The sequence below is a fragment of the Actinomadura alba genome (assembly GCF_014323705.1).
In the GTDB taxonomy this organism is placed as follows: Bacteria; Actinomycetota; Actinomycetes; order Streptosporangiales; family Streptosporangiaceae; genus Actinomadura_C; species Actinomadura_C alba.
Window position 1 is genome coordinate 57672 of sequence record NZ_JABVEC010000016.1, and the last position, 56358, is coordinate 114029.

General features: G+C 68.6%; 53 protein-coding genes and 1 pseudogene (2 of these 54 running past the window's edge). 21 read left to right on the forward strand and 33 right to left on the reverse strand.

The window, feature by feature from the left end:
• Both HKK74_RS21190 and dacB read right to left on the reverse strand, forming a co-directional pair.
• A protein-coding gene (locus HKK74_RS21190) for an Rv3626c family coenzyme F420 biosynthesis-associated protein (RefSeq protein WP_187245129.1) crosses the window boundary here: on the reverse strand, window positions 1-474 show its 5' portion. It extends 681 nt beyond the left edge of the window; 474 of the gene's 1155 nt are visible here — the first part of the coding sequence; the start codon lies at window positions 472-474; its stop codon lies beyond the left edge, outside the window.
• Window positions 475-704: 230 nt separating this feature from the next.
• The gene (gene dacB, locus HKK74_RS21195) at window positions 705-2027 is read right to left on the reverse strand and encodes a D-alanyl-D-alanine carboxypeptidase/D-alanyl-D-alanine endopeptidase (protein ID WP_187245002.1); all 1323 of its coding nucleotides are present in this window, start codon (window positions 2025-2027) and stop codon (window positions 705-707) included.
• A 147-nt stretch (window positions 2028-2174) separates the two neighbouring features.
• Here dacB and HKK74_RS21200 point away from each other — a divergent pair, with 147 nt between their 5' ends.
• On the forward strand, window positions 2175-2663 hold the full coding sequence (locus tag HKK74_RS21200; protein ID WP_187245130.1) for an inorganic diphosphatase: 489 nt from the start codon (window positions 2175-2177) through the stop codon (window positions 2661-2663).
• 91 nt (window positions 2664-2754) lie between these two features.
• Here the strand turns inward: HKK74_RS21200 and HKK74_RS21205 are convergent, their stop codons facing one another.
• The 3 genes from HKK74_RS21205 to HKK74_RS21215 all read right to left on the reverse strand — a co-directional run bounded on the left by HKK74_RS21205 (window position 2755) and on the right by HKK74_RS21215 (window position 6445).
• Window positions 2755-3936, reverse strand: coding sequence for a C40 family peptidase (locus HKK74_RS21205; RefSeq protein ID WP_187245003.1), 1182 nt, complete (start codon window positions 3934-3936; stop codon window positions 2755-2757).
• Between the two features lie 140 nt (window positions 3937-4076).
• Complete coding sequence (locus tag HKK74_RS21210) at window positions 4077-5654, reverse strand: RNA polymerase sigma factor (RefSeq protein WP_187245004.1); 1578 nt, start codon at window positions 5652-5654, stop codon at window positions 4077-4079.
• Between the two features lie 107 nt (window positions 5655-5761).
• Entirely contained in the window at window positions 5762-6445 is a 684-nt protein-coding gene (locus HKK74_RS21215; protein WP_187245005.1) for a nuclease-related domain-containing protein, read from the reverse strand.
• A gap of 293 nt (window positions 6446-6738) precedes the next feature.
• On the opposite strand from HKK74_RS21215, the gene HKK74_RS40105 reads away from it, so the two are divergent.
• From HKK74_RS40105 to HKK74_RS21235, 4 genes are all read left to right on the forward strand, one after another.
• Entirely contained in the window at window positions 6739-7563 is an 825-nt protein-coding gene (locus HKK74_RS40105) for a MerR family transcriptional regulator (RefSeq protein ID WP_187245006.1), read from the forward strand.
• Window positions 7560-10142, forward strand: a complete 2583-nt coding sequence (locus HKK74_RS21225; protein ID WP_187245007.1) for a VIT domain-containing protein — start codon at window positions 7560-7562, stop codon at window positions 10140-10142. The genes HKK74_RS40105 and HKK74_RS21225 overlap by 4 nt, the downstream gene beginning before the upstream one ends.
• 166 nt (window positions 10143-10308) lie before the next feature.
• Window positions 10309-10677 carry a hypothetical protein gene (locus tag HKK74_RS40110; protein ID WP_246491830.1) on the forward strand — a complete coding sequence of 123 codons (369 nt, stop codon included), beginning with the start codon at window positions 10309-10311 and terminating at the stop codon, window positions 10675-10677.
• Between the two features lie 412 nt (window positions 10678-11089).
• Window positions 11090-11683: a fasciclin domain-containing protein gene (locus HKK74_RS21235; protein ID WP_187245008.1), complete on the forward strand. Its 594-nt coding sequence runs from the start codon at window positions 11090-11092 to the stop codon at window positions 11681-11683.
• Window positions 11684-11820: 137 nt separating this feature from the next.
• Here HKK74_RS21235 and HKK74_RS21240 read toward each other — a convergent pair whose 3' ends face one another.
• From HKK74_RS21240 to HKK74_RS21250, 3 genes are all read right to left on the reverse strand, one after another.
• Window positions 11821-13029, reverse strand: a complete 1209-nt coding sequence (locus HKK74_RS21240) for a PQQ-dependent sugar dehydrogenase (protein ID WP_187245009.1) — start codon at window positions 13027-13029, stop codon at window positions 11821-11823.
• A gap of 371 nt (window positions 13030-13400) precedes the next feature.
• Window positions 13401-13613 carry a DUF397 domain-containing protein gene (locus tag HKK74_RS21245; protein WP_187245010.1) on the reverse strand — a complete coding sequence of 71 codons (213 nt, stop codon included), beginning with the start codon at window positions 13611-13613 and terminating at the stop codon, window positions 13401-13403.
• 54 nt (window positions 13614-13667) lie between these two features.
• Window positions 13668-14540, reverse strand: a complete 873-nt coding sequence (locus HKK74_RS21250; RefSeq protein WP_187245011.1) for a helix-turn-helix domain-containing protein — start codon at window positions 14538-14540, stop codon at window positions 13668-13670.
• A 427-nt stretch (window positions 14541-14967) separates the two neighbouring features.
• Between HKK74_RS21250 and HKK74_RS21255 the strand changes: the two genes are divergently transcribed.
• Entirely contained in the window at window positions 14968-15720 is a 753-nt protein-coding gene (locus tag HKK74_RS21255; protein ID WP_187245012.1) for a hypothetical protein, read from the forward strand.
• A 396-nt stretch (window positions 15721-16116) separates the two neighbouring features.
• Here HKK74_RS21255 and HKK74_RS21260 read toward each other — a convergent pair whose 3' ends face one another.
• On the reverse strand, window positions 16117-16482 hold the full coding sequence (locus HKK74_RS21260; protein WP_187245013.1) for a MerR family transcriptional regulator: 366 nt from the start codon (window positions 16480-16482) through the stop codon (window positions 16117-16119).
• Between the two features lie 66 nt (window positions 16483-16548).
• On the opposite strand from HKK74_RS21260, the gene HKK74_RS21265 reads away from it, so the two are divergent.
• Window positions 16549-17469, forward strand: coding sequence for a polysaccharide deacetylase family protein (locus HKK74_RS21265; RefSeq protein WP_187245014.1), 921 nt, complete (start codon window positions 16549-16551; stop codon window positions 17467-17469).
• On the opposite strand, the gene HKK74_RS21270 is transcribed toward HKK74_RS21265, so the two are convergent.
• Window positions 17397-18077: a hypothetical protein gene (locus tag HKK74_RS21270; protein WP_187245015.1), complete on the reverse strand. Its 681-nt coding sequence runs from the start codon at window positions 18075-18077 to the stop codon at window positions 17397-17399. The genes HKK74_RS21265 and HKK74_RS21270 overlap by 73 nt on opposite strands.
• Window positions 18078-18257: 180 nt before the next feature.
• On the opposite strand from HKK74_RS21270, the gene HKK74_RS21275 reads away from it, so the two are divergent.
• Window positions 18258-19538, forward strand: a complete 1281-nt coding sequence (locus HKK74_RS21275; protein ID WP_187245016.1) for an HNH endonuclease signature motif containing protein — start codon at window positions 18258-18260, stop codon at window positions 19536-19538.
• A 181-nt stretch (window positions 19539-19719) separates the two neighbouring features.
• Here HKK74_RS21275 and HKK74_RS21280 read toward each other — a convergent pair whose 3' ends face one another.
• Window positions 19720-19863 (reverse strand): hypothetical protein, encoded by a 144-nt coding sequence (locus HKK74_RS21280; RefSeq protein ID WP_187245017.1) that lies wholly within the window; start codon window positions 19861-19863, stop codon window positions 19720-19722.
• Between the two features lie 41 nt (window positions 19864-19904).
• On the opposite strand from HKK74_RS21280, the gene HKK74_RS21285 reads away from it, so the two are divergent.
• Window positions 19905-20279, forward strand: a complete 375-nt coding sequence (locus HKK74_RS21285; protein ID WP_222722558.1) for a hypothetical protein — start codon at window positions 19905-19907, stop codon at window positions 20277-20279.
• 71 nt (window positions 20280-20350) lie between these two features.
• On the opposite strand, the gene HKK74_RS21290 is transcribed toward HKK74_RS21285, so the two are convergent.
• The 5 genes from HKK74_RS21290 to HKK74_RS21310 all read right to left on the reverse strand — a co-directional run bounded on the left by HKK74_RS21290 (window position 20351) and on the right by HKK74_RS21310 (window position 24952).
• Window positions 20351-21370 carry an ABC-2 membrane transporter-related protein gene (locus HKK74_RS21290; protein ID WP_187245018.1) on the reverse strand — a complete coding sequence of 340 codons (1020 nt, stop codon included), beginning with the start codon at window positions 21368-21370 and terminating at the stop codon, window positions 20351-20353.
• Window positions 21367-22284 (reverse strand): ABC transporter ATP-binding protein, encoded by a 918-nt coding sequence (locus tag HKK74_RS21295; RefSeq protein WP_187245019.1) that lies wholly within the window; start codon window positions 22282-22284, stop codon window positions 21367-21369. Before HKK74_RS21295 ends, HKK74_RS21290 begins: the two co-directional genes overlap by 4 nt.
• Before the next feature lie 252 nt (window positions 22285-22536).
• Window positions 22537-23193, reverse strand: a complete 657-nt coding sequence (locus HKK74_RS21300; RefSeq protein ID WP_187245020.1) for a response regulator transcription factor — start codon at window positions 23191-23193, stop codon at window positions 22537-22539.
• The gene (locus HKK74_RS41515; RefSeq protein WP_187245021.1) at window positions 23190-24338 is read right to left on the reverse strand and encodes a sensor histidine kinase; all 1149 of its coding nucleotides are present in this window, start codon (window positions 24336-24338) and stop codon (window positions 23190-23192) included. Before HKK74_RS41515 ends, HKK74_RS21300 begins: the two co-directional genes overlap by 4 nt.
• Before the next feature lie 74 nt (window positions 24339-24412).
• Window positions 24413-24952: a metal transporter gene (locus HKK74_RS21310; RefSeq protein WP_187245022.1), complete on the reverse strand. Its 540-nt coding sequence runs from the start codon at window positions 24950-24952 to the stop codon at window positions 24413-24415.
• A gap of 88 nt (window positions 24953-25040) precedes the next feature.
• Here HKK74_RS21310 and HKK74_RS21315 point away from each other — a divergent pair, with 88 nt between their 5' ends.
• The gene (locus HKK74_RS21315) at window positions 25041-25184 is read left to right on the forward strand and encodes a hypothetical protein (RefSeq protein ID WP_187245023.1); all 144 of its coding nucleotides are present in this window, start codon (window positions 25041-25043) and stop codon (window positions 25182-25184) included.
• 30 nt (window positions 25185-25214) lie between these two features.
• On the opposite strand, the gene HKK74_RS21320 is transcribed toward HKK74_RS21315, so the two are convergent.
• The 10 genes from HKK74_RS21320 to HKK74_RS21365 all read right to left on the reverse strand — a co-directional run bounded on the left by HKK74_RS21320 (window position 25215) and on the right by HKK74_RS21365 (window position 38474).
• Window positions 25215-25856: a D-sedoheptulose-7-phosphate isomerase gene (locus tag HKK74_RS21320; protein ID WP_187245024.1), complete on the reverse strand. Its 642-nt coding sequence runs from the start codon at window positions 25854-25856 to the stop codon at window positions 25215-25217.
• Window positions 25853-26656 carry a cupin domain-containing protein gene (locus HKK74_RS21325; RefSeq protein ID WP_187245025.1) on the reverse strand — a complete coding sequence of 268 codons (804 nt, stop codon included), beginning with the start codon at window positions 26654-26656 and terminating at the stop codon, window positions 25853-25855. Before HKK74_RS21325 ends, HKK74_RS21320 begins: the two co-directional genes overlap by 4 nt.
• Entirely contained in the window at window positions 26653-28086 is a 1434-nt protein-coding gene (locus tag HKK74_RS21330) for a trehalose-6-phosphate synthase (RefSeq protein WP_187245026.1), read from the reverse strand. Before HKK74_RS21330 ends, HKK74_RS21325 begins: the two co-directional genes overlap by 4 nt.
• Window positions 28087-28127: 41 nt before the next feature.
• Complete coding sequence (locus HKK74_RS21335; protein ID WP_187245027.1) at window positions 28128-29057, reverse strand: transketolase family protein; 930 nt, start codon at window positions 29055-29057, stop codon at window positions 28128-28130.
• A 70-nt stretch (window positions 29058-29127) separates the two neighbouring features.
• Window positions 29128-29982 (reverse strand): transketolase, encoded by an 855-nt coding sequence (locus HKK74_RS21340; RefSeq protein ID WP_187245028.1) that lies wholly within the window; start codon window positions 29980-29982, stop codon window positions 29128-29130.
• Entirely contained in the window at window positions 29972-33817 is a 3846-nt protein-coding gene (locus HKK74_RS21345) for a type I polyketide synthase (protein ID WP_187245132.1), read from the reverse strand. The genes HKK74_RS21340 and HKK74_RS21345 overlap by 11 nt, the downstream gene beginning before the upstream one ends.
• A complete protein-coding gene (locus HKK74_RS21350; RefSeq protein WP_187245029.1) occupies window positions 33817-34878 on the reverse strand; it encodes a ketoacyl-ACP synthase III family protein in 1062 nt (353 codons plus the stop codon). Before HKK74_RS21350 ends, HKK74_RS21345 begins: the two co-directional genes overlap by 1 nt.
• A gap of 41 nt (window positions 34879-34919) precedes the next feature.
• The gene (locus tag HKK74_RS21355; RefSeq protein WP_187245030.1) at window positions 34920-35954 is read right to left on the reverse strand and encodes a ketoacyl-ACP synthase III family protein; all 1035 of its coding nucleotides are present in this window, start codon (window positions 35952-35954) and stop codon (window positions 34920-34922) included.
• A gap of 63 nt (window positions 35955-36017) precedes the next feature.
• Window positions 36018-36890 (reverse strand): phytanoyl-CoA dioxygenase family protein, encoded by an 873-nt coding sequence (locus HKK74_RS21360; RefSeq protein ID WP_187245031.1) that lies wholly within the window; start codon window positions 36888-36890, stop codon window positions 36018-36020.
• Between the two features lie 54 nt (window positions 36891-36944).
• Entirely contained in the window at window positions 36945-38474 is a 1530-nt protein-coding gene (locus HKK74_RS21365) for an FAD-dependent monooxygenase (RefSeq protein ID WP_187245032.1), read from the reverse strand.
• A 262-nt stretch (window positions 38475-38736) separates the two neighbouring features.
• Between HKK74_RS21365 and HKK74_RS21370 the strand changes: the two genes are divergently transcribed.
• Window positions 38737-39966, forward strand: a complete 1230-nt coding sequence (locus HKK74_RS21370; protein ID WP_187245033.1) for a cytochrome P450 — start codon at window positions 38737-38739, stop codon at window positions 39964-39966.
• Between the two features lie 24 nt (window positions 39967-39990).
• Entirely contained in the window at window positions 39991-40929 is a 939-nt protein-coding gene (locus HKK74_RS21375) for an aldo/keto reductase (protein WP_222722559.1), read from the forward strand.
• Between the two features lie 59 nt (window positions 40930-40988).
• Here HKK74_RS21375 and HKK74_RS21380 read toward each other — a convergent pair whose 3' ends face one another.
• Complete coding sequence (locus tag HKK74_RS21380) at window positions 40989-42194, reverse strand: cytochrome P450 (protein ID WP_222722560.1); 1206 nt, start codon at window positions 42192-42194, stop codon at window positions 40989-40991.
• A gap of 209 nt (window positions 42195-42403) precedes the next feature.
• Here HKK74_RS21380 and HKK74_RS21385 point away from each other — a divergent pair, with 209 nt between their 5' ends.
• Window positions 42404-43090, forward strand: coding sequence for a hypothetical protein (locus HKK74_RS21385; RefSeq protein ID WP_222722561.1), 687 nt, complete (start codon window positions 42404-42406; stop codon window positions 43088-43090).
• A 99-nt stretch (window positions 43091-43189) separates the two neighbouring features.
• Here the strand turns inward: HKK74_RS21385 and HKK74_RS21390 are convergent, their stop codons facing one another.
• Both HKK74_RS21390 and HKK74_RS21395 read right to left on the reverse strand, forming a co-directional pair.
• Window positions 43190-43945, reverse strand: coding sequence for a hypothetical protein (locus HKK74_RS21390; protein WP_187245036.1), 756 nt, complete (start codon window positions 43943-43945; stop codon window positions 43190-43192).
• Window positions 43946-43964: 19 nt separating this feature from the next.
• On the reverse strand, window positions 43965-44246 hold the full coding sequence (locus HKK74_RS21395; RefSeq protein ID WP_187245037.1) for a hypothetical protein: 282 nt from the start codon (window positions 44244-44246) through the stop codon (window positions 43965-43967).
• Window positions 44247-44453: 207 nt separating this feature from the next.
• Here HKK74_RS21395 and HKK74_RS21400 point away from each other — a divergent pair, with 207 nt between their 5' ends.
• The 5 genes from HKK74_RS21400 (at window position 44454) to HKK74_RS21420 (ending at window position 50056) form a co-directional block, all read left to right on the forward strand.
• Entirely contained in the window at window positions 44454-44915 is a 462-nt protein-coding gene (locus HKK74_RS21400; RefSeq protein ID WP_187245038.1) for a hypothetical protein, read from the forward strand.
• A gap of 123 nt (window positions 44916-45038) precedes the next feature.
• On the forward strand, window positions 45039-45527 hold the full coding sequence (locus HKK74_RS21405; protein ID WP_187245039.1) for a hypothetical protein: 489 nt from the start codon (window positions 45039-45041) through the stop codon (window positions 45525-45527).
• 829 nt (window positions 45528-46356) lie between these two features.
• Window positions 46357-47652, forward strand: a complete 1296-nt coding sequence (locus tag HKK74_RS21410) for an aspartate aminotransferase family protein (protein ID WP_187245040.1) — start codon at window positions 46357-46359, stop codon at window positions 47650-47652.
• A 433-nt stretch (window positions 47653-48085) separates the two neighbouring features.
• Window positions 48086-48862, forward strand: coding sequence for a hypothetical protein (locus HKK74_RS21415; RefSeq protein WP_187245041.1), 777 nt, complete (start codon window positions 48086-48088; stop codon window positions 48860-48862).
• A gap of 3 nt (window positions 48863-48865) precedes the next feature.
• Window positions 48866-50056, forward strand: a complete 1191-nt coding sequence (locus tag HKK74_RS21420) for an MFS transporter (RefSeq protein WP_246491831.1) — start codon at window positions 48866-48868, stop codon at window positions 50054-50056.
• Window positions 50057-50079: 23 nt separating this feature from the next.
• Here HKK74_RS21420 and HKK74_RS21425 read toward each other — a convergent pair whose 3' ends face one another.
• Complete coding sequence (locus tag HKK74_RS21425; protein WP_312881656.1) at window positions 50080-51420, reverse strand: glutamyl-tRNA reductase; 1341 nt, start codon at window positions 51418-51420, stop codon at window positions 50080-50082.
• Between the two features lie 184 nt (window positions 51421-51604).
• Here HKK74_RS21425 and HKK74_RS21430 point away from each other — a divergent pair, with 184 nt between their 5' ends.
• Window positions 51605-52525: a porphobilinogen synthase gene (locus HKK74_RS21430; RefSeq protein WP_187245043.1), complete on the forward strand. Its 921-nt coding sequence runs from the start codon at window positions 51605-51607 to the stop codon at window positions 52523-52525.
• A 139-nt stretch (window positions 52526-52664) separates the two neighbouring features.
• Window positions 52665-52799: pseudogene (locus HKK74_RS40120) on the forward strand (IS701 family transposase); the annotation flags it as partial.
• Between the two features lie 39 nt (window positions 52800-52838).
• Here the strand turns inward: HKK74_RS40120 and hemC are convergent.
• Both hemC and HKK74_RS21440 read right to left on the reverse strand, forming a co-directional pair.
• Window positions 52839-53747, reverse strand: a complete 909-nt coding sequence (gene hemC / locus HKK74_RS21435; RefSeq protein ID WP_187245044.1) for a hydroxymethylbilane synthase — start codon at window positions 53745-53747, stop codon at window positions 52839-52841.
• A 148-nt stretch (window positions 53748-53895) separates the two neighbouring features.
• Window positions 53896-54042 carry a hypothetical protein gene (locus tag HKK74_RS21440; RefSeq protein ID WP_187245045.1) on the reverse strand — a complete coding sequence of 49 codons (147 nt, stop codon included), beginning with the start codon at window positions 54040-54042 and terminating at the stop codon, window positions 53896-53898.
• A 233-nt stretch (window positions 54043-54275) separates the two neighbouring features.
• On the opposite strand from HKK74_RS21440, the gene HKK74_RS21445 reads away from it, so the two are divergent.
• Window positions 54276-55082, forward strand: coding sequence for a hypothetical protein (locus tag HKK74_RS21445; RefSeq protein WP_187245046.1), 807 nt, complete (start codon window positions 54276-54278; stop codon window positions 55080-55082).
• A gap of 539 nt (window positions 55083-55621) precedes the next feature.
• Here HKK74_RS21445 and HKK74_RS21450 read toward each other — a convergent pair.
• Window positions 55622-56358, reverse strand: the 3' portion of a protein-coding gene (locus HKK74_RS21450; protein ID WP_187245047.1) for a hypothetical protein. 40 nt of this gene lie beyond the right edge of the window; the window shows 737 of its 777 coding nt (coding positions 41-777); its start codon lies beyond the right edge, outside the window — the gene reads right to left on this strand; the stop codon is at window positions 55622-55624.

Here is a 56358-nt window from a genome sequence, read left to right on the forward strand (position 1 = left end):
GACGTGCACGATGTTGGGCGCGACGAGCGTGAGCCGGCCGGTCGGAGCACGACCCGAGGGGTCGGGCGGCAGGAAGAGCTCGTACTGGCCGAGCACCCGGCTCGCCATGTACGCGAGGATCGCCCCCACCTGCATGCCGGTGACCCGGGAGCCGACGGCCTGGAAGACGGCGCCAGCCGGGCCGCCGCTCAGCCCGCCCGAACCGCGGTTCTCCGCGAGCCGCTCCATGAGCGGCTCGAGCACGACGCGGAACCCGTCGACATTGGCACGGATCCAGCCGGGCCGGTCCACGATCGTGGCGGGAGCGGGGTTCTGCTCTCCATCTATTCCAGTGAATTTCCGGACATGTCCCTGGGCGATCCGGGAGAGACCGCGCAGCTCCTCGACGACCTCACGCGCCTCGGCCTGGCTCACCTGCGGGCCCGGGCGTACGAGGCGAGTCCCCGTCTGAACAGCGACATTCCAGTCGATCATTGTGCTCAATGCCTGCTCCGCTCATACCGGCCCGCGTTAGCGCGCCTCCGGCTCACGACCTGCCGCGGCAACTCGCGTTATTACTCCACCGTACGTTCCCTCCCGGCGCCGTAGCACCCTTACGCCGCCTCCCGTTACCGGAACCGGGCCGCAGGGGTCGTCGCACGGGCCGGGCCGCAGGGGTCGTCTCCCTGGCCGGGCCGCAGCGGTCGTCTCCTGGCCGGGCCGGCTCATCGGCATCCGCACGACGCGACGGTGGACGCGAGCTGGTCGAGCACCTCGCTGTTCGTGTTCCCCGCCATGAACGCGAACGCCAGCACCCGCCCGTCCTCGTCGTTGGTGATCCCGGCGAGCGTGTTGACGTTCGCGAGCGTCCCGGTCTTGGCCCGTACCATTCCGGCGCCCTGGAGGGCCACCGTCGTGTAGCGGCCGGCGAGAGTGCCGGAGAAGCCGGCGACCGGCAGTCCGGTGATCATCGCGCGCAGCTCGGGCCGCTTGCCCGACGCGGCGATGGAGATGACCCGGGCCAGCGCCATCGGCGTGATCCGGTTGCTGGTCGACAGGCCACTGCCGTCGGCGAGGCGAACGCCCTCAGCGGCGCCGAGCCGGGCGAGCACCTCCTGAACCGCCTGGGCGGCTCCCGCGAACGTCGGCGGGCGGTTCCGCTCGATCGCCACGTGCCGCACCATGGCCTCCGCCAGATCGTTGTCGCTGTCGGTCATCAGCCTCTCCACCAGCGCGGACACCGGAGGCGACTGCACAGCAGCGAGCTGCGCGGCGTTCGGCGCGGCCTGCGTACGGCCCCCGGCCGTGGCGCTGATCCCGTTCCGGCGGAGCAGTCCCACGAAGGCCTGGACGGCGGCGCCCGGCGGGTCGGCGACCCGGCTCCGCTCCCCCGGCGCAGTACGGCCCTCGTCGACCATCAGAGCGGTGACCGGGGCGACCTCCCCGTCCGGGATGTAGTTGGGCTTCCAGCCCACCGCCGTGCGGGAGCCCTGGTAGAGGGACGCGTCGTAGCCCACGCGCACCCGAGTCGTTCCCGCTGCCTTGAGCGCCGTGGCGGTGCGCTTGGCCAGGTCGGGCAGCGAGGCGGACATCGGGTAGCCGGGAGACGGCCGGGTGGTCAGGGTGGGGTCACCGCCGCCGACGAGCACGATGCCGCCGGCGCCCTTCACCACCTTGGTGGTGAGACGGCGATCGGGGCCGAGCGCGGCGAGAGCGGCCGTCGACGTGATCACCTTCGTGGTCGAGGCGGGCACCGCCGCGACCCTGGCCCGCTGTTCGAACAGCGTGCGCCGGCTCTCGACATCGACCACCACGGCGTTGATGCCGCCCGCACGGCCGGCCACCAGGCCGAGCAGCTCGGTGGCGAGGCCGCTGCCCGGCATCGGTGCCGCCGGGTCCGGGGGCGTCACCGACGTTCCCGCGACACGTACGATCGCGCGGGCCGCGACGCTCGGCGGTTCCGGCTCGAGGGCGCTGCGGGGGGTGAGGTGCACCACGGCGACGCCAGCGCCGACGGTGAAGAGGTTGAGCAGTGTCAGTGTGACCATGGCCACGATGCGATCCCGCCTCAGCACGTGACCACCCCTCCGCCCACCTGGCACCCGACGACGTGCGACATCCTTGTATACGGCAAGACCTCATTAGACACGCATCTACCGCGCGGGGGAGCGGAGGATCACATGGAAAGGAACAGAGTGGAATTCGACGTCACCATCGAGATCCCCAAGGGTCAGCGGAACAAGTATGAGATGGATCATGAAACGGGTCGCATCCGGCTCGACCGGATGTTGTTCACTTCCACTCAGTACCCGGCCGACTATGGGTTCATCGAAGGCACACTCGGCGAGGACGGAGATCCCCTCGACGCCCTCGTGCTGCTCCAGGAGCCGACCTTTCCCGGTTGCCTGATCCGCTGCCGCGCGGTCGGCATGTTCCGCATGCAGGACGAGGCCGGCGGGGACGACAAGGTCCTCTGCGTCCCGTCCACCGACCCGCGTAGCGAGCACCTCCGCGACATCCACCACGTTCCCGAGTTCGACCGGCTGGAGATCCAGCACTTCTTCGAGGTCTACAAGGACCTCGAGCCGGGCAAGTCGGTCGAGGGCGCGAGCTGGGTCGGCCGTACAGAGGCGGAGATCGAGATCGAGCAGTCCCGCAAGAGGCTGGCCAAGCAGGGACATTAAGACCGGGCGGCGACGCGATAGCGCGCACGGCGCACGGCGTCCCCTCGCGGGCTCCCGCCGGATGAACGGGGATCTCGCGGTGCCTCATCGATCATCCGGCGGGACGGGTGGCCCCGATCAGGCCGGGACGCCAGATGCTGGAGATCCGGACGCGCGCCCCGGTGTAGGGCGCCTCGACCATCTGCCCGCGGCCGATGTAGATGCCGACATGATGGATCGTGTCGGCATCGCCGGTATCGTTCGCGAAGAACACCAGGTCGCCGGGCCGCAATCGCCCGGTGGACACGTGCGGCCCAGAGGTCCACTGTGTGCCGGTCCAGTGATCGAGCCTGACGCCGACCTTGTTCCAGGCGTGCAGCGCGAGTCCCGAGCAGTCGAAGCCGCGAATGTTCGCGCCATGAGCGATGCCGTAGCTCGGACCGGTGGAGGTGCCGCCACCCCACGAATAGGGCGTGCCGAGCCACTTCAGCGCGGCTCGCACGACGATCGCCCCTCGGCCCGCCCCGTGGAAGGCGCCCGTTCTCGCCCGTTCGCGCGCCTCCTGCAGCCGGGCGGCGTGGGCCCTGGCCCGGCCGAGTCGCGCGACGAGCACGGCCTTACGGGCCTTGATCCGCTTTACCTCCTGGTGCTGTGCGGCGAGGAGCCTCTCGGCGGCGGCCTTGGCGGCCTCGGCACGCTCGGCGGCGACCTGCTGGTCCCGTACCGCAGTGCGCGTCTGGCGGCGGAACATCTCGCAGATGATCTGGGCGGCCCTGACGCGTTCGACCATGCCCGCCTGCCGGTGCCCCAGGACCTCCAGCAGCGCGGCGCGGTCCATGAAGTTCTGCGGCCCGGCGCGACCGGCGACCGTGGCGGCCCACTGGTTGACGCCGGTGCCGGCGCGGTAGGCGGCGGCGGCGAAGACGGCCGCCTCGTCGCGGATCTGCTGGTAGTTCCGTTCGGCCTCGGCCAGCCGGCGCTGCGAGTTCTGGTAGGCCTGGCGGGCGCGCTCGAGCTTCACCAGTTCGCCGTTGTAGCGCTCCATGGCGAGCGCCGTGGCGGCGGACATCCGCTCCAGGTCACCGTCGGCCTGGGCGAGCCTGGCCTTGACCTGTCCGACGGCCGCGGCACGCTCACGCACGGCCTTCTTGCTCTGGCTCACTTCACGATCGCTGGGGCCGGGTTCGGCGGCCGCGTCGCCAGTGCCGGGACCGGTCGTCAGGGCGATCACCGCGCTCACGGACAGGGCGGTGCGGCGGATGGTCCGGCGTGCGCGGTGCGCTGACAGCGCCACGGTCTGACCCCCTGATCCACAGATTGTGCACAGTCGCTCGCCAACAGTAATGAACCGGGGCCACGCGTCCGCAAGCGCGCCACGCCGGGCGCGCGGGCATCTGTCGGCCGGCGGACCGGCGCGGCCCGGTTCCCGCTCCGTCACCGGGCCCTCTCGACCGGCCTCGGCCCGCCCGTGGGGTGCGACGGAGGTACGGAGATCGGCCGCGGCACCGGCCGGGCCGACGGTGGGGACGGGGGCTTCGTCGGCGGCACCGAGGTCGGCGGCGGTGTCTGGGCCGGCGGCGGCTGTGTCGGTCGTGTCTGGGTCGGTGGTGTCTGGGTCGGTGGTGCCTGAGTGGGCGGCGGTGTCTGAGTGGGCGGTGTCTGAGTGGGCGGTGACGTGCCCGGGGGCGTCTGGGTGGGCGGAGGCGTGGCCGGGGGCGTGCGAGTGGGCGGGGGCGGGGTGGGCCGTGGCGGGCCGCCGGTCGGCGGAGGCGACATGGGCGGTTGGGTGGGCCAGCCCGGGGGCGGCTGCAGCGGCGGCATCGGCTCACCGGGCCGGATCCGGCCGTCCGGTGGCGGCGAGGCCATCGTCATCGGCTGCGGTACGGCGGACCCGGTGTCGATGGCGAGGGGGCCCGGCTGCGGTACGACCACCGTGCCCTCGTCTCCGACGACCCCGGCCCCGGCGATCGGGGGGGCCGGGAATCCGGACAGGCGGGGCGGTGCCGAGGTGCCGCCCGGGGCGGTGACCGCTGCCGGCCGGTCGTCCGATCGGCACAGGAACTGCGCCACGGAGGCGCCGCCCATGGACGCGCCCACGAGGAGTGCGGCCACGGCCCCCAGGATGAGCGGGTGCCGGCTCAGCGGCCCACGGCCGTCGTCGGCCGTCTCTTCGACGGCCGCCCGCCGGGCCGGTGGCGTGCGCGGCTGCTGCACCGGGAACCCGCGCTCGTCGAAGTCGGCGATCTGTGCCGCGACGGCGCACCGGTACCCGGTCAGGTCGGTGTCGTGGAAGCAGTCGAGCACCTGCCGGCGCAGTGACTCGGGCGGGGTGACCGTCGGCAGCAGCTCGTACACCTTGGCGGGTGAGACGTTGCGGGGCCGGTGCGGCCCGCACACGCGGCAGGTCAGCGCGTGCCTGAGCAACCGGGCCCGCAGGTCGGCGGAGAGCTCGTCGCGCCGTTCGCGGAGCAGGTCGGCGCGCACCCGGCAGTCGTAGGGCCCGTCGTGCGCGAGAAGCTCGGCGGTGAGCGCCGCCTCGAGCTCGACCCGGGCCCGGTCGAGCAGCGCCGTCACGTCCTCCTCGAGCAGCCCCAGCACGGCGCCGAGGTCGGGTAACTCGAGGCGATGCCGGATGTGCAGCTCCATCGCCTCGCGGCTGAGCGGGGCGAGGCTCATCACGGCGCGCCAGGCCGTGACGCGCAGGTCGACGTCGTCCTGCCGGTGGGTCGCGATCGACACGTCCGGGCGGCGGCCGCCGTACGGCATCGACCGGGCGCACTCGTGCCTGGCGATCGCGTAGAGCCAGGGGCCGAACCGGTCGGCGTCACGCAGCCTGCCGATGTGCGCCTCGGCGACGATGAGGGTGTCGCGCAGCGCCTGCCCGGCGGCGTCTCGATTTCTCCATTGGAACCAGCAGTAGGCGTAGATCCGGTCGCCGTAGGCGTCGTAGACCGCGGTGAGCGCGCTGGGGTCCCGTGCCTGCAGGGCTTCGACCAAGAGGCGATCACTCATGACCCGAAGGTAATCAAGTTGCGAGATCACATCCGGCAATGAAAGAAACACAATGTATTGTCGGCTCTATTGGCCGAAGCGGCCATTATTAACTTTTGGCAGATTTGTCACGCAATGGTGCGGCGAGGGCTCAGCCCCTGCTCACGGTGGTCGAGCATGGGGGGAAACGCGCGTTCGGCGGCAGCAGTGATCATCGTGACCTGCGCCGAGGTCAGGACGACCGGATGCGCGTCGAGGAGGCGCGGCAACCGCCGGGCCCGCTGGAACACGACTCCGCCGAACCTCAGCCCTCCGCGCGGGACCCGCGCGCCGTGCACCGCGACGACCGGGGACACGGAGAGCTCGTGGCCGAGTTCGTCGGCGAGTAACTCGCCGACGGTGTGCGCCGCCCGTACCACCGCGACCTGCAGGTTGACGACGGGCCGGCTGCCCGCCCAGAGCCGACGGTGGTCCGACCAGAGGCGGATGCCGAGGGTCCAGCGACGGCTGGATATGGCGTAGACGCCCGTGAGGCCGACGACCAGGTGGTCCAGATTGGTGGCGGGGAGGCCGGGCAGCGCTCGATCGTGCAGCACGCGGAACTTTCCGGGGTCGAGGGCGGCCAGCACCCGGCCCGTACGCCGCTCGGCCATCGCGCCGTGCCGCCAGCTCGTCACCGGCCCCGGCCGGTTGCGCAGATAGACGACGTGCACGGCTGACGTCGCGAGGGCCGCCGCCATGCCGGCCCACCAGTTGCCGAGCCCACCGACGATCACCGCGTTCGAGACGGCCAGCGCCAGGCGCATCATCATGCGCTCCTGACGATGGCGGGCGGACAGCGTGCGGTAGCGGGCCCATGCCGAGGCACCGGCGGCGGACCCGCCACTGTGAGTTCTCCAGCCCCCTGGCGAGGGCCCGCGCCCGGACTGCGCCCCGCGACCCGGCACCGTGTGGCCCCTTCTATCGGATAGACGTCAGCGTGGAGTCCGGTCCGGTGATTCTTCAAGGGCTTTGGCCAGGTCATGGTGATCTCCATGCCCGGGCTGTCCACTGTGGGCGGGAAACCACCTTGACACTGTCACGATGACAGTGTCATTGTTCAACTATGGAGAGCACCTGGACCATCACCGAACTCGCGGCGGCCGCCACCACCGCGCTCAGCGGTGAGCCCGCACAGGTGAACGGCCGGGTCAGGGACATGCCCAACGAACGCTTGATCAGGTGGTACACGACCATCGGGCTGGTGGATCCCCCCGCCGGCCGGCGCGGCCGGATCGCGCTGTACGGGCGCCGCCACCTGCTGCAGCTCATCGCGGTCAAGCGACGGCAGGCCGAGGGCCGCACCATCGCCCAGATCCAGGTCGAGCTGGCCGGTGCCACCGACGCCACCCTGCGGTCCATCGCCCGGATCCCCTCCCCCGACGCGGTTCCGGACCCCACCTTCGAGCCGGAGCCCGCCCACGACGCCATCCCGGCGTCGGCGCCCAAGCCCGGTGCCACCCCCGGCGCCGCTCCCGGCGCCGCCTCCGACACCACCTCCGATGCGGCCTCCGACACGGCTCAGGGCCGACGGCACCGCTTCTGGACCCCTCCCCCGGCCTCGGCCCTCGACCTCGATCGTGCGGTCGTCGGCGTACCCCGGGCGGGAACCGCTGCGGGATCACGCCCCGGCATGGGCGATGAGGAGTCGCCGGCACTCGTCCACGGCGTGCGACTCGCGCCCGGGGTGACCCTGCTGCTCGACGGCGACGCCCTCCGGCCCGAGGACGTCGCCGTGATCGAGATCGCCGCGCGGCCCCTGCTCGACGCGCTGCGCGACCGCGGCCTGCCACTCGGCTCCGCCCCTACGACGCCCTCCGCGAGTACGGGCGACGGCGGCTCCGAGGCCGACGATTCATCCGCACAGTCCCCCACAGGGAGGTCCACATGACCGTGCACATTGCGCCACTCTTCCCGGATCGGCCGAGCGCCGGCGACCCACCCGCGACGACGACCGACGAAGGCATGGGGGCACTCACCACCGACAAGGGCAATCTGCCGCTCGACGCCGTCGACATCCGCGCCGCCATCACCGGGCTGGGTGCCGGCATCGAGATGGTCCAGGGATTCCACAATCCGTTCGACGTACCGCTCGAAGCGACGTACATCTTCCCGCTTCCGGACCGCGCGGCGGTCACCGCGATGCGCATGGAGGCGGCCGACCGCGTCATCGAGGGCACGCTCAAGGAGCGTGGTCAGGCGCGCGAGGACTATGACGCCGCGATCGCCGCCGGTCAGCGAGCCGCGATCGCCGAAGAGGACCGCCCGGACGTCTTCACCATGCGGGTCGGCAACATCCTGCCGGGCGAGCGGGTCACCGTGACGCTGAAACTGAGCCAGCCGCTTCCGTACGAGGACGACGCGGCGACGTTCCGCTTCCCGCTGGTCGTGGCTCCCCGCTACATTCCCGGGGCGCCGCTGGACGAGCCCCCGGCGGGCGACGGCGTCGTACGGGACACCGAGGCGGTCCCCGACGCCTCCCGGATCAGCCCGCCCGTGCTCCTGCCCGGCTTCCCGAACCCGATCCGGCTGGAGCTGTCGGTCGAGATCGACCCGGCCGGTCTGCCGCTCACCGAGATCCGGTCCAGCTACGGCGGCCCCGCCACCGACATGCCCACCACCGGCACGCCCACCACCGGCACGCCCGCCACCGGCATGCTCGCCGCCGAGGACGGCGAGGGCGGCCGTACGGTCGTCCGGCTGCGGCCGGGACAGCGGCTGGACCGCGACTTCATCCTGCGCCTCGGCTTCGCCCGCCAGGAGGCCGGGTCGCTGACCCTGGTGCCCGACGAGACCGGTGACGAGGGAACGTTCACCTTCACGGTCATGCCGTCCGGAGAGCACCGGCCACGCCCGCGCGACGTCGTCCTGGCGCTCGACCGCTCCGGCAGCATGCAGGGCTGGAAGATCGTGGCGGCCCGGCGGGCGGCCGCGCGCATCATCGACACCCTTACCGGCGAGGACCGGTTCGCCGTGCTGAGCTTCGACCACGTGGTCCAACGGCCCGCGGGCCTGCCGGACACGCTCGTGACGGCGTCCGACCGCAACCGGTTCCGCGCCGTCGAGCACCTCGCCGGGTTGAGCGCGCGCGGCGGCACCGAGATGCTCGGTCCCCTGGCCGAGGCCGCCGGTCTGCTCGGCGATTCGGGCCGCGACCGGGTCCTGGTCCTGATCACCGACGGGCAGGTCGGCAATGAAGACCAGATCCTCGCCCATCTCGCGCCCGCGCTCGGAGGCACCCGGGTGCACGCCGTCGGCATCGATCGCGCCGTCAACGCCGGCTTCCTCGGCCGGCTGGCCTCGATCGGGCAGGGCCGGTTCGAACTCGTGGAGAGCGAGGAGCGGCTCGACGAGGCGATGGAGCGGATTCACCATCGCATCGGCGCCCCGCTAGTCACCGGGCTGACACTGGAGGCCGACGGGCTGGAGGTCGTGCCGGGCACAGTGGCCCCCGGCCGGCTCGGCGCCCTGTTCCCCGGCGTACCCCTGGTCATCTCGGGCCGGTGGCGCGGTGGCCTCACCGGCGCGACAGCCGATGCCAGGACCGATGCGACAGCCGGTACGGGCACCGTCGCGATGGCCGTACGTGGCGTCACGGCGGACGGCGCCCAGTGGCGGCGCAGCGCACCGGGCACCGTCGTCACGGACCGGGCGGCGGTGTCGATCTGGGCTCGCGCGCACCTACGGGAACTCGAGGACCGCTATGTGACGAGCGGGTCGGAGCGTCTCGAGAAGCGGATCGTCGACACCTCGCTGCGCTTCGGCGTGCTGTGCAGGTTCACCGCCTTCGTCGCCGTCGACAGCCGGGTCGTCGCCGCCGGCCAGGACCCGCATCCTGTCGTACAGCCGGTGGAGATGCCCGACGGCTGGGGTCGATCCCAGCAGGCTCCCGCCATGCCCATGGCCGCCGGTGCGCTGCCGGCGACGTTCGGATCCGCCCCCGACGCGGCTTTCGCGGTCGACTACATGGCGAGTGAGGTCGGCATTCAGGGCATGCCCGCGCCGGGAGGGTCCCCGCCCGCGCCCTTGGGCCGGCCGATGGGCCGGCCTGGCGGAGGGAGCGGCTACCGCGGCGGGAGGTCGCCGCGAGGGCGTACCGGTGGCACCCTGTCGGACAGGTCGGGTATTTCGGCGAGTGCACCCGACCCGCTGTCCTTCGCCAGGCAGCAGGCGCGACAGGAGGTCGAGCTGCTGACCGGGTCGGCGACGGCACCCGACGACCTGCGGCGGCAGATGCTGTCCGACCTGCGCACGAGGCTCGACGCGCTGATCATCCTGCTCGAGGACTCGGGCGTGGCCGAGGAGGCGTTCGCGCCGCTGGTCGAGCTGCGGTCCGAGCTGCGCTCAGCCGAAGAGACCTTCCACACCCTGGGGACGGCCGAGCTGTGGGAGCGCACCGTGCGCGTGCTGACGGAGTTCGCCGACGGCGGCCCTCCCGCCAGGCGCGCTTTTTGGAAACGGCAGGGCTGAGCCAGGCCCGACCAAGAAGCCGTGTTTACTCTGAGCACCCACGAGGTAACACTCCGTATGCGAGGTGGAGGTCTACACCGGACCCCCCGCCGGTGAAACGAAAACCTCGCAGGTCACAGTGAATGCGTGCCGTGGATTCGGCATGCGTGGATCCGGGAGTGTGTATATGCGACGCGGATACGCGGCCACAACGGCGGTCCTGGCTCTTGGAGCGGTCGTCGGCATCGGCATCGCGGCGCAGGAGGAGGGCGCCGCGGCCGCCGCAAAGCCGACAAGTGCGCAGAGGGCGGCCTTCGACGGCTACCAGCTCGTCAAGCTGCCCAACGCCAACGTCCCCGCCTTCACCCGGCGTACGGTCTGGTGCCCCAACGGGAAACGGGCCATAGGCGGCGGCGGGGAGGCCCAGGGCAACGGCGCGATCCTGGTGGGCAGCTTCCCCACCAACGACGGTCGAGGCTGGATCGCCCTGGGCCGCCAGGATGGCCACAACACGGTCGGCATCAGCGTCTATGCCGTTTGTGCCAACGCCACCTGATCGACGGGTTTCCATAAGTGATGGGGCCAGGCCGTACGGCTTGGCCCCATCACCATGTGACGAGTCCGGCTTGTGCGTTCTGGTCCTGCGAGCACGATGTCCGGCATCCCACCCCTCTGGTGTCAGCGGCGCACCGCCGATAGATCTCCAGGCTTCGGATGCACCTCGGAGGTCAACCGGTTCACCATGGACACGGCTCACTGGACAAAGCCCGGCCACACCATGCGGGTTCTTCCCCAAAACCCCGTCTGTATCGGCGGCTCCTGCGCATCCGGACAGGTCAAAGCGGGCAGATTTCAATCGCCGGGATATAACGGGCGAAATCCTGCGACTTCCCCGTACCGGCTGGGCCACGGACGTGGCACGTGATCGCGGACCACCGTCACGTGACTCACATCACACGGGAGGAATCATGAGAAGACCTGTTGTCCTACCAGTCGTCGCAAGTCTGGCCCTGGGCATCGTCGCCTTCTCCGGATCCGTCGAGACGGTGGCAGCGACGATCGAGGCGCCTGGGGCGTCAGCCGCCTCGGATCCGATCGGTCCAGGCTGCTCATCCATACCGGCCACCGGAGCAGGGAGCTTCTCCAGCATGGCCACCCAACCAGCCGCCACGGCCGCCGCCAACATCCCGGATCTGTCCACAATGGTCTCCGCCATCAAGAAGGCCGGCCTGATGGACAAAATGAACTCGGCGAAGGACATCACAATCTTCGCGCCGACCAACGCCGCGTTCGCCAAGATCCCGAGAGCAGAGCTCGACAAGATCATGGCAAACCAGAAGGCCCTTTCCGACATCATGAGCTACCACATCGTCAACCAGCGAATGGCGCCGCGAGCCCGGGCGGCCTCCAGTTCCATCAAGACGATGGAGGGCGGCATGCTTCGTATCAGCGGCTCCGGAGACTCGCTGAAAGTGAACGACGCCTCCGTGGTCTGCGGCGACATACCGACCGCCAACGCCACCATTTACATGATCGACTCGGTGCTCACACCGCAGCGATAACGCTGTTGTGGTCGCGCAGCCGACACGGGGAGCCGGCCGAAGGAAAACCAAGGCCGGCTCCCGATGACATATTGATGTCCACTCCGGCGTGATCTGGTGTCAATTGTTCGCGCCGACAACTGGACATCTCCTGCTCATCAGGCCACGTCGATCCGGTAGACGGGTCCGTTGAGGCTGAGGACGTACAACTCGCCTGCCTGGTCGACGCCGAACGCGGAGAGCTGACCCACGCCGGTGAGCAATGTGCGCGGGTCGGCGGTGTTCTCCGGCCCCGAGGGACCGACCGGGACCTCCTTGACCCATCCGGCGCAGTAGTCGCCGTACACGTAGTGCCCCGTCAGACCCGCCAGTTTCCGGCCCCGGTAGACGTGCCCGCCGATCACCGAGCAGGCGCCGTCCTTGTGCAGCGGATACTCCAGGACGGGGTCGACGGCGTCGGCCGGGCGGTCGCCCTTGAACCGGTGCCGCCCCTCGCGCGCGTTCCAGCCGTAGTTCTCCCCGCCCTTCGAACGGCCCGGCTGCCGGTCGACCTCTTCCCAGCCGTCCTGGCCCACGTCGCCGATCCACAGGTCGCCGGTGACGGAGTCGAACGAGAACCGCCAGGGGTTGCGCAGGCCGTACGCCCAGATCTCCGGCTTGGCACCTCGCCGGTTCACGAACGGGTTGTCGCGCGGCACCCCATAGGCCTTACCGCCCGCGGGGCGGGGCGCGATGCGCAGGATCTTGCCGAGCCAGGTGCCGAGGTTCTGACCGTTGCCCTGCGGGTCGCCGCCACTGCCGCCGTCCCCGAAGGCGATGTAGAGATGGCCGTCGGGCCCGAACGCCAGCTGACCGCCGTTGTGGTTGGCGTACGGCTGCTTCTGGAAGAGCACCTCGCGCCGGGAGCCCCGGTCGACTTCGCCGTCCCGGCCGACGGCCCACTCGGTGACGTGCGTGTGCCCGCTCTTGTCCGTGTAGTCGAGGTAGAGGTGGCGGCCGTCGGGCGAGAATGCGATGCCGAGCAGGCCCCGCTCGCCCCCGCTGGTGAGGTCCGCGCGCAGGTCGAGCACGGGTTCGGGGTCGAGCCTTCCGTCGCGGATCGCCCGGACCCGGCCGGGCTGTTCGATGACGTAGAGCGCCTGGTCGCCCCGGCGTACCGTCATCCCCACCGGCGCGTCCAGGTCGGCGAGTTTCGTCAGCTTCACCCTGCCGGTTCTCGCGGGCGCCTGCGCGCCGCCGGACGACGCGGTCGTCGCCCGGCCACTGGTCCGGTCCTCGGTCGATCCGCCCGCGTCCGATCCACCACAGCCGGTCATCGCGGCGGCCGTCACCGCGGCCGCGGCGCACACCCTCCGGAACCTTCGCATGGGCACATCCTCTCCAGCGGGTCGGGCCCGGTCGCAGCACCAACGAGGGTCGTGGTCGTATCGCACGCGTGCGGCACAGGCGAGAACGAGTCCGCTCGGGTGGCGAAATCGATCAGGATCGATGTCCCGCAAGAGTAATCATGAACCGCGCCGTCCGGGCACCGTACCGGCGTCCGGTCGGCCCGCCGGGTCGGCTGCCCTGATGTCACGACCCGTAAAGGCCCTTCCATATTCGGGAAGGGCCTTTTACCCGCAAGCCGGCAGCTGGGGCGAAGGCCATCGATTCGCACGAATTCGGTGGGCCGACGTAAATCGAGTTCGACTGTCCGCGGGATGTGACCTCGCCGAGGACCGCCCTCAGGAAAGGTTCGTCAGGACAGGTCGTAGTCGCCGGCCTTCAACCCTCCGATGAATTCACTCCATTCCCGGGCCGAGAATTGGAGGACCGCGCCCCGGGTGCCTTGCTTGCTGTCGCGCGCTCCGATGCTGGTGGCGCCGAGCCGGGCGACCTCCACGCACGAGCCGTTAGCGCTGCTCGCGGCGCTTTTTCGCCATGATGCGGCGGAAAAATCGGAAGATGACATCGTGCTCACTCCAATGCTCTTTCCTACCAGGGGATGGATGACCGACGGCAGGTGCTATGCACCCCACCGGGTGTCAGCGATTCGCAAAAATCGCTCCATGGATTCCTCGAATCCAAGGGCCTGAGAAGCCAGGTTCTCCCATACCAAGCGATAGGTATACGTCACAGCTTCGTCGAGATGCTGTACGGAATTGATACCTTCGATATGGGCAACGTCGGGAAAGGTGACGTCATAGGCCGGCGTAAATTTCAGCAAAACGATCGACTCGCTGACGACGAGCTGGTGCGGGACCTCCAGCGGCAACAGCCGGATCTCGACATTCGGCAGTTCGGCGAGCTCGATCAGATGAGCGATCTGCCTGCGCATGATCTCGTGATCACCAACGCATCGCAGCAGGACCGACTCGTCGAGGACGACAGAGAGGTCGAGCGGCTCGGCCTGGGTGAGCAGTTCCTGCCGCCGTAGCCGCACTTCGACACCACGGTCGATCTGAGTGGGCGGGATCGTGGCGTAGACCTTCGCACCCATGAGGACTTCACGCGCGTACTCTTCGGTCTGGCACAGTCCGGGCACCAGAGCGCCTTCGAAGCAGAAGACCATGTCCGCCTCGTCCTCGAGCGCGATGTAGGCCTCATAGCTCTCGGAGAGGTCGGAACGGTAGTCGGCCCACCAGCCCTTCCGGTCGGCCACCTGCGCGAGTGCGAGGATCTCACCGAGATGCGACTCGTCGAGCCGGTAGAGCTCCAGAAGTAGACGGACGTCCGAGACGCGTGCGCCGATCTTGGCGGTCTCCATGCGGCTGACCTTCGATGACGACCATCTCAGCCGGTCGGCGACCTCATCCGCGGTCAGCCCCTGCCCCTCGCGGAGTCGGCGCAGCTCAGCACCAAGACGCCGCTGACGAACGGTCGGAACCCGCGACGGCATCGTTGCACGTTCCCTTCATTGCCCAGCGGCTCGTCCGTGAGCCCTGTACTGTCCTGCCCGGAACGGTCATTTCTGCGTTCCCTGTGAGTCGGGCATCATGCTATGCATTTTGCACTGGAAGGTTCAAGCGTTCCGGCCCATCAGGATGATCCCACTCAGGGGGAAAGACCGCCCTTTCTGAACGGTCTGGCACGGTATGAGGGGTTCTGTCTCGCAGGGGATAGTTCTGTAGTGAGCCAGTCTGCATCTGGACGTGCATATTGCACTGCAGCCTGATTCTACGGACACTGGGGCCAGGAGAGACCTTTGGGGAGTTGTGCACGAGAGGGCCGAACAGCGACTACAACGCCTGTGAGGGCCTTCCGACTTCTGTCACGGGGCAGGAGCGGTGTACCAGCTCGCCAGGACGAAGAATTGGAGGGTTCTGTTGAGGAACCTCCCAGTACACAGAAGCATCCTGGCAGTTGACATCGAGCGTTCGACCGGTGCGCTCCGCACCAACCCGATCAAGGCCGAGTTGAGGGGGCATGTGTATCGGGTCCTGCACCAGGCCCTCACCTTTACCGGCATCAGCCCTGAGCATGTCGACCCTTTCGAGGACGGTGGCGACAGTGTTCTCGCCTTGATCCACCCCGTCGACGACGTACCGAAGACCTACCTGCTCAGCCGCTTCATTCCCGAGTTGTCCCGACTGCTGACCAACTACAACGCCGGCCTGTCGCCGGCCGACCGTCCCAGCCGGGAACTCCGGCTGCGGGCCGTGGTCCACGCGGGCGAAGTGCACCTCGACGGCAATGGTTATTTCGGTGAGGAACTCGACGTCGCATGCCGTCTGCTGAACGCGCCGCGCTTCAAGAGATTCCTGAAAGGGGCGCCGGGCCCCTTGGCGTTGATCGTCTCAGACGACATCCACCGGGCGATCGTCAAGCACGAATACGACGGCATCCGGCTCGACGCCTTCCTTCCCCAGGTACGCGTCCACGTCTCCGGCCGGCGCCGGCAGGGTTGGGTCCATCTGCCCGATGGTGCCAGTACCCCGATGCTGGTCGGCGGGGCCGGTCCGTACGGCGGGAAGCCTTTCAAACGGGCCGCGCGTGCCGCCGGAAGTCCGCACGGCCAAGTGCGGCCCATGTCGAGGGCATGGCCCGCACCTACATCGGCCCGAGCAGCCGACCTTTGACCGGGAAAGCGCGCTTCGACTGACAAGAGGCGAACTATGCGCTGGTCAGCGGCGCTCTCGATCACGTCATTATGCCCCGGGTTCTGGGTAATTGTTGCTGGCGATAGTGCTGTGCCGGACCGGGCGTACCACTTTGGACGAGGGGCGGCTGACGTCCGGCAAGGATCGGCTCTGCGGATTCAACCCGCTGCACGGGCCCGCCCATGACAGCCGTGAGCTGCCTCTGTACGGGGAGCGCAAACTGCCAGAACGTTCCGCTGTGCGACAGTGAGCCACGGCACGAGATGCGCTGGGTGAGGAGGGCTTCGCCGCTTTCGCCCACGGCCACACGTTGTCACCGGAGCAGCAGATCACTCCCCGCGGGCCGGCTCCCCTCGTGGGCCGCTGGCCCGCCGTCTACCGGCGGCGTTCCGATGCCGCGTCGATCACCTCGTCGAGCACGTCGCGGGAGTTGGCCAGTTCGATGATCATCCGGTCGATGCGGTCTCGTTCGTGGGCAAGTTCGGTGACCAGCTGGGGGGTGGCGATCTCGGAGGGGCCACCATCCGCGTCCCGCATGCACGGAAGCAGCTGCGCGATCTTCTTGCTGTGCAGTCCCGCGGCGAACAGTTCCTGGATGCGAATGACCCGGTCGACCGCCTGCTCGGGAAAGTCGCGATGGCCGCCGGGCGTACGGTCGGCCATCAGCAACCCCTGCTGCTCGTAGTAGCGCAGCGACCGTTCGCTCACCTCGGTACGCCGTGCAAGCTCACCAATTCGCATCTCGGCCCCTCGCATGTCGGCTCGGGAGTTGAACCTGACATTGATGTTAGCTTCTACCGTGTCGACATGACGAACACGGTAGAGAACGAGCTCTTCGACTACAGCCCGATCACCGATCGTGCACCGATCCGCTGGCCCGGCGGCGCCAGGGTCGCCGTCTACATTGGGCTCAACGTCGAGCATTTCCTGGTCGATCGCCCATCCACCAGTATCTGGCCCGGCACGGCGGATCTGGTCCCCGATGCGCTCAACTACGGCTGGCGCGACTACGGGCCCCGGGTCGGCATCTGGCGGACGATCGAGAGCCTGGACCGACACGGTATCCGGGCAAGCGTGTTGCTGAACTCCACGGTCGCCGACCACTACCCCCAGATCGTCAAGGCAGGCCTGAACCGGAACTGGGCCTGGCTTGCGCACGGGCGGACGAACTCGATCCTTCAGGCCGGCATGACTCTCGATGAGGAGCGCCGCTTTCTCACCGACGTCGTCGACACCATCACCGCGGCCACCGGACAGCGGCCGCGCGGCTGGATGGGACCAGGACTGACCGAGACGTTCAATACCCCGGCGCTACTCGCCGAGCTCGGCCTGAGCTACGTGCTGGACTGGACCAACGACGACCAGCCCTACCGGTTGAACGTGCCCGGGATGCTCAGCGTCCCGTACTCAGTCGAACTCAACGATCTATTGCTGTTCGGCAAGGGCACCACCGGGCCGGAATTCGTTCAAATCGTCAAAGACCAGTACGAGCAACTACACGCCGATTCCGAGCACAGCGGCCGGGTGATGGCGCTGGCCCTGCACCCGTTCGTGACCGGCCAGCCGTTCCGGCACAAGTACCTGGACCAGGCGTTGGAATACCTCGCGGCGCAACCCGACATCTGGCTGACCACCAGCGACGAGATTGCCGAGCACTACCAGCGCACGTCCGAGGAGCGCACAAATGGTGGCGTGACCCAGTTTATGGCGGACATATTGTCCAAATAGCCGAGACAGGCCGGGTTATTGGCTGCTACCCGCACCGCTGCAAAACCCGGCCTGTGCTCCCACGGGACATGAAGGCCCATGGCCGGTCCGATCTCCGCCACCATCAGCTCATTCATGAAGATGCGGCAGCCTGGGGCGGGCCACCGCCATCCGCCGAACGCGACCTCTGACATCGGCGCTACGATCTCGGCCAGCCGGTCCTCTTCCACCGCAGAGCACGCTCGCCACGACCGGGCATTATAGGTGGCCTCGTTCAAAGCACTGTGCACCAGGACTTCCGAAAGTCCCTCCGCACTCTGCTCCCATTCCTTATCAAGCTCGGCATCATAGACGACACCGGGATCCCGGGTGTCGAATGCCCAGCGCCAATCGCCGGTTGGGTCTTCCATGAAGACGGCCTTGCGATCCCTCGCTATGACGTGCTCTGGCGCACGCATCCTCTTCACGGTCATGAGGGGCCGGGTCCATCGAGATGAGAGGCTGTACCACTCCTTGAGCGGTTCGGGTAGCCAGTGAGACTCGGCAGGTAGCGGACTCGGCGGCACATCGGGAGAGCCATGCCAGTTGGTGAGAAAACGAAACAATTCAATACACATGGGGTCAATCATCCCGACATTATGGCAGGTATGGCGCACGGTCTTCGCACATGCCACATGGAGCCAACGAGCTGACGGGACCATGCGTCGAGACGGCAGGCGCACCCCAGTTGCCATATGGAAAGGCGATCGTCACTCGCGAGTTCGAATCTTTGTTCGACTCTTGTCGGTGACTTTAAGTAGAGTTTGGGTGTGCGGTCAGTAACGATCGATCTCGATGCGACCTCCCCCGAGCAGTTGGTGGAGGCGGCGTCGGCGATCGCCTTGGAGCTGGCCGCCCGCCCCGCTCAGGAGTCCCCGGCCGTGTGCATGGAGCTGGCGCGGGACCTGGGCCGGGCGCTCGATGTGGGTGAAGCGGCCCTGTCGTCGCTGATCGGGGTGATCGACCGTAGTGGTGAGGTGCGCCGGTGGGGGTTCTCCTCCACCTCCGCCTGGCTCAGGAAGCAGCTGGGGATGCGGTCGGGTCGCGCGAACGAACGCGTGTTGCTGTCGCGTCAGTTGCGGCGGTTGCCGACGGTGAGCAAGCAACTGGCCTCGGGTGAGCTGTCGTTGGGGTATGCGAGCACGATCGCTCACGCCGTCAACCGGCTCAACGACGACGACACCGCAGCCGCCGAGACCTCCCTGCTGGATTTGAAGGAACAGGGACTGTCGGCCGGTCAGGTCGCGCGTGCCGGGGAACGGATCGCTGAGGTGGTCGCCGACCGCGACGACACCGAGGAACCACCGCCCGAGGCCAAGCGGCCGTTCAAAGAGTCGTGGGTGGAGAAGTCCAAGAGCCTGGACGGGGCCGCCTGGGTGAAAGGCTGGCTCAGCCCCGAGGACGCCGCCATCTTCGACGAAGTCCTCGAACCCCTGGCCACCCCCACCGGCGCCGGAGACGACCGCGACCACGCCCAACGGGTCGCGGACGCACTGATCAGCGTCCTGTCCCAAGGACACCGGCGCAGCCCCATCACGATCATCGCCCCACTGGACACCCTGGAAGGCACAGGGACACCGGGCCGGTTGCCGGACGGCACCCCCATCCCCCCACAGCGCGTACGACAACTGGCATTGAACGCCGGGGTGTCCGCGCTGATCCTGGGACCCGACGGGCACCCCTTGTATCTGGGTCGAACCACCAGGTTCGCCACCCCACGGCAACGCCAGGTACTCCGCGCCCTGTACGCCACCTGCGTCGTGGACGGATGCGACATCCCCACCGGACTCTGCGAAATCCACCACACCGACGGATGGAAACTCGGGTCGCCGACGGACATCGACAAGCTGGCCCCGGCGTGCGGATTCCACAACCGGTGGATCGAGGACAATCCGGACAGGGTGCGCACCATCCGGAACGCCAACGGCCGCTACACCATCCACTGCCTCCCACCCTGGGACGCAAAACACCACGAAAGCGACACCAGGCGAGGCAGGTCAAGCCGGCCGAGCCGACCGCAAGAGAGCGACCGACAACCCGAAGGACCATGACCACCACCACCACCGAACCCGGCGAGTGCGCGCACCGACGGGACGCGGCCCCAGCGCCAGCCGCTCCGAGATCATCGGCTTGGTGTTGAGATTCGATGTTGACCGCGCGTAGCGGATAGGAAGAGCAGGGCGGTGATGGCTCCGACAGCCCCAACCGCGGCCAGCAGCAGACGGTGGTCGATCACGGCGATCGGCGCCGCGCTGCGCCGCCGGCCAAAGCGATGGCGTTCGGCGCGAACGGGGCGGTACGGGAATAGGCCAGTTGCTTGAGCCGCCGCCGTTCAGCGGCGGCCAGCACGATCTGGCGGGCACGGGGGACGGGCACGCGTACGCTTTCCAAGATCCATTCGAGGGGACCTGCCGACCATGCCCGATCCCGCTGCCCTGCTCGATCGACACGCCGGACCGGGCAAGATAGCGACCATGCCCGCCATCCCGGCCTCCACCAAGACCTCGCTGGCTCAGCGGCTCCGCCAGCACGCCCGGCAGCACTGGCCCCAGCTCGCCGACCTTCATGTCCGCTACCACGGCCAGTTCGCCTACATCGAAGGCGAACTGACCGACGGAGATCGGCTGCCCCTCATCCGGCTGCGCTACGGGGGCTCGGCCTCACGCTGGGGATTCGGCCTCTACCTGGCCAGCAGCGGAAAGTACGAGAGCCAGATCCTGCCCACCGGCATGCCCGTCGGCACCCCACAAGAAGCCCTCGACTGCGCCTGCGACCTCTACCTCGGGCACTGACCAAGGCCAACCCCCGAGGAACTTACGGGGCGGACCACTAAGCCTGGACGGGCTCGGTGAGAACGGTTGGTTCAGGCGTGCCTGATGCGCCGGATGGCGATGGCGATGAGGATTCCGCTGACCACAAGATAGAGCCCGGTCTCGGTCAGTTGGAACGGCCAGTAACGGCTGCTCGGCTGGTACTCGATGTCGACGTGCAGGTTGAGTTTGGACAGGCACACCGCGGTGTCGCCGAACGTGCCGCCGGCGCCGGTCTTCGGCGGGGTGTTGAGGCAGTCGTTGAACGTGCTCTCACCGAGCGTCCGCCCGTCCGCGGTGCGCAGTGGGCTGGTCTCGCTGATCCACGCGTCGGGTGCGCCGGGCACCTGCAGGCCGCCGATGGAGGGTGCGCCGGTGATGCTGCCCAGGTTCCTGGCCTGGTTGATGTCCTGCGAGGTCATCGGCATGGTCGTCTTCTCGGGCGGTATGAGATGCGGCCGCACCAGGTTCGGCACCGAGAACTGGAGCACGAGGAAGACGACGCCCGTGATGGCCATCGCCGGGAGCGTCCGGCGCACGAGCAGGCCGACGACGGTGCCGAGGGCGAAGGCGAGGAAGGCGTAGCCGATCGGGGCGATGTTGCGGGCACCGAACACCACCGCGCCGAACCGGTCCGCGGCGACCTGGTCGTACGGGGAGGCCGCCCAGGTGAGCAGCAGGCTGACCAGGCCCGTCAGGATCATCGCGGCCAGGCCGACGAACGCCATCCTGCTGATCAGCCATCGGCGGCGGGGCACGCTCTGGTTCCACACCAGCCGGTGGGTGCTGAGCTCCAGCTCCCGGGCGATCAGCGGCGCCCCCCAGAACGTGCCGATGATGATGGGGATCAGTCCGAGCCCGCCGGCCAGGAACAGCAGCGTGTTCTGGTAGGTGCTCTGGAACTGGCTCCTGGCCTGCGCGCAGTTGCCGGGGTCGGAGCACCGAGTCCGGTAGGCGTCGTAGGCGTCCCGGATCTCCACGCCCAGATACAGCAGGTAGACGGCGATCAGGGCGAGCCCGGCGGCGCCGGCGAGCGCCTGGAGGCGGAATTGCCGCCAGTTCAACCAGATCATCGCGGTCCCTCCCCGGCTGCGGCCCCGACGGTGGCGGCGGGCGCGGCGTTCGCCCGGGACATGTAGCCGAGTACCAGTTCCTCGAGCGTGACGGGTTCGACCGGGCACGGGATCGACGACGGCGGTACATCGGTGCGCACCAGGGCACGGCTGTACTGGCCGTTGTGCTCCATCCGGATGACCTCGACACCGGCGGGCAGCCGGTCGAGCTCGCCCTGGGACGCGACCAGCCGGTGGTGGCCGGCCAGCAGGTCCCGGACCTTGCCGGCGACCTGGACCCGTGCCTCGCACAGCACGATGAGGTGGTCGCAGATCCGTTCGATGTCGCTGAGCAGGTGCGACGACAGCACGGCGCTGGCTCCGAGCTCGGCGACGAACTCCACCAGGTTCTCCAGGAACCCCCGGCGGGCCAGCGGGTCGAGCGCGGCCGCCGGCTCGTCGAAGATCAGCAGCTCGGGACGCTTGGCGGCGGCGATCGTCAGCGCCAGCTGCGCGCGCTGGCCGCCGGACAGCCGTCCCGCCTTCTGGCCCGGATTCAGCCCGACCTGCGTGATGCGCCGCTCGGCCAGTTCCTGGTCCCAGGACGGGTTCAGGCGCGCGCCCAAGCGCAGATGGTCGGCCACGCTGAACGACGGGTACACCGGGGTGTCCTGCGCCACGAATCCGACCCTGGCCAGGTGCGCGGCGTTCTCCGCCGGGCGGGACCCCAGGACGCGCAGCGAGCCCGACGTCGGTTTCAGCAGCCCGCAGGCCAGGTTCAGCAGCGTCGATTTGCCGGCCCCGTTCGGGCCGACCAGGCCGACGACGCGGCCGGCTGGAATGGTCAGGTCGACCTCGCTCAACGCCGCCCGGCGGCCATACCTTTTCGTCAATCCCTCGGCCTGTAGAACCGGGGCGGAATTCTTTTTCGACATGATCCCATTCTGGAAATCGGCGCCACCTCCGGGCATCAGTCCAAAGTACGGTTCGCGCCGTCGGCGATCGTACTTTCGGCCGGTTCGACCGGTTCGACCGTCGGGCTCCGCTGCTGGGTTAACTGCGTCCTCTACAGCTCGGCGTAGAGCCCCCGGAGGCGAGCAGCTCGTGGTGGGTGCCCCGCTCCCGGATCCGCCCCCCGTCGATGACGAGGATCTGCTCCGGCCGCGCGTCACCCGCCGGGTGCCGCGCTACCTGGTGTCGACGAGCCGGTTCTCCCACGCCCACGCGGCGATCCCCACCCGGTTGCGCACCCCCAGCTTGGTCTGGATGCCCGACAGGTGGCTCTTGACCGTGCTCAGCGAGATGAACAGCTCTGAGGCGATCTCCTGGTTGCTGCGGCCGCGCGCGAGGGCCCGGACGACCTCGAGCTCGCGGTCCGACAGCGGCGAGGACTGCGCGGCGCGGGACGGCGCCGAGGCGGCCGCCAGGTGCCGCAGTAGCCGGACGGTGACCGACGGCGAGACCAGCGCCTCGCCGTTGTGGGCGGCGCGGACCGCCTCGACGAGCAGGGCAGGCCCGGCGTCCTTGAGGACGAACCCCACCGCACCGCCGTGCACCGCCCCGTACACGTACTCGTCGAGGTCGAACGTGGTGACCACGATGACCCGCATCGGGTCGGGCACCCCCGGGCCGGCCAGCGCGCGGGTCACCTCGATGCCGTCGAGCCGGGGCATCCTGATGTCCACCAGGCACACGTCGGGGCGCAGCCGCCGGGCCATGGCGACCGCCTCGGCCCCATCGGGCGCCTCCCCGATGACGCTGATGTCGGGCTGGTCCTCCAGGATCAGCCGCAGCCCTCGGCGGATCATCGCCTGGTCGTCGGCTAGCAGGACCGAGATGGTCATCGGGGCTCCCTGGTGGGGACGGGCAGAGTCGCCCGCACGGACCAGCCGGCACCGGGCCGCGGTTCGGCGCGCAGCGAGCCGCCGAGCGTCTCGACGCGTTCGCGCATGCCGATCAAACCGTATCCGCCGCGGTGGTGGGGCCGGGCGGAGGCCGCCGGGGCGTCGTCGGTGACCTCGACTGTGACGCCCTGCGGGCCCTGCTCGACGGTGACCGAGACGGAGCGGGCCTTGGGCGCGTGCCGCAGTACGTTGGTCAGTGCCTCCTGGACGACGCGGTACACGGTGCTGGTCACCTCCGGCGGCCACTCCGCATCCCCGTCCGGCATCCTCAGCCGCACCTCCGGGCCCTGCCGGCGGAAACGCTCTACCAGCGCGCCGAGCCGCTCCGGCCCCGGGGACGCCGGAGCCGCGTCGTCCTCGTCGCGCAGCAGCCCGACGACCCGCCGCATCGCGGCCAGGGCGTCGGTGCCGGCGGCCTCGATCTCGCCGAGGGACTCGGTCACCTGCTCCGGGTTCCGCCGCGCGAGCACGTGGGCGCCCTGCGCCTGGATGACCATGCCCGTGATGTGGTGGGCCACGACGTCGTGCAGTTCCCGGGCGAGCTCCAGCCGCTCGGCCCGGCGCACCTGCTCGGCGGAGGCGCGCGACCGGGCGTCCAGCATCCGCAACGACAGCCCGGCCCCGACGGCGGCCAGCCAGAGCAGGCCGGCCATCAACGTCACCGACGTGCTACCGGAGGGCGGCGGCCCGGCGGCGAGCTGACCGGCGGCGACCACCGCCAGCCCGGCACCCGCGACGGCACCGGCCGGCACCGGCGGCAGGGCCCGGAGCGCGGAGCCGACCAGCACCGCCAGGCCCAGGGCCAAGGCCGGGCTGGGCTCGGCGGGAAGGTCGCGGTCGACCAGGAGTGTGACCAGGATCGCCAGTGCCGCGAGGCCGAGCCCCGCGACCGCCGGCCAGGGCGGCCGGCGCCACCCCACCAGCGCCAGCAGGCAAACCGCCACGGCGAAGACGCTGCCAGGCACCCAGTACCAAGCGCCCCAGGTCTGCGCGATGGCGGCGGCCTGGGCGGCGATCGCCGCGAGGAACACGGTGCCGAGCCCGGCCACGGAGGCGACCTTGACCCATCGCTCCGGAACGGTCACGCCGGCCAGATTACCGACTCGCCGTCCGCCGGCCGGGAAGACGGCGCCCGGCACGCCCCGGTTCCGTCCCACCCCTACTGCCGAGCCCGGCTGGGCAGCGACGGCTCCGCGGCCGAAGCGCCGGACCGCCGGCCGGGGGCGAACGCGCGCAGCGGCGGCCCGGCGACGAGGCCGCCGACCACCAGCATGGTGGCCATGGCCGTCACGCCGGTCGGCCCGGAAGCCCAGGTCAGCGCGGTCACCGCAACGCCACCCGCGGCGATGGCGACGGCCGGCCACGCCGGCAGCATTCTGATCGAGGAGCCGACGAGCACGGCGAGGGCCAGAGCCGCCATGGGCGACGGCTCCTGCGGCAGCTCCGCGACCAGGGACACCACGACGGCGACGGCCGTCACGGCCACGCCCGCAGCCGCGGTCCACAGCCTCTGCCGCTCGCGCAGCAGCGCGAGCGCGCACATCACCACCGCGACGGCGGTGGTGAAGATCCAGTAGGCCTCGCCCCAGCTGTCGATGAGCATGTACGCCGAGAAGGCGATGCCCAGGGCGAACACCACGCCCAGCCCGATGTCGACCAGCATCCCGCCCGGCCCCGTGGGCCGTTCCACAGTATTCATGGTGTTGAGACTAGGAAGCGGCGGCGCCGGTGTAACCGGCCGAAAGTACGGTAGCGGGCCGTGCGGGCCGTGCTTTGGACCGATTCCGATGCCGGGCGTCCAAGTCGCCGCCTTCCACGATGCCGCGGCGCACCACATCACGGGCATCGTGCTCCAGGCCCAGGCCGCCTTCGCCGCCTGGGCCTGGGAGAACCGGCTCATGGACCCCTCCAACGGTCAACGCGCCCAGTGACCGTGGTTGAAAGGCGTACGGCGGGTGGGGTCAGCCCGGATCACGTGCGGCGACGCGCTGTTTGAGGAGGCCGACGAGCATGTGGTTGACCGACAGCATGAGGTCCTCGAAGTGGAAGTTGTTGTCGTTCTTGCCGACCTGGCCGGGGAACCTGGAGGTTCCGGGGACCACCAGGCAGACCTCGGCCAGTTCTCTGCACCTGCCGCCGTCCCCCTTGGTCATGGCGAACGTCCTGGCCCCCGCCTCGACCGCGACCTCGAGGGCCTTCGTCACATTCACCGAGTTGCCGCTTCCGGAGTAGGCCATCACCAGGTCCTTGGCGGTGACGACGGGGGCCAGGGACGCCGCGAACATGTCCTCGGCGCCGATGTCGTTGACGAGCCCGGTCAGCTCGGCGGCCGATGAGCACAGATTGACGAAGGACAGCCGTTTGACGTCCGGCGGAAGCGGCCGGGTCTTGTCCTCCGTCACGAACGGGTGATGCTTGAAATCGCAGTAGAAGTGATCGAGGGTGCCGGCGTTCCCGCCGTTGGCCATGGCGTAGACGGTGCCGCCCCTGTCGTACGTCTCGAACAGCAACGCGGCGGCCCGTTCCAGGACGGCCACGGGGAACTCCTCGAGGATGCGGCGCTTCTCGTCGAGGTAGAGCTCGATGGTCTCGGCGAGGGTCACGACCGGCCGCCCGCGTGCTCGGAGTCGATCTGGCCGTGCCCGCGCCCGGTGTCGTCCTGCCACCGGATGACGTCGTCCAGTTCGGGGGTGGAGATCTCGATGGAGGTGTAGTCGGTTCGCGCGATCACCCGGTGGAGCTCCCCCGACGGGTTGGTCCAGCCCGAGCGAGGGCGGTGGACGGTGGTCGTCAGGCTGCCCAGGTCGATCATCGCGTTCAGGTCTTCCGGCGCGGTCGCTCCGCTCAGCACCGTGGCCTCCCCCTCGATGACGTAGTTCGTCTCCAGCTTGTACTGGTGGGATTGCAGGGACGACTGATGCCCCTCGGTCATCCGGATGCGTTTCAGTGCGTACGGGACGTCGGGAAGGCCGCGGGTGTACCAGACCTCACTGCCCCAGGGCTTGTTCACCGTGTAGTCCGAAATATCAGGACAGCTGCAGGTCACCGCCCGGAGCTCGGAGTCGGTCACCTCCGTCGTCTCTCCCAGGACGGAGCCGGCCTCGATGAGGATCGCCGGTTCGGCGTCGACGCCGGCGATCCGGTAGACGCATCCGGGAAGGGCGTGCCAGCCTTCCAGGTAGCCGAACGTCCTCGACTCGGTCTCGCCGTCGCCGCGCGGGGTCTCCAGCCGCACCCGGCCCGCGATGACCACGAAGCTCCGGTGGTCGCGGGTATGGGACCGGAACGGGGTGGCGTGCCCGGCGTCGATCGTGTGCTCCGCGAACAGATAGGCACCGGCGGCGGCCTGATCGGCGAGCCGGCTGGTGTGTCCGTAATCGGTGGTGACCTCGGTCGTCTTCATTGCTCCGCTCCTGTCATTCGATCCAGCCAGCTGGTCGCGTCCTGCTCGCGCAGCAGCCGTCGGGCCGCCGCCCGCCCCGCCGGGTCCGCACCGGAGGTCATCGCTTCGAACATGACCGAGGCGGTGGCCTCGACGTCGAACGGGTGCACCGGCGTCACGTGGTCGGCCAGTTGCTCGTAGGCGCCCGCGTTGACCGAGAGCAGCAGCCGGGCGCGCTCCCCGAGGTACAGGGCCTCCTTGGCGACCAGGTTCATCCCGTCGAACGTCGGATTCACCAGCGCCAGGTCGGCTCCCGCCAGGGCGGCCACCACGCAGTTACGCGTGGTCGCCAGGTCCGGAAAGATCATCGAGACGGCCGGCCGGCCGGGGACGCCGAACCGTTCGTTGATGTCGGCCACCATGTCCGCGCACTCGCGCTGGAGTTCGCGGGTGCGCTCGGTCGGGCGGCCGGGCGGCGTGGCCACCGCGCAGAACCACCACTCTCCGGCCAGCCCGGGTTCGCGCTCCAGCACGCTCCGGTACGCGGCGAAGCCGCGCGGCAGGTTCTTCCACAGATCGATGCGGTCGGCGCGGGCGATCACCCGACGGCCGTGGGCGTCCCGCTCCAGCCGCGCCCGCCACTCCGCGGTGGCCGGCTCGCCGCGCAGCCGCTCCACCATCGCGACGTCCAGCGGGAACGGGGCGACGGTGACCCGAGTCCGGTGCCCGTCGTACGTCACGCTCCGGTCGTCGACCACGCAGCCGGGCAGGAAGCGCGCGCAGCAGCCCAGGAACGCGCGCGCCCACCGGGTGCAGTGGAAGCCGATCACGTCGGCGCACAGCAGGCTGGTGAGGATCCGATCGCGGATGTACGCGGGGAGGACGCCGAAGTAGTCGGGTTCGCACCACGGCAGCCCCTGGAAGAACGCGACCCGGCCACGGCGTTCCGACCGCCGCCCGAGCATCTCCGGTACCAGGAACAGGTGGTGGTCGTTGACCAGGATGAACTCGTCCGCCGACCCCGTCATCAGCGTCGCCACCCGGTCGGCGTACGCCCGGTTGACCGCCTCGTAGGCCGGCCACGCCTCCGCGAGCCGTCCGTCCGGCTGCCGTGCGGTGTCGAGCAGGTAGTGGAACAGCCAGAGCAGCAGCCGTACGCCGATCGTCTCGTAATGCCGGTCGACCATCGCCTGCGGCAGGCGCAGCCGGTGTAGCGTCACGCCGCCGGGTAGCGGGGTCACCTCGACGGAGCCGTCGCCGGACGGGGCGATCGGTGGGTCGGCGGTCGGTGGTTCGGCAGTGTTGTCGATGGGCATCGTGCACACCCAGTCGCCCCCGTGCCGCCCGAGCAACGTGGCCAGCAGCGGCACCAGGCCGCCGGGCGAGCGGGGCAGCAGACCGGCACCGTCCTGCCACCGTGGTGCGCTGTTGCTGCAAACGATGAGTCTCAATCCGGTCGCCATCCTGTGGTCGGCGGGTGTCTCGGGCGGTCTCACCTCACGGCGTCCTGGAGGTGGGCGGCGATGCGGGCGGCGATCCCCGCCGCGTCCAGCCGATATCGGCGGTAGAGGTCCTCGGGTGGGCCGGCCTGCCCGTAGTCCGGTACGGCCAGCACGTCGAAGCGGGGCCGGCCGGGGAGGCTCAGCACGATACGGCCCACCTCGTCGGCGAGGCCGCCGACGAGGTAGTGGTCCTCGACGACGACCGCCTGCCGGTGCGTCCCGACCAGCCGCGCGACCGTCGCCCGGTCCACCGGCAGCGACGACACGTTGACCACGGTGGGCGTGACCCCGTCCGCGGCGAGCCGGTCGGCCGCCTCGACCGCGACCGGCACCGTACCGCCCATCGCGAAGACGACCACGTCGGCGCCCTCGCGGACCACGTGCGGGATCCCGAACCGGAACCGGTATCCGTCCGCGTGCACCTCCGGCTGCGACTGCCGGCACAACCGCAGGTAACTCGGGCGCCGGTCGGTCGCCAGGTGGGTCATCATCTGCCAGGTCTCGGTGCCGTCGGCGGGCTGGAACACCCGGACGTTCGGCAGGGTGCGCATCAGCGCCAGGTCCCGCAGCCCCATCTGGGTCGGCCCGTCCCGTCCGATCGCCAGTCCGGCGTGGGTGCCGACCAGGACCACGCCCGCGTCGTTGAGCCCGACCGTCTGGAAGATCTCCAGGAACTTGCCGGTCAGGAAGTGGCCGAAGCTCGCGACGAACGGCCGGAACCCCTCCTGCGCCAGCCCGGCGGCCACGCCGATGGCGTTGGCCTCCGCGATGCCGCACTCGAAGAACCGGTCCGGGAACTTCTCCTTGAACTGCAGCGTCCGCGTCGCCTTGGCGAGGTCGCAGTTCACCACCACCACGTGGTCGTACTCGCGGGCGATCTCGACCAGCGCGGTGCCGAACCAGTCCCGGGTCGAGGTCACCAGTGCACCATCTTTCTGTGCTTGTCGTCGGGATCCGGCGGGAGCCGGGGTGACGGTCGCCACGGGGGTGTCATGCGCCGCCCTCCAGGAGTGTCTCCAGGAAGTCGACAGCGGCCGCGTACTCCGCCGCCGACGGGAGGTCGCTGTGGCTGCCGTCCAGCAGGACCCGTCCGGGACCGAGCCGGCCCTTGCGCGTGTGGGCGATGATCGCCGATGGCCGGTCGGGCTCGCGTCGCCGCAGGGCGTCGCGCAACTCTCCGTGGTCGTGGCCGTCCACCTCATCGACGTGCCAGCCGAACGCGCGCAGTTTGTCCGCCAGCGGGCGCAGCGGCAGGATGTCGTCGACCGCGCCGTCACTCTGGCTGCCGTTGTGGTCGATGATGGCCACCAGGCCGGACACCCGGTGCGCACCGGCGTACAGGAACGCCTCCCACACCTGCCCCTCCTGGCATTCGCCGTCGCCGAGCAGGCAGTACGCGGTGGAGTCCCGGCCGTGGAGCCGCCGGGCCAGGGCCCGGCCCACGGCAACCGACAGGCCCTGACCGAGCGCACCGGTGCTGACGTCCACCAGCCCGAGCCGCGTACGGTCCGGGTGCCCCTGCAACCGGCTGTCCAGCGCTCGCAGCGTGCCGATCTCCTCGGCGGGCAGGTCGCCGTCGACGATCAGGGCGGCGTACCAGGCCGGAGCCGCGTGGCCTTTGGACAGGACGAACACGTCGCCGGCGGACCGGTCCGCGCTCCAGTCCATCTGGTCGAACTTCAGCACGCTGATGATGTCCGTACACGACAGCGACGAGCCGGCGTGCCCGGATCCCCCGCGGTGGATCATCTCCAGCAGGACGAGCCGGCATCGGGTCGCGAGCCGCGCGATCCGGGCCACGTCGGCGCGCTCGGCCGGGCCGGCGACCACTCCCTCACCCCGCATCGACGCTCCCGTTCCCGTTGCCGTTGCCGTTCCCGTTCCCGTTCCCGTTCGCGTTCGCGTTCGCGTTCCCGTTCGAGGCGGACACCAGCCCGGCGATGTAGTCGGAGACCGCGGCGATGGTCGGCTGCCGCCACAGCAGGGTCGTGGGCAGCGAGCACCGGAACCGTTTCTCCAGCCGCCGCCGGACGACCACCGTCAGCACCGAGTCCAGCCCCTGCTCGACCAGCGGGCGGTGCGGCGACAGATCGGTGGGGTCCAGCCGCATCTCCCCGGCGATCTGCACGCCGACCTCCTCGATCAGGAATGCGCGCAACTCCTCCGGTCCCAGGTCGGCGAACGAGTCGGCGGGCCGTACGCCTTCGGCGCCGTTCTCCCCGGTGGTCGGCACATCGATCACCGGGTACCGCAGTCCCGACAGCCAGCCGACGACGGCGCCGGCGCTGTCGGTCACCCGTACCTGCACCGTGTCGGTGCGCTCGTGGTCGAGCCACACCTCGATGTCCACGACGCCCGGTGGCTCTCCCACCGTGACCAGCCGATCGACGTGCGTGACCATGCGCAGCAGCGGGTCGCCGGGGAACGCGCTCGGCGCCACCGACATCACCGCGTCCAGAACCGGCGCCCACGTGCCGGCCGGTCCGCACCGGACCCGGGCGCGCAGCGCGCCGTGGCCGCGCAGCAGTTCCTCGACCGTCCAGTCGAACCCGGTGCCGGGTACGCCGACGGCGGCCAGCCGCTGCGTGACCGTGCCCGGCTCCGCCGGAGTGAGCGGCTGCGCCGGCGGGGTCGGCGCCTCTCCCGGTGTGCCGGGCACCGTGGCCGTGGCGATCATCTGCCAGGCGGCGTCCGGCTCGCCCGCGACGCGGGCGGCCAGCCGCAGCCCGGTCTCCTGCCGTACGACCTGAACCTCGCGGCGATCGGCGGTCAGCAACGGCGCCGACATCGTCACCTCGCCGAGCACCTGAGCGCCGGAGGCGGCGAAGAAGGTCGCCGCCAGCACCGCGGCCGGCACGATCTCCACGCCCTCGATGGCGTGGCTGCCGGGATAGGGCCGGGTCTGGTCGTCCAGGCCGGTCCGCCAGAGCCGGACATCGGTCCCCGCGAGGTCGATGCCGTCACCGAGCAGCGTGTGCGTGTCCGGGTCGTGGCCGCGACCGCCGGTGTCCGGGGCCGAGGGTGCGCGCCAGTGCCTGCGGCGCTGCCAGGGGTACGTGGGGAGCGCGACCGGCCCACCGGCCGGCTGCAGCCGGTGCCAGTCCACGTCGAGGCCGGCGCAGTGCGCCGCGGCCACGCCGGCCAGCAGAGTGGCCCGCCCGGGCCGGTTCCGGCGCAGCGACGCACCGACGAAGACGTCCTCGTGCCCGCCCGCGTTCAGCGTCTCCAGCACCGAGTGGGTGACCACCGGGTGCGGGGCGATCTCGACGAACGCGCGGTATCCGTCGGCCGCCGCCGACGCGACCGCGTCGGCCAGGCGTACCGGCCGGCGCAGGTTCGTCGCCCAGTACGCGCCGTCGAAGCCGGGCATCGCCCGTGGATCGTCCAGCGCCGTCGAGTAGACCCGGATGCCGGGGGCACCGGCCGTCAGGTCGGCCGCGGCGGCGGTCAACTCGGCCAGCAGCGGATCCATCTGCGGCCCGTGGAACGCCACGTCCGAGGCGACGCGACGGGCCGGGATCCCCTGCTCGAGCCAGCCGGCCAGCACCTCGGCCACGGCGCCGGTGTCGCCGGAGACGACCGTCGAGCCGGGCGACGACGCGATCGCGGCGACCACGTCGGTACGCTCCGCCAGCAGCCGCGTCGCCTCGTCGAACGGCAGCTGCACCATGGCCATCGCACCGCGACCGGCGACCCTCCGCAGCAGCCGGGACCGCCGGCAGATCAACCGGGCGCCGTCCAGGCGGCTCAGTGCCCCGGCCGTCACGGCGGCGGCGATCTCGCCGACCGAATGGCCGATCACCGCGTGCGGGCGCAGCCCGTACTCGCGCCACAGTTCGACCAGGCCGAGCTGCATCGCGAAGATCATGGTCTGGATCCGGTCCACCTCGGTCAGCTCACCCTCGGTGAGCGCCTCCCGCGGCGAGAAGCCGATCTCGGCGGCGAACACCGGCTCCAGCTCGTCGATGACGGCGGCGAACGCCGGCTCGGTCGCCAGCAGCTCCCGGCCCATGCCGGCCCACTGCGAGCCGTGTCCGGAGAACACGAACACCGGGCCGGGACCGGGATCGACGAGCACCCGCCCGGTGGTCACCGCGTCGTTCGGTGTGCCGGCCGCCAGGGCGCGCAGACCGTCGGCCAGCGCGGCCGGGTCCGCCGCCACCACCGCCCGGTGCGGCAGGTGGGCGCGGCGCAGCGCGAGCGTGTGCCCGACGTCCGCCGCCGGCAGGCGTCCGACGGCGTCGCCGAGGTTGCCGGCGGCCTGCCGCAACGCCGCCCGCGACGCGGCGGACACCGGATACAGCCGGCCCGCGGTCCCCTCGGCGGGCTGCGGTGCCGGCGGCGCCTGTTCGAGGACGACGTGGGCGACGGTGCCGCCGTAGCCGAAGGCGGAGACCGCGGCCCGGCGCGGGTGCGCTCCGTCATCGCCCCGGTCATCGCCCCGGTCATCGCTCCGGTCATCGCCCCGGCCTGGCCACGGCGTCGGCGCGTCGACCACGCGCAGTCCGGCGCCCTCCCAGTCGACGGCCGGAGTGGGCGTGTCGAGCCGGCTCGGCGGCAGCTCACCGCGATCGAGCGCCAGTACGGCCTTGACCAGGCCGGCAACGCCGGCGGCGCCTTCGAGGTGGCCGATGTTGGACTTGGCCGAGCCGATCAGGCACGGCCGCTCCGCCGGCCTGCCCGCCCCGTACACCGCGCCCAGCGCGGCGGCTTCGAGGGGGTCGCCGACCGCGGTGCCGGTGCCGTGCGCCTCGACGTAGTCGACCGTGCCCGGCTCGACGCCCGCCTGCCGCAGCGCGCGGCGCATGACGTGCTCCTGCGCCTGGCCGCACGGCGCCATGATGCCCACGGTGCGGCCGTCCTGGTTGACCGCACTGCCGCGGATGGTCGCGAGGACCCGGTCCCCGTCCCGTACGGCGTCGGCGAGCCGCTTGAGCACCACGACCGCGGCGCCCTCTCCCCGCCCGTACCCGTCGGCGGCGGCGTCGAACGACTTGCTCCGCCCGTCCGGCGCCAGCGTGCCCGCGGCGTCCAGGGTCAGCGTCTCGCCGGGGGACAGGATGAGGTTGACCCCGCCGGCCAGCGCCACGTCGGTCTCCCCGGCCCGCAGGGCCTGCCCGGCCAGGTGGACGGCGACCAGCGACGCCGAGCACGCCGTGTCCACCGCCAGGCTCGGGCCGCGCAGGTCGAGCGCGTACGACACGCGGTTGGCCACCGCGCAAGTGGCGGCGCCGATCCCGGTCCACGCCTCGATGTCGGGCAGGTCCTCCAGCAGCCGGTGCCCATAGTCGCCGGTGCAGACGCCCACGTACACGCCCGCGTCCGTGCCGGCCAGCGCGTCCGGCGACACCCCGGCGTGCTCCAGCGCCTCCCACGCGGTCTCCATCACGAGCCGCTGCTGCGGGTCCATCAGCTCCGCTTCGCGCGGCGAGAGCCCGAAGAACTCCGCGTCGAAGTCGGCCACCCCGGCCAGGAAGCCGCCGCGGGCGACGGTGCGGCGGACCGCCGCCGCGTACGACGGGCCGCGGTCGGCGTAGTCCCGCCAGCGGTCGGCCGGCTCCGGTCCGCTGGCGTCCCGTCCCTCGCGCAGCAGGTTCCAGTACTCGTCCGCCGAATCGGCGCCACCGGGCAGGCGGCAGCCGATCCCGATCACCGCGATCGCCTCGGCCGGTCGGTCCATCACGCATCGCCTCCATACGTCCGCGACCACACGGGCGACTCGAGAATCTCCACGACGGCGGCCGAGATGGTCACGCCGGGCCCATAGGCGAACATCAGCAGGTGGTCGCCGGGTCCCAGGCCGCCACTGCGGACCAGATGCTCCAGCGCGACGATCTGGTCACTGGCACCGCAGTGGCCGATGGTCCGGCCGAACTCCCAGGTCGACCGGGACGACGGGATGCCCAGCCGGTGCTCGCAGATCTGGTCGGCGATCTCCTGGGAGGTGTTCATGCACGCCACCCGGGTCACGTCGCCCGCCTTGATCCCGGCCTCCGACAGGGCCCGGTCGATCACCTCGGCCATCCGCTCGTCCAGCGTCACCAGCACCCCGGTCCCGTCGCCCTCGACGACCGCGCGCCGCCGGAACGCGTCGTTGTGCGCGGCGAAGTCCACCGTGCGCCCCTCGGTGACGCCGGGCGGGAACAGCGGCTCGGCGCAGCGGTGCATCTCCTCGGCCTGCGACACCGAGACCGAGCACACCGACGCCAGCCGGGCGAACCCCGGCTCGGTATCGAGCACGACGGCGCTGCTCGCGTCACCGGCGACGGCCCCGGGCAGCATCCGCCACCGGTCGACCAGCGGAGTGCCGTAGTTGTCGGCGGCGACCAGCAGCGCCGCCTGGCGGCCGGGCCCGGCCCGCAGGTAGCCCGCGGCCAGCTCCAGGGCGGTGAACATGCCGTTGCAGCCCTGTTTGAGCTGAGCGGACAGAACGCCGTCGCCGACCAGATGCCGTTGCACGTACGCCTGCGGCGGCCAGCCCTCCGGGCCCTGATGCCAGGTCGAGGTGTACAGCAGCAGATCCAGATCGGTGGGAGACCGCCCGCTGCGGGCCACCGCGCTCCGTGCCGCGCGCAACGCCATCTCCGGTGCCGGGACGTCACCGGCCACCGCGACCGAGGCGAGCCGATGAAGCTCGACCTCCTCGGCCGGGTACCAGCCCGCCGCCACGGCGTGGTCCACGCCCACCGTGCCGGGCAGGTACGCCCCGACCCCGCTGATGTACATGTCCGCCGTCTCCATGCCGCCTCCCGGCTAGAACTCGATCACCGACGCGCGCCCGCTCACTGGTACTCCCGCGGAATGTCGAGGATCCGCAGTACGGTGCAGGCCATTGCGGTGCCGGCGCCGAGCCCGACGAGCAGCACGTTGTCGCCGGGGGCCAGCGCCCCGTCGGCCAGCAGGTGTTCGAGGGCGACGAACTGGTCGCTGACCCCGAGGTGCCCGATGCGGGCGCCGTACTCCCAGGTGGTGTCGGCCAGGGTCAACCCGAGCCAGTTGAGCCCGCGGTGCTCCAGGTCGTCCCAGCGCCCGTGCTGGAAGGCCACGCGCGCCACCTCGTCGAGCGTGATCTCCGCCTCCTTGAGCGTGCGGTCGACCAGCTCCATCAGCGTCGTCTGGATCGCCAGCATGACGGCGGCGCCGTCACCGGCGAGCAGCCGCTTGCGGAACTCACGGTTGCGCGCGGCGAAGTCCAGCGGCCGGCCCACGGTCGCGTCCGGCGGGAACATCGGCACGCCGCCGTCGTTGACCGCCTCGGCCTCCGGCAGCACGATCACGTTGACCGACCGCACCTCGGCGAACCCGGTGTCCGTGGTGATCAGCAGCGCGCACCCGGCGTCGCCCATCACGGTGCCCTCGATCATCCGCCACCGGTCGACCAGCGGGGTGCCGTGGTTGTCGGCGCCGACCAGCAGCGCGGTGCCGCCCGGCCGCAGGTACCCGGCGGCGAGCTGCAGCGCGCTGAACATCCCGCAGCATCCGTGCCGCAGTTCGACGGCCAGGACGTCGCCGCCGACCAGGTGCTGCTGCAGGTAGTACTGCGGCTCCCAGCCCTCCGGCCCCTGGTGCCAGACGTCGGAGTACAGCATGAGGTCGAGGTCGCGCGGTGACAGTCCGCCGGAGCGTTCGAACGCGTGCCGGGCGGCGCGCAGGGCCAGCTCCGGGGCCGGCACGTCGCCGGCCACCGCCGCACCGCCGAGGCGGAAGTACTCCACCTCGTCGGCCGGATAGCGGCCCTCGGCGACGGCCGTCTCGATGCTGACCACCGGTGGCAGATGGACGCCGATACTGCGCAGGTACAAGTCGGATGTACGCATCTGTCTCTCCTTCAGCGCGGACCCGCCGCGGCACGGAGCGGTGGGGTCGAAAGCCGTCGGGCCTCACCGGGTGTCGGACATCGCAGCGGGGTCCGCCGACCCGTCGCGGAGCAGCAGCATCGGATCGTTCAGCTCGTACAACCCGCACATCGGCGGGCAGGCCTCGTAGCCGAGGAGCCGCTGGATGTCCTCGGGGTAGCCGCGGACCACGTCCAGCGGTACGGACAGGTACTGGTTCTCCTCCTGGCGGAGGTTGCCGAGGTCGTAGGCATACGACAGGCCGGTGCGGGGCGCGTCCGAGGCGTTGACGCCGGCCCCGTGGTACGTGCTGCCGAGCCACAGCAGCGCGGAACCGGCCCGCATCTCGGCGGGCACCGCCTCGTCGTCGCGGGGCGCCCGCTCGTCGCCCCACCGATGGCTTCCCGGAATCACGCGGGTGGCACCGGTGCGCGCGGTGAACTCGCTAGCGGCGATCATGACCTGAACCCGGCTCTCCGGGCCCGGGTGGGTACGGAGGTGGGCCGTGTCGTCCCGGTGCAGACTCTGGATCGGCACACCGGGCCAGGTCTGGATGGCCCGCGATATGCCGAGCTGGATCGTCGGCACGAGCTCCACGCGATGCTCGCCGAGCCAGGCCTTCACCGGCCGCTGCAGGAAGTGCCGCGCTGTGCCGAGGAGGTGCGGCTGCCGCATGATCGTGACCGAACGCGCGGTCCGGCGTACCAGTCCTGGGAGGATCCGGGTCTTCTCGCCGACCAGCCGCCCGTCGCCGTCCGGCTGGCGTTCCAGGGCCGGCCCCAGGTCGTCCCACAGACCGCGGAGCGTTTCGGCGTCGACGAAGTCCTCGATGATCACTGCTCCGTCACGGTCGACCACGTCTATCGCCTCGTCGACCGCGGCCGACGCGGACAGGGTGGTCAGCTTGGGATCAGTCATTCCGGCCTCCGGGGAGAGCGCAGGGGGCTGGCTTTCGTGGTCTGTCCAAGGTGGTCAGGTCGCCCGGGCGGGCGGGCCGAACCATCGGGTGAGGACGCTCGGCAGCGACGCCGGGTCGGCGGGCGTGCTCCATGCGACGAAGCCGTCCGGCCGGATCAGCAGGGCGTCCGCCGGGGCCTCGGCGCATTCGGCGGTGACCACGTCGACCCGGTCGGACCAGGGCTCGGCGAGCGCACGCAACCCGGGATCGGCGCCGAGGTCGAGCAGCAGTGGCCGCCCGGTGCGTTGCAGTTCCGCGACCCGTACGGTGCCGTCGGAGCGTTCGAGCCGCAGGTCCGGGCTGTAGCGCCCGGCCAGCGGGCCGGTCAGCGACGGGTCGCCCATGTCGTAGCTGATGTGCAGGTCGTCGACCAGGGCGGTGAGCTGCCGGTTCGCCTCATCGCGGAGCAGCAGTTCCTTGAGCAGCCGGCGCAACGCGTCGACGTGCGGGCCGGGTCGCATCAACGCGATCGAGGCGCGCTGGATCTCCAGCGTCTGCGCGCCGATCGGATGCCGCTCCGAGGTGTACGTGTCGAGCAGATCCTCCTGGCACCAGCCTCGCGCGACCGCGGCGAGCTTCCAGCCGACGTTGACGGCGTCGCCCAGCCCGAGCCGCAGGCCTGGACCGCTCCAATGCGAGTGGACGTGGGCCGCGTCGCCGACTAGTAGTACCCGCCCGCTGCGGTACGTCTCGGCCTGCCGTGCGTTGTCGGTGAACCGGGTGATCTTCTTGACCTCGGTGACCGTCACCTTGGTGCCGCTGAGCCGGCGCAGCGCCCCCTGGAACTCCTCGAGCGTGATGGGCGCGTCCCGACTCACCGGTGGGTCGCCGAATTCCAGCGTGATGAACCGGGGTGGTCCCTCCTCGTACACCAGGAGCCCGCCGTCCTTGCGGAACCAGCCGGGCAGGTGGAAGTCGGGGTCGTCGATCTCGGCGAAGGCGCGGTACCCGGTCGTGATGCCGTCCGTTCCCGGAAAGGCGATGCCGGACAGCTTCCGGACCATGCTCCGGCCGCCGTCGCAGCCGACGAGCCATTCCGCCTCGATCCGGTACGGCCCGTCCGGTCCCTCGACGTCGAGGCCCACCCGGTCGTCGTCCTGGGTGAAGCCGGTGACCGTGTGGCCGCGCCGCACCTCGACACCGAGTTCCGTCGCGCGCCGCGCCAGGTCCTCCTCCAGCAGTTGCTGGGGCACCAGCAGGTCGGGCGACTCCGGGCGGAGGAGGAACATGCTGGCGAAATGCCGCGCGCCGGGGAACGCCTTGGGCAGCAGGCTGTCCGGCCGTCGCTCACCTGCGGCGATGCGTGCCCGCTGCTCGGCGGTCGGTGGCGTGGTGGGGGTCTCGGTCACCCCGATCATGAGACCGCGACGGTCCATGATGTCGACGGCCCGCCCGGTGATGCCCTCGGCCTTCGGGCGCCATTCGATCTCGGGCAGTCGTTCGAGCACCACCACCGGAACGTCGTGTAGTGCCACCTCGCAGGCGAGCATGAGCCCAACCGGTCCACCACCGACAACCGCGACCTGAGCATCCCGAAACGCCATTAACACCTCTTCTGGGGATAGCAATGAGCCTTGCTGGAAGAGTCGTCGGGTTACCACTCACAAGACCGGCCACATTTACGGCGGTCTTGCACCCTGCGCGTTGACACATGTGTCCGTTCGGTCAGCGCCGATGCTAATCGGATGGCCCAAAAATGACTAGTGGTGTCATTTTTCGGATTCGTCATGCATAATCTTCAGCGCTGATGATCACCGGCGTGCCGGGACGGCGCGGCCGCCCGGTGCCCAGGCGGGAGGTTGCCGGATGAGCGATGGTCGGATGGCCCAGCCGTTGGAGACCGACCGACCCACCCCCTTCGACCCGCCCGTCGAGCTGCGGAAGCGAGCCCCGCTGAGCCGGCTGGCCTATCCCGACGGGCACGTCGGCTGGGTGGCCACCGGGTACTCCGTCACCCGGGCCATCCTGGCCGATCCGCGCTTCAGTACCCGGCGCGAGCTGCTTCACCAGCCGGTCGGCCGGGAACGCGCGCATGAGCGGCCGACACCCGCGGAGCCGGGCATCTTCCCGCACATGGATCCGCCCGAGCACACCCGGTACCGCCGCCTGCTGAGCCGCCACTTCGGCCCTCGGCGCGTCGCGGAGCTGACGCCCGCGATCCGGCGGTACACCGCACAGGCGCTCGACGGTATGGCGGACGGCGGGCCGCCCGTCGACCTCGTCGCGTCGTTCGCGATGCCGATCCCGGCCATGGTGATCTGCGAGCTGCTGGGCGTACCGGCCGAGGACCGGCACCTGATCCAGGCGGCGACCGCGGTGATGAACAACCTGGATTCCACGCCGGAACAGGCGATCGACGCCGTGATGTCGATCACCGGGACGGTGCGCGGCCTCATCACGCGCCTGCGCGCCGCATCCACCCCATCGGACGACGGGCTACTGGCGCACGCCGTGGCGACCGACGACCTGACCGACGACGAACTCACCAACCTCGGGATGGTGCTGCTGGCCACCGGCCACCTGCCCACGTCGAGCATGCTCGCGCTCGGGACGTTCGTGCTGCTGACCGAACCGGCCCAGCGAGCCCGCCTGGCCGCGGACCCGGAACTCGCCGAGCGGGCGGTCGAGGAGCTGCTGCGATACCTGTCGATCCTCCAGTTCGACGTACGACGCACCGCGCTGGTCGATGTGGAGATCGACGGCCAGGTCATCGCGGCCGGTGAGACCGTGGTGCTGGCGCTGCCGGTGGCGAACCGGGATCATGTGCACTTCGCCGACCCGGACACGCTGGACCTGGCCCGCTCCCCGGCCGGGCACCTGGCCTTCGGGCACGGCATCCACCAGTGCCTCGGGCAGCATCTCGCGCGCGCCGAGCTTCGTATCGCGCTGACCGCGCTCTTCGAGCGCTTCCCCGACCTGCGCCTGGCGGTTCCGGCGGCCGAGGTGCCGACCCGCGAACGCATGGCGGTGTACGGAGTGGACCGGCTACCGGTCGCCTGGGGTGCTGTTCTGGCGGACCGTCCGAGCGCCGGATAGTTTTGGATCATGCGTTATAGGAGCTTGGGCGATTCAGGCCTCCGGGTGTCGGTGGTCGGGCTGGGCTGCAACAACATCGGTGCGCGTCTCGACGTGACCCGTACCAGGGCGGTGGTGGACGCGGCGATCGAGGAGGGTGTCACGCTGTTCGACACCGCCGAGTCGTACGGCGCGACCCCGGGTGCCTCCGAGGAGCAGCTCGGCGAGGTGCTGGCCGGCCGGCGGGACAAGGTGGTGCTGGCCACCAAGTTCGGCAGCCCCGACAACCGCCCCGACTACGGGCAGGGCGAGGCGCGCGGAGCGCTGGGCGGCCGGTCGTACATCCGACGGGCGGTGGAGGGTTCGCTGCGCCGCCTGCGTACCGACTACATCGACCTGTTCCAGTACCACTTTCCGGACGGCGTCACTCCGATCGAGGAGACGCTGGAGGCCCTGACCGAGCTGGTGCGTGAGGGCAAGGTGCGCTACATCGGCAGCTCGAACTTCACCGGCTGGCAGATCGCCGAGGCCGCGCATGTGGCCCGCGCGGGCGGATGCGCGTCGTTCGTGTCGACGCAGAACCACTGGTCGTTGTTGGACCGGGGCGCCGAGCGCGACGTGGTTCCGGCGGCCGTGCATTACGGGGTCGGCGTGCTGCCGTACTTCCCGCTGGCCCACGGGCTGCTGACGGGAAAGGTGCGACGCGGGCAGGAGCCGCCGGCCGGGAGCCGGCTCGCGGAGCGTCCTTTCCTCGTCACGCCGGAGAAGCTGGACCGGGTGGAGGTCCTGACGTCCTGGGCCGAGAAGCACGACCGGTCCGTCCTGGACGTGGCCATCGGCGCGCTGGCCGCTCTGCCCGGCTGCGGTTCGGTGATCGCCGGTGCGACCGGCCCGGAGCAGATCCGGGCCAACGCGGCCGCCGGCGATTGGGAACCGACCGCCGAGGAACTGGCCGAGATCACCGCGTTGGTGCCGCTCACCTGATCGGCAGGGTCCGCGACGGCGGCGCCGACACGCGACCGGGCGGTGCTGGACCGGTTGGACTACCAGGCGACGGGCATCGCGTGCAGCCCGAAGAGCCCGGCATCGTAGGCGAAGGGCAACTGGTCGAGCCCGGCCGCCAGGCGCAGCGTCGGCATCCGGGTCAGCAGGGTGCCGTAGGCGATCTCCAGCTCGGCGCGGGCGAGGTTGTGGCCGACGCACTGATGTACCCCGTGGCCGAAGGCGAGGTGGTGGTGCGCAGACCGGCGGATGTCGAACTCGTCGGGATTCTCGAACGCCCGCTCATCACGGTTGGCAGATGCGGCCAGTACCGTCAGGCGATCACCAGCGCAGATCTGCACACCGCCGATATCGAGGTCGTCCGCCGCCGTCCGGTCGAAGCTGACCCAGTCCTGCACCGAGTAGAACCGCAGCAGCTCCTCGGTCGCACCCGGCAGCAGGCTCGAGTCGGCGCGCAACGCGGCGAGCTGCGCCGGGTGCTCCAGCAGCGTCAGCACGCCCAGTGAGATCATGTTCGCCGGCGACTCGTAGCCCGCGAGCAGCAGCAGGAATCCGATGTTGATCAGAGCGTCGGTGGTCAGCTCCCCGGTGGGCAGGTACCTGGCGGCCAGCCGTCCGATGAGGCCGTCGTGTGGTTCACGCTCGGCGCGGAGGATGAGTTCGCGCAGGTAGCCGCGAAGGTCTTGGGAGGCCTGGGGCGCCCGCTGGTCGATGCTCATCACGCTCAGCATCCGGAGCCGGGACTCGAAGAATCCGTGGTCGCCGGCCGGGACGCCGAGCAGCTCGCAGATGACTCGCGACGGGACCGGGCGCGCGAACGACTCGACGAGGTCGGCAGACGACCCGGTCTCCAGCATCTTGTCGATCGCCGTGTCGACGATTCGTTGGATGCGCGGCCGCATGGCGGCCACCGGGCGGGCACCCAGCTCCGAGATCAGCAACCGTCGATACCGACTGTGCTCTGGTGGGTCCATGTCGATGAAGAAGCCGTCGTCGGGACGGTCGTCGTCGGGTCCGCGAGGTCGTTCGGGTCGTCCGGTGTTCGAGCTGATCCGCGGGTCGCTGAGGATCTGCCGCGCCTCGGCGTGGCGGGTGACCGCCCAGACCGGCGCACCGTTGGGCAGGTTGGCGCGGACGATCGGCGCGCTGGCGCGCATCCGCTGATACTCGGCCGGCGGAGCGAACGGGCAGGTCCGCTCCATCGGGAAGGTCGGTGGCGCGAGCATGTCGTGCTCGGATGTGCTCATCCAGTTCCCCCTCAGCGGCCGCTCCAGCATGCCGCCGCAGCGTGGGGCGTGTCCAGCGGCCGGGGACGGATCCTCAGTACCGTCGACGAGACGCCACCATTTTGGGAACCAAACAAATCACGTCCGGTCGGAGTCTGAGCTATATACTTTGACCTTGATTTCCGATCACACGGAGACGGTCCGAAAAAACGGCAATGAATGGAGGTTGCATGCCAGAATTTCTCGACTACGAATTGCATTACCTCGCCATGCTCGACGAACTGGCAAATTCCCCCGAAGTGAAGGTCTTCCATGAAGAGCGAGGGCCGATCGAGGAGATGGTCGGGGATGCCTCGGAAACTTTCGAACTCATTGCTGACGAGGTGGGCATCCATCTGGATCAGTCCTTGCATCGCACCTTCCTTCGTTTTGAGGGGCTGTCCAGCCACTGGGCGATAGAGCGTCCGGGCACGTATCTGACGGGCGAGTTCTCGATCTGCCATCTCGGCGCAGCGATGCTCGTGACGGGGGTTGACCTGGCTACGGACGAGACTCCGGAGGAGGAACGCCGGATCTATTCGCAGCTGCGCGCTTTCGATGAGCATCCGCGGGGCGGCGGTGGCACCCTGACGGGGCTGCGAATCCTTCCCGGGATGTCGGCACCAGAGATTTGGTATTACGGCGGGCCACAGGGCGTGTTCAAGCTGGACCTGGGCTACGACGAGTATCTTGATGCGCTGCTGGTCATGAAGGGCGTTTATAGCTGGCAGTATCTTTTCGCCGACGTTTCCATGCTAGACATGGACTTCGCGGCAGCCGTAGACGCCATAAAGGAAATGTTGGAGATATTTCCTGGGCTCTTCCCCGGACACGACTATGCACCTTTCCGGGCGCGACTCATGGAAAGGATCGGATAGAGAGAACAGTGTCGCGATCAGCCGTCCGCGGCCGAACTCGGGCATCATTGCCGCGGAGGCGGCGGCGACGACGGTCCCGCTCTTCGGGGTGGGCCTCCGTCACCCCGAGTGAGCCAGTCGGACGTATCCGTACGGGTTGAAGAACAGGTCGTCCTCGTCGTGGCGGTCGCATGTGCCGGTACGCAGCAACCATCGGGGGGCGTCCTCGGTCATCCGGAAGCCGGCGCCGTCCTCGATCTCCTCGGCGCGTGGATCGGTCAGCAGGTAGATCGCCAGCCTGTCCAGATGCGCGACCAGATCAGGCAGACCGTCCTCGGTCAGATGCTCCTCATCGACCTCGATCTCTACCTCGGGCGCGCCGAGCAGGTGCATGCCGCAGCTGTAGAGCACCCGACCGTCGTAGATCGGCCGCTTCACCCAGGCGGCGACGAGCGCACCGGCCAGGTCTTCGTCCTTGGCATCGGCCGCTCGGTCGGCCAGCGAGAGCCAGCGGTCCCGGCCGTGCGCGATTCCACTGCTCTCGTTCTTCACCGCAGCCGCGCCGGACCGCAGTAGAGCGGCCGTCGCCGCCAGCAGCCGCCGCGAAGTATCGGCCGCCAGATCCCGCATCATCGGCGCCGACAGCAGGTAGCCGACCGTATCGTGGGACTCCACGGCGGCCCAGTCCTCCTCGTCGAACGAAGCCGCCGCCATACTGGCCTCGAACGCCTCCGGCATTCGCGGATCGGGTTCGGACTCGGAGTACTCACGGTCGAGCACGAAACCGCCGAAGCCGGTGGCGACCCGTTCGATCTCCGAAAGGCTCAGCCCGGAGCCGAGTACGCACAGCACATGCCGAGGAATCGCTTCGCTCATCTCGGCACGCTATCGATCATCACCGACGTTCCGCGCCGATCAACCCCCGCGGCCGGACACCGTCATCGTCTACCGGTGGAAGCGATGCCAGGCGCTCGATCTGGTCACGAATCTCCGGGAGAGCCTGTTCACGGACGTCACCGCCATAGAACAGGTAGAGCGTCCAGTTGAAAGGCTTGGCCGGGAAACCCCAACCACCTGAATAGTGGTCGTCCTGGGCTTGGTCGATGATCTGTTCCGCGCGTTGCCCCTGTATGTGATCAAGCTCGATCCATCCTCGAACCGAGGCGTACATCCCCATGCACGCACTCTACGGAGACCGTCACAGGGTTTAGGAACGGTGTGAGGTACATGGCTATGACCAGCGCAATGGGCTGGTCGTCGTAGTCTCTGCCCCCACCCGCCCCCAGCGGTGCCGTAACACCGGGCTCACCGGATCTCCGGTTGGCGGCGGGGCCGCCATTCCTGTGACCGCGATGGGTTGGGGCGGGTCTGTCATGATGCGGGTGTGCTGCCGAATCTGGACAGGATCTCCGGTGACGGGGACGCGGTTGCCTGGGCAATCCTGGAGCGCGCACCAGATCCGATCGATCAGGGCTTCCTTGAGTCTCTGGCACCTGAGGCGTGGCTGTGGCTGGGCCGATTTGGCACCCGGCAGGTGACGATCGCACTGCGGGAGGGTTCGGCTGACCTGTTGCACCGGGGCTTGCTGGCCACAGGACTGTCGGTGTGCCTACGGTCGGAAGACGATCGGGACACTATGGTGAGCCTGGCGTTGCCGTGCGTCGTGGCGCAACATCTGGACATGGCACCGGTCGAGGTGTTCGCTGAGATTGCCGACCGCGTGCCCGACGCGCGGGTGGCTGAGCTGTTGCGGCGTTTCGGTGCTCGAAGCGACGTCACGCTGAGAGCATTCGGTTGGGAGATGGTCATGACTCCCGGCGGACTGGATTTCCAGCCCTTGCCATGACCTGAGTCGGCAAGGTCCTGGCGCCGGTTCGCGTCCCCTCAGCTGGCCGCGATGGTTCCGCAACTCCGGCCATGGAAGGCTGTAGATCAACCTGGTGGACAGCGTGAAGATCGAGGGGCATGCATGGCCTACGAGCTCATTTTCTTCTGCAAGGGGGCAGAGGAGGAGACCGGCGCGGGGGCCATGGACCGTGTTATTGATGCCGTGCTGGAGAACGGGCCGCCTCTATTCGGGGAATACCTGGGCCCTCCAGAGCCCCAACTGGGCGAGTGGCTGGGTCCCGAGGCCGATGCCATCCATAGCTTCAGGCTGGTCACAGGAAGCGAGCGGGAGGGACCGGCGGCCGACTATCTCTTGCTGGAGATCCATGTTGGTGTGCGGTTCATCGCCGATGATGTGATCGCGGTGGACCCGGATGACGACCATGGCGTGTGGGGTAGCGATCTCATGGCGGTCATCACGTTGAGTGGTGACCATCCGGATTGGCCGTTGGTTGATCGAATATGGACGGCGCTGGAAAGCCTCTGGGCGGTGGTGCCGTGGGATGAGATGTCGGGCTTCGCGATTGCGGCTGAGACTCGAAGGCCACTTGGAGGCGACACCTCCCCTTGAGCTTCGCCTCTGCCGTCGTCCCGGGATAACCATGCGGTATCTGCGAGATCGGCGGGGGCAGCCAGCGTGGTGACCAGCCGGTAGCGGCCATGCAGGCTCCTGCCGCAGGCCAGGGACACGGTGACGTCGGTGCTGGCTGAGGAAGACCCGTCCTGGCAGAGAGAAACCGTTAGCTTGATAGACCCAAGCCACGTGGAGGCTACCGGGGTGGTTTGGCCGTGCCCTCGGGGTGTGCCGCGGCGATGTAGCGCTGTCCGGGCCCCGCCGCGAACCAAGACTGCCGGTTCTTCGTGATGCTCTCCACGCCCACTCCCAGCCTCAACGCACTGACACTGCACGGCCCGCGTACGGCCTGCACCGCGGGTCTACGCCCACGTGATCCATGAGGCCGAGATGGCGGCGACCGAGGTGTTCGCCAAGGCGCTGGCCGAAGCGTCGTAGCAACCCGTGTTGGCAAGCCCGTTAGCAAAAGGCCCCTTCCGAAGATCGGAAGGGGCCTTTGAGCTGCGAGCCGCCTATCGGAATCGAACCGATGACCTATTCATTACGAGTTCCCGCATACGGCGAGGCCCGTACCTGTGTTGCCCTGGAACTGATGGCCGTACGTACCTTCGCAATGGCCGTCGCTCCGCTGGCCCCGTGGATCGGCGAGCAGTTGGCCGCCGGACTCGGCAAGCCTTTGGGCGTGCCGGCCGAATGATCCTCCGACAGGTGCGGCCGGGGACACCCATGCGGTTCTCTGGTAACTTCAGTGGACACGGTCGTCGACCGGCCGATCACGACGGCCCTTCTGGTCCACCCGTAGCGCATTGCAGGAAAGAAGCCCCCGATGACCGAACAAACCTATGAGTCGATCTCTACGGCGTCACGGGAGATGTATGCCAGAGCCTGTGAAGTGCTGCCTGGTGGTAACACCAGGACCGGCATCTTCAATTCGCCGTACCCTATCTATGCGCGCTCGGGCAACGGCTGCCGGGTCACCGACCTCGATGGTGTCGAGCGGATCGACTTCCTCAACAACAGCACCACGTTAATCCACGGACACGCGCACCCGGAGATCGTCGCTGCGGTCACCGAGGCCGCTGGCCGCGGGACGTGTTTCGCGCTACCCACTGAGGCGGAGGTGGAGTTCGCCGAGGCCGTCTGCGCCCGGAACGAGTCGTTCGAATGGGCCCGGTTCACCAGCTCTGGTACCGAGGCGGTCATGATGGCGGTCCAGGCCGCCCGCGCGTACACCGGCAAGCCGAAGATCGCCAAGTTCGCCGGAGCGTTCCATGGCGCCTACGACTCGGTCGCGGTGAACAATTACGGGTCGGACTCGCTGACCCCGCACAGCCACGCCACGGGCACCCCGGCCGCGATCCTGGCCAACACCGTGATGATCCCGTTCAACGATCCAGACGGTGCGGTCGCAATCCTGCGCGAAAACGTCGATGACTTCGCCTGTGTGCTGATCGACCCGGTCCCCTGGCGACTCGGCCTGCTACCGGCGAACAGGGAGTTCCTGGCCGCACTGCGGGCATTCTGCGACGAGACCGGCGTCCTGCTGGTCTCTGACGAGATCAGTTCGTTCCGAATCGGCTACCACGGCGCCATGCACGCTATGGGCGGCGTTGCCGACCTCACCGTACTCGGCAAGATCATCGGCGGCGGCATGCCGATCGGCGCGGTGACCGGTCGGTCCAAGTTCATGTCGGTGTTCGACCCCAGCCAGGGAACGCCGAAGTTGCCGCACTCCGGCTCCTACAACGCCAACCCGGTCAGCATGGCGGCTGGCATGGCCTCACTGCGTCTGCTCACGCCCGAGCAGATTGATCGGATAAATGCGATGGGCGAGCAGGTCCGGCGGGAGTTGCGCAGTGTCATTGCCGAGGAAGGTCTGGACTGGGCCGTCAACGGGATGTCTTCGTTGTTCCGGATCGTCACCTCGACCGTACCCGGATCGGATCTGTCCGGCCCGGAACTGAGCCGGTTGCTGTTCCAGGCCCTGCTGACCAACGGGATCCTGATCGGTAACAGCGGACTGGGTTGTGTGTCGACGCCGATGGGACAGGGTGAGATCGACGAGTTTGCGGTCAATTTCAAACAAGCGGTCCGGCAAGCCGTGGCTGCCGCCCGCAGTTGATAACGAGATCCCAGACACTCAGGAATGATGCACCGAAATGACTGGAACAGAACCTGAGTTCAAGTTGTCTACAGCAATCATGACACATCCAGGACGGATTGAGGCCGCCCAATCGTTGGCGAAGTCGATCGTGGAGTTGTCTCCAAAAATAATAGTAGACCCGACTCCCACCGGTCGAACGATCGACAATGCTGTTCGCGCTTGGAACGCGGTGGAGGACGACGCGACTCATCACTTGGTACTACAGGACGACTGCCATGTTTGCAGCGGCTTCATACCGATGCTACGCAGTGCTATATCCGAAATGCCGCACTGTGCTCTGTCGTTCTTTACCACTTGGAGTTCTCGAACATCAAACGTGGTACGAATTGCAGCATTGCGCAGATCTCGATGGGCTGAGGTTTGTGACTACTATCTACCTTGCGTTGCTCTTGTGCTGCCGGCATGGATGGCTCAATCATTTTCTCTAAGCTCACTCAATGGAGTATATCTCGAGGATGATTCTGCGCTATTCGAGTATATAACCAAGCATGACGTCCGCGCATACATGCATGTACCCAACCTTGTTCAGCATTCCGAGCTTCCGACAGTTGCGAGGAATCAGGTTGGCACACGGCTTTCAGTTTACTTCCATGATGACGCCACAGCGATGGGCGCCAGAAGAGGGATAACAGAAGCTGGGACGATTCTCCCTCAATTCTCCTGGTACAGGCGACAGAACTACTGGTTATACAGAAGAGATACACGAGCACAATGGTACGAGATCAACAGCGAAGAATCAGTTCTTGAATATATCGGGATCGACCTGGACAAGGTCCATGATCACTATGAGAAGGCCCGTCAAGCTCAGCCAGAGGCGATAGGAGTTGTTGATGACGGATCTCATTATGCTCTATGGCTAAGCGCCTTTGGTCTCGGAATGGCAGCTGCTGGTAGAGGTAACATATACCTCCATACTGACGCTGCTCAAATAGCACTCGGAACGCTAGCACCTGGCGCATGGCGGCTGATGGCGGCGGACCATGTGATAGCACAACACAGAGTAGCACTTGCAAAGTTCGTCACCGCCGCCGTCGAGCTAGGGGTTTCATACGTAAAAAACGGCCAGGCTCCCGCCATCCACGATATTTCCTTGCCTTCAAATTTCCTTGGAAGGCGAGCCCTCTCCCACATCGATCCAATGAATCCATATAATCAGCGGCAGCTTTAGTGAATGAATCCTCCAGGGGTTCTAGCAATCTATAGCGCACCCGCGTATAGGCCTCACGTGGCAACTCTTATTGCCGCCGGCGCAGCATCGTCATGTGGAGTTCCACTCCTTCCTATCCATGTGACAACAACAGCAGGAGGCACTCTATCCCAAGTGGGATACATATCTACGACCTCACTGCTTGGTTCGCTTGTGGGACTCATTCTGGGCCACATTTCCGATCGCCGGAAATCGAATACCGGAATCATTCGGATCAGCGCACTGCTGCTCAGCTTTGGATGGTTCGCAGTAGGCTGGACCCGCAGTGTTCTAGAAGTGTTTCTTATTTCAATCTGCTTCTTGTCACTCGCTACCGTCCTTAGCTCTCAAGTCTTCGCCGCAATATCCACATCCCAGGAATCCAAGGAAAGGGAACGCGCCAAGGTAGCGAGTTCTCTCCGTGCATGTTTCTCATTGGGGTACGCGATTGGTCCTCTAGTGGGGGCCGCGATTGCTGGCATCGGAGGGATTAGAGCCGCTTTTTCGGTCTCCGGTCTTTTGTACTTCAGCATCGTTCTCATTGCGAAAAGCCCCGCGCCGTCAAATCTTGAGGAAGTTCGAAAGGTCAGCTCGCCTGGTGGGGTGGCGCCAAGCAGCTTGGGTCGGATGGTATTCTTCTGCAGCCTGCTGTGCTTGGTGCTTGTGGGTGATTTTCTAAAAGCCTCTTACCTTCCGGTCTACATCGTCCACAACCTTGGTTATTCAATCCTGGTTAGCGGAGTTTTGCTCGGGCTGTGTGCAGGACTCGAGTTGATCGCCTTCATGGTGATTGGACTGATATCGTCACGGTACGGCGCCGGGTGGACAGTTGCCATCGCAGTCGGAATAGCCTCACTGGGTTACAGCTTGATGGCAGGCATTCCTCATCTCGCGGTTATTTACATGGTTCAGATTTCCCACGTCTGGGTTTTTGCCGCTATTCATGGGGTCGGCCCGATCTATACTCAACGTCTTCTGGGGCCGCATATTGGGACTGCTACGGCATCCTTCTTCTTTGCTGTAGCCGGCGCTAAGGTTTTAAGTGGTGTAATAGGTGGGGTACTTGCAGTTCCTCTTGGCCTTCCAAACTTGTTCTGGCTTCCAGCCGCAATATGTGCCATTGTGTTTATTGTAATGATCTTTACTGTCCCCCGAGGGGTGCTGCGTGTGCAGTGACCTTTACCCCACGGAGGAGTGGATTAGGTTTCTGGTCCCTCGACTCGGCCGCTTGGTTCGCTGGAGGTTCCATTCGGAATTCGGGAGCTATCAGGCCCCGCCGGGTCGGTGTGCGTGGCCGATTCCGGGGGGTTCGGCGGGAGGTCGAACAGCTCGCGCAGCACGGTGGCGTACTGCCCGCCGCCGGGTGCCGCGGCTAGTTCCTGGACGCGCACGGTGGGCGTGTGCAGCAGTTTGTCCGCCACTCTTTGGACCGTCCGGGCGATGACGCCATGCGCGCGTTCGTCAAGCTCGGGGAGTCGGGTGGTCAGCCGGGCCAGTTCACTGTCCACCACGGCTGTCGCCTTGTCCCGTAGCGCGGCCACCGTCGGGGCCACCGCCTCCGCGTACCGACTCGCCCGGCAGTCGGCGATCTCATCCTCGATGATGCGCGTGACCGCCTCGATATCGACGGCGTTGGCGTGCGCCCGGTCGACGAGGTCGTCCAGACCGATCAGGATGGCGCCGGGCCGCAGCGCGGCTTCCGGGTCGATGCCGCGCGGGAAGGCCAGATCGAGCAGGACTACGGGGCGGCACACCATGTCCGCAGTGACCACGTACTCGCCTGCACCTACGCAGGAGACGACCAGGTCGGCGGTGGCGAGCGCGTCCCCCACGTCCGCGAGTGGAATCGCGGCGGCATGCACCGGGACGTTGTCGGCCAGGCGTTCGGCCCGCCGTACGGTCCGATTCGCCACCGTGACCGTGGCGATCCCGCGATCAGCCAAGGTGTTGGCGGTCAGTGTGCTGATCGAGCCTGCTCCGACGATCAGCGCGTGCTTGCCGGCCACCGGTCCGACGATGTCCAAGCCCACGGTCACCAACGAGGCACCGGCACGGTTGATGCTGGTCTCGGACCGGGCTCGCTTGCCGACCCGCAGCGCCCGCTGCATGACCCCGTGCAGCACCCGGCCCACAGTGCGGCGATCCTGCGCGAGCCGGAAGGCGGCGCGTACCTGGCCCAGGATCTGGTCCTCACCGATCACCATCGAATCCAGCCCGCACACCATCTTGAGCAAGTGTCGGAACGCGTCGTCGTCCGCGTACTGGTAGAGGTGCGGAACCAGCCGATCCGGCGGAATACCGCAGTGCCGGGCGAACAGTTCGGTGATGGTCTGGACGCTCTGCGAAGACGTCACGGTCTCGGCGTAGACCTCCACCCGGTTGCAGGTGGCGACGACCACGGCCTCGCGGGTTCCGGGGGCGCGATGGACGTCACTTAGTAATCTCTTGGCGGTCTCCTCGGTGATGGCTGCCCGCTCGAAGATGGCCAGTGGCGCGCTCCGATAGCTTAATCCGATCACCAGAATGCTGATGGCAATCACCTCCGCTGGCGGACGTCGACTCTGCTGGCGGACGTCGACTCTGGGCAGTTTATTCACTGCAACAATCCGTTGTAATTATGGATACTATGCCCTATGGCGAGTGCTGCGTCTAGTCAAAAGGATTTCGGATTCGACTGGCATGGCCGCCATATCAGCAGCCCTTTCCTGGGACGGGAGTGAGTTCGTGATCGAGCACGACGTCACAGAGTTCGCGGTCACCGGCGAGACGGTCAGTACCCTGAAGCCCTCGGATCTGGCAATGGTCTTCCTGGTCCGGGACGACCCGGAGGCCGGGGCACGCCCGATGCCGACGCTGGGCTTGCGGGATGTCGGTCCTGCCGTGAAGGACTTGGTCAGACACGGGGTCAGCGCGGTCAAGGTGTTCGCCGGCGGCGATCGCCGCGACGCCCTGGGGTCGGCGGGCCGCGCCCGCGACAGCATGATGTCCCGAGCCATCCAGGAGGTGAAGGCGGCCGACGCGTCGATGACGGTAATGACCGAGACATGTCTGTGCTCGTTCACGGACACCGGGGAGTGCCATGTAGGCGATGACGCGGGCAGCCCGGACATCGCGGCCACCATCGAGGCGATCGCGGAACAGGCGGTGGTGCAGGCGAAAGCGGGGGCGGACATCGTGGGACCGGCCGCGATGCTGCCCGGAAGCGTGCGTCGGGTGCGTCAGGCACTGGACGATGACGGGCGGTCGGGCATTCGCATCATGCCGCATCTCATCTTCGACTCAAGGCTCTACGACGGCTATCGCCGCACCATGGACGCGATTCCGGCGTCCGGCGAGCGCCGCGTATTTCAGGTGGATCCGCAGCGGCCGACGCGCGCGGTCCGGACCTCCCTGGAGTTCATCGAAGAGGGCGCGGACATGCTACTGCTGGAGCCCGCCCTGTTCTGCGCCGACGTGCTGGTCGCGTTAAAGCGGATCTGCGCTGTACCGCTGGCGCCGTTCTCCGTGTCGGGCGAATACACCAGACTAATGGGGGCCGACGGGGATCATCGCTTGCTGTTCGAGCTGTTCACCATGTTAAAGCGCGCCGGGTCGGATCACATCATTACGTACGCCGCCGCAGAACTGGCGCGTACGCTGGAGTGATGCCGCCACATGGCAGGCAACGACCAGGTCTGCCCGTCCCTCGACTAATCCGCGTGCTCGAAGCGACACTGAAGCTCCCAAGAGCACGGCTCCCAGCGCCTGGCTAATCCACGGCCTCCAACCACCACAGCACCTGATGGGTTTGCCGGCTCCGGTGGAGCGTAAGAACGGGTGGCAGCCGGCCGAGGCGGCCGGGGACGCAACCCCTGATCGGAGGCAGCGGCTGCTCAACAACGCCCGCTGGGACCCTCGTCAGGTGCGTGATGACCTGCGGGCCGGCTCTGGGCGATCGAAGAGTTGGCTGACTGGAGTACTACACCGTGGCTCGGATTTCCCGCAGGATGTGCTCCGCCCCGGACATGACAAGCGTGGCGGCGAGCTGCGCACCAAGCGCCTCTGGGTCCCGGCCGAAGGCGTTCGCGACCACCTTGTGGCTGCCGTCGAGCGAGGTGACCTGTGCGCTCAGACGCAGACCGCGCCCCTCAGCCGGCACCGCGTAGGCTCCGACCGGTACCGAGCAGCCGCCATGCAGTTCGGCGAGCAGCGCCCGTTCCGCGCGAACCGCGGCGTCCGCGACCGGATCGCCCACCGAGGAGAGCATCTCCCGCAGTTCGGTGTCGGCCGCCCGTATCTGGACGCCGAGTGCCCCCTGACCAGGCGACGGCGGAAAATCTTCCAACGGAAGCAGATCCGCGATCTGGTCCTCAAGGCCCAAGCGGCGCAGCCCAGCCGCCGCCAACACCACGGCGTCCAACCCGGTCTCCAGGCGCCTGAGACGCGGTGGCACATTGCCGCGGATCGGCACGATGTCCAAATCCGGGCGCAGTGCCTTGAGCTGCGCGATCCGCCGTGGCGATCCAGTGCCGACCCTGGCCCCGGGACGCAGGGCCGCGAGGGTGGAGCCGCACAGCGCGTCCCGCATGTCGGCACGCGGCGGGGTCGTGGCCAGGGCGAGCGCCGGCGGCATGCTGGTCGGCAAATCCTTGAGAGAATGCACCGCCACGTCGATCCGCCCGGCCAGCAGTTCCTCCTCAAGCCTGCTGGAGAACGCCCCGTCCCCGCCCACTTCGCTCAGCGGACTCTTGCGATCCCGGTCACCGTCCGTGGTGATGGTGCGGGTTTTGAACCTGATCACCGGGCAGGGGACAAGGCTGGCAAGGTACTCACGCACCATGGCCTGCGCCAAATGGCTACCGCGGACACCGATAACGACCGTCTCCATGCCACTAGGTTATGGCCGGGTGAGGAGTTGCGTGGCCCTACCCCCTCTCAATTTGTGCGCACCTCTTCGCCAGTGGATCTGCTTGAGGATGTCGCGTGGGTCGGTGGGGAGGGGTCGGCGGCATGGTGAGGGACCCAAGGCCACCGAGTCACTCCCCCATGCCCGCGTCCACGATCTCCGGCACATCCACGTAACCACGCTCCTCCTGGCGGGCGTTCCTGTCCACGTGGAAGCTGCCCCGCTGGGCCATGCTGATCCGGCGATCACGCTCCGGGTCTACGCCCAGGCGATCCATGAGGCCCCGGCCGCGTGCCGTCAGTTCGTCACACGGCCCTACGCGGAACGCCGTCGTAGTCGGCCTGTAGGCCTGGTTCTTTTCCGGGGTTGGCGTGGCCTGCACAGATGCGAGCGGTTGGGCAGTGACCTGCAGACGTCTACTCCGACGCCAGGTACGAGGTGCGTCGGCGGCCGTCCGCGAAAATGACTTCAGTCCCGGCCAAGCAGTGGCTGGTTCGACAGGAGAGAAACGTGAACGATCTGCTTGCCGGCCTCGACAACGTCGAGTGGGCTCGGCTGCGGCACGCGTACGGCTCGGCCGCTAACGTTCCGGTACTGATACGGGATCTACGCGCTGGGAAACCGGATGCCTGCCATGAGTTGTGGGCCTGCATCTGTCACCAGGGCACACGGTACGAGGCGTCCGTTCCCGCCGTGCCGTTCATCCTGCGGTTGGCCGCCACCTCCGACACGCCCGATCGCCCGGCCGTCGTGGAACTCCTGGAAACGCTCGCGATCGGTGTAGTCGACCACCCCGCACATCTTGGCCTTGATGTCGCGGCTTGGCGGCATGAGGTCGCCCGGCTGCCGCCGTCTGTCACCGGCGATGCCGGACAGGGCATGAGCACCTCCCCATGGGCGCTGGCCGCCTACGACGCGGTCCGCATGGGCACCCCAACGTTCTGCGCGCTGTTGGATGATCCGGACCCAACCGTCCGCGCAGCCTCGGCCCATCTCCTCGGCTGGTTTCCAGAGGAAATCGACCTGACCCTTCCCCATTTGCTGGATCTGTTGAGCTCAGAGCCCCTGGGGGATGAAGGCCTGTTCGATCGCGTCTTCCCGGTAACCGCCTCGGTGATGAGGCTTGCCTTCGGCTCCGAGGACATCTGGTGGCCACCTGCATTCGATGAACTGACGCCGACACAGCAGCACGCGATCCGAGCGTTGGCCGAGCTGGGAGAGCGTGCCTGGCGCCGGGAAGAGTTCCGGACGATGCTGCAGGTGCGGTGCTTGCCGGATGATCAGAAGGGTTGCCGGCTATATGCCGGAATGGGTTAGACGTCGGCTGGCATGGTGGAGCTGGACGGTTCCGGACTTGCGCGGGGGCGGGGCCTCGCGGGCTGGCACCTGCCTGGACACGATGGCAGGATCATGATCTCGTCTTCGCCTCACGGGTGGGCGCCGAGCGCAACCCGAACAACGTGCTCCGATCCTTCCGGAGCGTCTTGAGTAAGGCTGAGCGCCGAAGCGCTGGACGAAATCTTTGCTCAGGAACCCTTGGAGCCCAAGTCACTCAGTTGGTCACTCACCCGGTAGCAGAAGGCCCCTTCCGAAGATCGGAAGGGGCCTTCCACCTGCGGAGCCGCCTATCGGAATCGAACCGATGACCTATTCATTACGAGGGAAGGTCATGTACTCGTTCCGCGCTCGAGGTCTCTGCCGACCTGGCGATGCCCGTCCGCTGCCGTCCATAGCTGTCCAGGGTGGCGCGTGCCCGTTGTCACCCAGTTAGTCACTCGCCTGTCGATCCTATGCGCTCGTAGAGCGCAGTCTCCCCCGGGCGCGTGGTGCCATGGTGGTGCCACGCGCGCCACCAGTCATGGGGCGGTGTAGAGGCAGTACGCGGTGGCGCGGGCGACGATCCGGTTGGTCTGCCGCTCCTTCACCTCGGCTTTGACGTCGTACGACAGGTAGTAGTGCGGCCCGACGGTGTGTGCGTAGGCGGTGTTGACCCAGGTCCCGTCTGCCGAGGCCGTGATGTCCTGCTGGGCGGCCAAGTAGGGCGTGGTGGTCCACCGGGGGCTGTCCGCGGTGTACTGGTAGACGGGCTTGTTGTAGTACTCCACCTTGAGCGGCTGGTCGGGGGTGAAGTTCTCGCCCTCCAGGCGGGCGGCGAAGGTGTTCGTGGCGGAATCGCACGTCAGTGCCAGCTGGGTACGGGTGTCGTAAGTGCAAGTGCCGTCGTAGTAACCGGGGTACTGCGCGCCCTCAGGGGTGCGGAAGGTGACCCGGACGGTTTCGGTGTAGAAGCTGTAGTCGGCCGCATTCCAGGTCTTGGTGTAGCCCTCGACGTTGAGCGACCAGTCAGATCCTACCGTCGCCGGGACGCTCGCGAGGCGCCTGCCGACGTCCGGGATCTGGGCCGAAGTGCCGCCTGTGGAGACGGCGCTGCCCGTCAGCACGGTGAAGTCCACGATGATCGATCTGCCGGCGGACATCGTCCCGAACGTGCCCGACAGTCGGGCGGAAATGGTGTTGGTCGCCTTGTCGCAGGTGACGGTGGCGGTCCCCGGTGTCGCGGCGGTGGCGGCGCCCACCGGGGCGAGCAGGGCCG

What these genes read in the sequence shown, in the direction of transcription:
- HKK74_RS21240 (WP_187245009.1), bottom strand. Translation starts at nt 13,029, where the DNA reads ATGCGAAGGTTCCGGAGGGTGTGCGCCGCGGCCGCGGTGACGGCCGCC.
- HKK74_RS21350 (WP_187245029.1), bottom strand. Translation starts at nt 34,878, where the DNA reads ATGGAGACGGCGGACATGTACATCAGCGGGGTCGGGGCGTACCTGCCC.
- HKK74_RS21300 (WP_187245020.1), bottom strand. Translation starts at nt 23,193, where the DNA reads ATGACCATCTCGGTCCTGCTAGCCGACGACCAGGCGATGATCCGCCGA.
- HKK74_RS21310 (WP_187245022.1), bottom strand. Translation starts at nt 24,952, where the DNA reads ATGAATACTGTGGAACGGCCCACGGGGCCGGGCGGGATGCTGGTCGAC.
- HKK74_RS21325 (WP_187245025.1), bottom strand. Translation starts at nt 26,656, where the DNA reads ATGAAGACGACCGAGGTCACCACCGATTACGGACACACCAGCCGGCTC.
- HKK74_RS21395 (WP_187245037.1), bottom strand. Translation starts at nt 44,246, where the DNA reads ATGGGGATGTACGCCTCGGTTCGAGGATGGATCGAGCTTGATCACATA.
- HKK74_RS21270 (WP_187245015.1), bottom strand. Translation starts at nt 18,077, where the DNA reads ATGATTGACCCCATGTGTATTGAATTGTTTCGTTTTCTCACCAACTGG.
- HKK74_RS21380 (WP_222722560.1), bottom strand. Translation starts at nt 42,194, where the DNA reads ATGAGCACATCCGAGCACGACATGCTCGCGCCACCGACCTTCCCGATG.
- HKK74_RS21410 (WP_187245040.1), top strand. Translation starts at nt 46,357, where the DNA reads ATGACCGAACAAACCTATGAGTCGATCTCTACGGCGTCACGGGAGATG.
- HKK74_RS21265 (WP_187245014.1), top strand. Translation starts at nt 16,549, where the DNA reads ATGACGAACACGGTAGAGAACGAGCTCTTCGACTACAGCCCGATCACC.
- HKK74_RS40110 (WP_246491830.1), top strand. Translation starts at nt 10,309, where the DNA reads ATGCGACGCGGATACGCGGCCACAACGGCGGTCCTGGCTCTTGGAGCG.
- HKK74_RS21295 (WP_187245019.1), bottom strand. Translation starts at nt 22,284, where the DNA reads ATGTCGAAAAAGAATTCCGCCCCGGTTCTACAGGCCGAGGGATTGACG.
- HKK74_RS21235 (WP_187245008.1), top strand. Translation starts at nt 11,090, where the DNA reads ATGAGAAGACCTGTTGTCCTACCAGTCGTCGCAAGTCTGGCCCTGGGC.
- HKK74_RS21440 (WP_187245045.1), bottom strand. Translation starts at nt 54,042, where the DNA reads ATGGATCGCCTGGGCGTAGACCCGGAGCGTGATCGCCGGATCAGCATG.
- HKK74_RS21390 (WP_187245036.1), bottom strand. Translation starts at nt 43,945, where the DNA reads ATGAGCGAAGCGATTCCTCGGCATGTGCTGTGCGTACTCGGCTCCGGG.
- hemC (WP_187245044.1), bottom strand. Translation starts at nt 53,747, where the DNA reads ATGGAGACGGTCGTTATCGGTGTCCGCGGTAGCCATTTGGCGCAGGCC.
- HKK74_RS21315 (WP_187245023.1), top strand. Translation starts at nt 25,041, where the DNA reads ATGCCGGGCGTCCAAGTCGCCGCCTTCCACGATGCCGCGGCGCACCAC.
- HKK74_RS21225 (WP_187245007.1), top strand. Translation starts at nt 7,560, where the DNA reads ATGACCGTGCACATTGCGCCACTCTTCCCGGATCGGCCGAGCGCCGGC.
- HKK74_RS21420 (WP_246491831.1), top strand. Translation starts at nt 48,866, where the DNA reads ATGAATCCTCCAGGGGTTCTAGCAATCTATAGCGCACCCGCGTATAGG.
- HKK74_RS21250 (WP_187245011.1), bottom strand. Translation starts at nt 14,540, where the DNA reads ATGCCGTCGCGGGTTCCGACCGTTCGTCAGCGGCGTCTTGGTGCTGAG.
- HKK74_RS40105 (WP_187245006.1), top strand. Translation starts at nt 6,739, where the DNA reads ATGGAGAGCACCTGGACCATCACCGAACTCGCGGCGGCCGCCACCACC.
- HKK74_RS21215 (WP_187245005.1), bottom strand. Translation starts at nt 6,445, where the DNA reads ATGATGATGCGCCTGGCGCTGGCCGTCTCGAACGCGGTGATCGTCGGT.
- HKK74_RS21385 (WP_222722561.1), top strand. Translation starts at nt 42,404, where the DNA reads ATGCCAGAATTTCTCGACTACGAATTGCATTACCTCGCCATGCTCGAC.
- HKK74_RS21260 (WP_187245013.1), bottom strand. Translation starts at nt 16,482, where the DNA reads ATGCGAATTGGTGAGCTTGCACGGCGTACCGAGGTGAGCGAACGGTCG.
- HKK74_RS21290 (WP_187245018.1), bottom strand. Translation starts at nt 21,370, where the DNA reads ATGATCTGGTTGAACTGGCGGCAATTCCGCCTCCAGGCGCTCGCCGGC.
- dacB (WP_187245002.1), bottom strand. Translation starts at nt 2,027, where the DNA reads ATGGTCACACTGACACTGCTCAACCTCTTCACCGTCGGCGCTGGCGTC.
- HKK74_RS21405 (WP_187245039.1), top strand. Translation starts at nt 45,039, where the DNA reads ATGGCCTACGAGCTCATTTTCTTCTGCAAGGGGGCAGAGGAGGAGACC.
- HKK74_RS21285 (WP_222722558.1), top strand. Translation starts at nt 19,905, where the DNA reads ATGCCCGATCCCGCTGCCCTGCTCGATCGACACGCCGGACCGGGCAAG.
- HKK74_RS21345 (WP_187245132.1), bottom strand. Translation starts at nt 33,817, where the DNA reads ATGGACCGACCGGCCGAGGCGATCGCGGTGATCGGGATCGGCTGCCGC.
- HKK74_RS21210 (WP_187245004.1), bottom strand. Translation starts at nt 5,654, where the DNA reads ATGAGTGATCGCCTCTTGGTCGAAGCCCTGCAGGCACGGGACCCCAGC.
- HKK74_RS21245 (WP_187245010.1), bottom strand. Translation starts at nt 13,613, where the DNA reads ATGTCATCTTCCGATTTTTCCGCCGCATCATGGCGAAAAAGCGCCGCG.
- HKK74_RS21365 (WP_187245032.1), bottom strand. Translation starts at nt 38,474, where the DNA reads ATGGCGTTTCGGGATGCTCAGGTCGCGGTTGTCGGTGGTGGACCGGTT.
- HKK74_RS21340 (WP_187245028.1), bottom strand. Translation starts at nt 29,982, where the DNA reads ATGCGGGGTGAGGGAGTGGTCGCCGGCCCGGCCGAGCGCGCCGACGTG.
- HKK74_RS21370 (WP_187245033.1), top strand. Translation starts at nt 38,737, where the DNA reads ATGAGCGATGGTCGGATGGCCCAGCCGTTGGAGACCGACCGACCCACC.
- HKK74_RS21355 (WP_187245030.1), bottom strand. Translation starts at nt 35,954, where the DNA reads ATGCGTACATCCGACTTGTACCTGCGCAGTATCGGCGTCCATCTGCCA.
- HKK74_RS21360 (WP_187245031.1), bottom strand. Translation starts at nt 36,890, where the DNA reads ATGACTGATCCCAAGCTGACCACCCTGTCCGCGTCGGCCGCGGTCGAC.